General features: G+C 70.1%; 65 protein-coding genes (1 of these 65 only partly in view). 12 read left to right on the top strand and 53 right to left on the bottom strand.

Annotation, left to right across the window (positions count from 1 at the left end; translation table 11 throughout):
- Positions 1-275, top strand: the end of a protein-coding gene (locus tag AB0O28_RS12425; protein WP_363639270.1) for a hypothetical protein. 706 nt of this gene lie to the left of the window's left edge; 275 of the gene's 981 nt are visible here — the last part of the coding sequence; its start codon lies beyond the left edge, outside the window; the stop codon is at positions 273-275.
- Between the two features lie 37 nt (positions 276-312).
- On the opposite strand, the gene tsaD is transcribed toward AB0O28_RS12425, so the two are convergent.
- The 10 genes from tsaD to AB0O28_RS12375 all read right to left on the bottom strand — a co-directional run bounded on the left by tsaD (position 313) and on the right by AB0O28_RS12375 (position 8,824).
- Entirely contained in the window at positions 313-1,341 is a 1,029-nt protein-coding gene (tsaD, locus tag AB0O28_RS12420) for a tRNA (adenosine(37)-N6)-threonylcarbamoyltransferase complex transferase subunit TsaD (protein WP_363639268.1), read from the bottom strand.
- A complete protein-coding gene (rimI, locus tag AB0O28_RS12415; RefSeq protein ID WP_363639266.1) occupies positions 1,338-1,826 on the bottom strand; it encodes a ribosomal protein S18-alanine N-acetyltransferase in 489 nt (162 codons plus the stop codon). Before rimI ends, tsaD begins: the two co-directional genes overlap by 4 nt.
- Positions 1,827-1,845: 19 nt before the next feature.
- Positions 1,846-2,568 (bottom strand): tRNA (adenosine(37)-N6)-threonylcarbamoyltransferase complex dimerization subunit type 1 TsaB, encoded by a 723-nt coding sequence (tsaB, locus tag AB0O28_RS12410; protein ID WP_363639264.1) that lies wholly within the window; start codon positions 2,566-2,568, stop codon positions 1,846-1,848.
- 161 nt (positions 2,569-2,729) lie between these two features.
- Positions 2,730-3,284 carry a class F sortase gene (locus AB0O28_RS12405; RefSeq protein WP_363639262.1) on the bottom strand — a complete coding sequence of 185 codons (555 nt, stop codon included), beginning with the start codon at positions 3,282-3,284 and terminating at the stop codon, positions 2,730-2,732.
- A gap of 2 nt (positions 3,285-3,286) precedes the next feature.
- The gene (locus AB0O28_RS12400) at positions 3,287-3,925 is read right to left on the bottom strand and encodes a hypothetical protein (protein ID WP_363639260.1); all 639 of its coding nucleotides are present in this window, start codon (positions 3,923-3,925) and stop codon (positions 3,287-3,289) included.
- Positions 3,926-4,150: 225 nt separating this feature from the next.
- Positions 4,151-4,612: a tRNA (adenosine(37)-N6)-threonylcarbamoyltransferase complex ATPase subunit type 1 TsaE gene (gene tsaE, locus AB0O28_RS12395; protein WP_363639258.1), complete on the bottom strand. Its 462-nt coding sequence runs from the start codon at positions 4,610-4,612 to the stop codon at positions 4,151-4,153.
- Positions 4,609-5,661 carry an alpha/beta hydrolase gene (locus tag AB0O28_RS12390; RefSeq protein ID WP_363639256.1) on the bottom strand — a complete coding sequence of 351 codons (1,053 nt, stop codon included), beginning with the start codon at positions 5,659-5,661 and terminating at the stop codon, positions 4,609-4,611. Before AB0O28_RS12390 ends, tsaE begins: the two co-directional genes overlap by 4 nt.
- A 24-nt stretch (positions 5,662-5,685) precedes the next feature.
- Positions 5,686-6,831: an alanine racemase gene (alr, locus tag AB0O28_RS12385; protein ID WP_363639254.1), complete on the bottom strand. Its 1,146-nt coding sequence runs from the start codon at positions 6,829-6,831 to the stop codon at positions 5,686-5,688.
- A 54-nt stretch (positions 6,832-6,885) separates the two neighbouring features.
- Positions 6,886-8,391, bottom strand: a complete 1,506-nt coding sequence (locus AB0O28_RS12380) for an NAD(P)H-hydrate dehydratase (RefSeq protein WP_363639252.1) — start codon at positions 8,389-8,391, stop codon at positions 6,886-6,888.
- Positions 8,392-8,473: 82 nt separating this feature from the next.
- Positions 8,474-8,824 (bottom strand): holo-ACP synthase, encoded by a 351-nt coding sequence (locus tag AB0O28_RS12375; RefSeq protein WP_363639250.1) that lies wholly within the window; start codon positions 8,822-8,824, stop codon positions 8,474-8,476.
- A gap of 133 nt (positions 8,825-8,957) precedes the next feature.
- On the opposite strand from AB0O28_RS12375, the gene coaA reads away from it, so the two are divergent.
- The 8 genes from coaA (at position 8,958) to AB0O28_RS12335 (ending at position 15,132) form a co-directional block, all read left to right on the top strand.
- Positions 8,958-9,899, top strand: coding sequence for a type I pantothenate kinase (gene coaA, locus AB0O28_RS12370; protein WP_363639248.1), 942 nt, complete (start codon positions 8,958-8,960; stop codon positions 9,897-9,899).
- 105 nt (positions 9,900-10,004) lie between these two features.
- Entirely contained in the window at positions 10,005-10,940 is a 936-nt protein-coding gene (locus AB0O28_RS12365) for a DUF389 domain-containing protein (protein ID WP_363639246.1), read from the top strand.
- A 76-nt stretch (positions 10,941-11,016) separates the two neighbouring features.
- A complete protein-coding gene (locus tag AB0O28_RS12360) occupies positions 11,017-11,943 on the top strand; it encodes an ABC transporter ATP-binding protein (RefSeq protein WP_363639244.1) in 927 nt (308 codons plus the stop codon).
- Positions 11,940-12,803: an ABC transporter permease gene (locus AB0O28_RS12355; protein ID WP_363639242.1), complete on the top strand. Its 864-nt coding sequence runs from the start codon at positions 11,940-11,942 to the stop codon at positions 12,801-12,803. The genes AB0O28_RS12360 and AB0O28_RS12355 overlap by 4 nt, the downstream gene beginning before the upstream one ends.
- Complete coding sequence (locus AB0O28_RS12350) at positions 12,800-13,753, top strand: ABC transporter ATP-binding protein (protein ID WP_363639240.1); 954 nt, start codon at positions 12,800-12,802, stop codon at positions 13,751-13,753. Before AB0O28_RS12355 ends, AB0O28_RS12350 begins: the two co-directional genes overlap by 4 nt.
- Positions 13,750-14,466 (top strand): ABC transporter permease subunit, encoded by a 717-nt coding sequence (locus tag AB0O28_RS12345; protein ID WP_363639238.1) that lies wholly within the window; start codon positions 13,750-13,752, stop codon positions 14,464-14,466. Before AB0O28_RS12350 ends, AB0O28_RS12345 begins: the two co-directional genes overlap by 4 nt.
- A gap of 46 nt (positions 14,467-14,512) precedes the next feature.
- Positions 14,513-14,743 carry a hypothetical protein gene (locus AB0O28_RS12340; protein WP_363639236.1) on the top strand — a complete coding sequence of 77 codons (231 nt, stop codon included), beginning with the start codon at positions 14,513-14,515 and terminating at the stop codon, positions 14,741-14,743.
- On the top strand, positions 14,740-15,132 hold the full coding sequence (locus AB0O28_RS12335; protein WP_363639235.1) for a type II toxin-antitoxin system VapC family toxin: 393 nt from the start codon (positions 14,740-14,742) through the stop codon (positions 15,130-15,132). Before AB0O28_RS12340 ends, AB0O28_RS12335 begins: the two co-directional genes overlap by 4 nt.
- Before the next feature lie 112 nt (positions 15,133-15,244).
- Here AB0O28_RS12335 and AB0O28_RS12330 read toward each other — a convergent pair whose 3' ends face one another.
- The 4 genes from AB0O28_RS12330 to rplM form a co-directional block, all read right to left on the bottom strand.
- Positions 15,245-18,079 carry an AAA family ATPase gene (locus AB0O28_RS12330; protein ID WP_363639233.1) on the bottom strand — a complete coding sequence of 945 codons (2,835 nt, stop codon included), beginning with the start codon at positions 18,077-18,079 and terminating at the stop codon, positions 15,245-15,247.
- A 105-nt stretch (positions 18,080-18,184) separates the two neighbouring features.
- Positions 18,185-19,570, bottom strand: coding sequence for a phosphoglucosamine mutase (gene glmM, locus AB0O28_RS12325; RefSeq protein ID WP_363639231.1), 1,386 nt, complete (start codon positions 19,568-19,570; stop codon positions 18,185-18,187).
- Complete coding sequence (gene rpsI / locus AB0O28_RS12320; protein ID WP_363639229.1) at positions 19,570-20,091, bottom strand: 30S ribosomal protein S9; 522 nt, start codon at positions 20,089-20,091, stop codon at positions 19,570-19,572. Before rpsI ends, glmM begins: the two co-directional genes overlap by 1 nt.
- Positions 20,092-20,121: 30 nt before the next feature.
- A complete protein-coding gene (gene rplM / locus AB0O28_RS12315) occupies positions 20,122-20,565 on the bottom strand; it encodes a 50S ribosomal protein L13 (protein ID WP_363639227.1) in 444 nt (147 codons plus the stop codon).
- A 337-nt stretch (positions 20,566-20,902) separates the two neighbouring features.
- Between rplM and AB0O28_RS12310 the strand changes: the two genes are divergently transcribed.
- The 3 genes from AB0O28_RS12310 to AB0O28_RS12300 all read left to right on the top strand — a co-directional run bounded on the left by AB0O28_RS12310 (position 20,903) and on the right by AB0O28_RS12300 (position 27,127).
- Complete coding sequence (locus tag AB0O28_RS12310) at positions 20,903-21,628, top strand: CAP domain-containing protein (RefSeq protein WP_363639225.1); 726 nt, start codon at positions 20,903-20,905, stop codon at positions 21,626-21,628.
- 41 nt (positions 21,629-21,669) lie between these two features.
- Positions 21,670-22,896 (top strand): hypothetical protein, encoded by a 1,227-nt coding sequence (locus AB0O28_RS12305; RefSeq protein ID WP_363639223.1) that lies wholly within the window; start codon positions 21,670-21,672, stop codon positions 22,894-22,896.
- A gap of 1,474 nt (positions 22,897-24,370) precedes the next feature.
- Positions 24,371-27,127, top strand: coding sequence for a hypothetical protein (locus AB0O28_RS12300; protein ID WP_363639221.1), 2,757 nt, complete (start codon positions 24,371-24,373; stop codon positions 27,125-27,127).
- 92 nt (positions 27,128-27,219) lie between these two features.
- Here the strand turns inward: AB0O28_RS12300 and truA are convergent, their stop codons facing one another.
- The 39 genes from truA to AB0O28_RS12105 all read right to left on the bottom strand — a co-directional run.
- Positions 27,220-28,110, bottom strand: a complete 891-nt coding sequence (gene truA, locus AB0O28_RS12295) for a tRNA pseudouridine(38-40) synthase TruA (RefSeq protein ID WP_363639219.1) — start codon at positions 28,108-28,110, stop codon at positions 27,220-27,222.
- Positions 28,111-28,204: 94 nt separating this feature from the next.
- Positions 28,205-28,738, bottom strand: a complete 534-nt coding sequence (gene rplQ, locus AB0O28_RS12290) for a 50S ribosomal protein L17 (protein ID WP_363639217.1) — start codon at positions 28,736-28,738, stop codon at positions 28,205-28,207.
- A gap of 149 nt (positions 28,739-28,887) precedes the next feature.
- Positions 28,888-29,904, bottom strand: coding sequence for a DNA-directed RNA polymerase subunit alpha (locus AB0O28_RS12285; RefSeq protein WP_363639215.1), 1,017 nt, complete (start codon positions 29,902-29,904; stop codon positions 28,888-28,890).
- A gap of 155 nt (positions 29,905-30,059) precedes the next feature.
- Entirely contained in the window at positions 30,060-30,686 is a 627-nt protein-coding gene (rpsD, locus tag AB0O28_RS12280; protein WP_363639213.1) for a 30S ribosomal protein S4, read from the bottom strand.
- Positions 30,687-30,706: 20 nt separating this feature from the next.
- A complete protein-coding gene (rpsK, locus tag AB0O28_RS12275) occupies positions 30,707-31,111 on the bottom strand; it encodes a 30S ribosomal protein S11 (protein WP_020542285.1) in 405 nt (134 codons plus the stop codon).
- Positions 31,112-31,147: 36 nt separating this feature from the next.
- Positions 31,148-31,528, bottom strand: a complete 381-nt coding sequence (rpsM, locus tag AB0O28_RS12270; RefSeq protein WP_169951815.1) for a 30S ribosomal protein S13 — start codon at positions 31,526-31,528, stop codon at positions 31,148-31,150.
- 266 nt (positions 31,529-31,794) lie between these two features.
- A complete protein-coding gene (gene rpmJ / locus AB0O28_RS12265) occupies positions 31,795-31,908 on the bottom strand; it encodes a 50S ribosomal protein L36 (protein ID WP_003956441.1) in 114 nt (37 codons plus the stop codon).
- Positions 31,909-31,953: 45 nt separating this feature from the next.
- Positions 31,954-32,175, bottom strand: coding sequence for a translation initiation factor IF-1 (gene infA / locus AB0O28_RS12260; RefSeq protein WP_030508344.1), 222 nt, complete (start codon positions 32,173-32,175; stop codon positions 31,954-31,956).
- 625 nt (positions 32,176-32,800) lie between these two features.
- A complete protein-coding gene (locus AB0O28_RS12255; protein ID WP_363639209.1) occupies positions 32,801-33,238 on the bottom strand; it encodes a DUF1707 domain-containing protein in 438 nt (145 codons plus the stop codon).
- Between the two features lie 69 nt (positions 33,239-33,307).
- Entirely contained in the window at positions 33,308-34,138 is an 831-nt protein-coding gene (gene map, locus AB0O28_RS12250) for a type I methionyl aminopeptidase (RefSeq protein ID WP_363639207.1), read from the bottom strand.
- Positions 34,139-34,223: 85 nt separating this feature from the next.
- Entirely contained in the window at positions 34,224-34,877 is a 654-nt protein-coding gene (locus AB0O28_RS12245) for an adenylate kinase (protein WP_079319854.1), read from the bottom strand.
- The gene (gene secY, locus AB0O28_RS12240; RefSeq protein ID WP_363639205.1) at positions 34,877-36,184 is read right to left on the bottom strand and encodes a preprotein translocase subunit SecY; all 1,308 of its coding nucleotides are present in this window, start codon (positions 36,182-36,184) and stop codon (positions 34,877-34,879) included. The genes AB0O28_RS12245 and secY overlap by 1 nt, the downstream gene beginning before the upstream one ends.
- Positions 36,185-36,365: 181 nt before the next feature.
- Positions 36,366-36,821: a 50S ribosomal protein L15 gene (gene rplO, locus AB0O28_RS12235; protein ID WP_142616393.1), complete on the bottom strand. Its 456-nt coding sequence runs from the start codon at positions 36,819-36,821 to the stop codon at positions 36,366-36,368.
- A gap of 2 nt (positions 36,822-36,823) precedes the next feature.
- Positions 36,824-37,006 carry a 50S ribosomal protein L30 gene (gene rpmD / locus AB0O28_RS12230; RefSeq protein ID WP_079319858.1) on the bottom strand — a complete coding sequence of 61 codons (183 nt, stop codon included), beginning with the start codon at positions 37,004-37,006 and terminating at the stop codon, positions 36,824-36,826.
- 2 nt (positions 37,007-37,008) lie between these two features.
- Positions 37,009-37,641, bottom strand: a complete 633-nt coding sequence (gene rpsE, locus AB0O28_RS12225; protein WP_030508336.1) for a 30S ribosomal protein S5 — start codon at positions 37,639-37,641, stop codon at positions 37,009-37,011.
- Between the two features lie 64 nt (positions 37,642-37,705).
- A complete protein-coding gene (rplR, locus tag AB0O28_RS12220) occupies positions 37,706-38,089 on the bottom strand; it encodes a 50S ribosomal protein L18 (protein WP_363639202.1) in 384 nt (127 codons plus the stop codon).
- Positions 38,090-38,091: 2 nt separating this feature from the next.
- Positions 38,092-38,634: a 50S ribosomal protein L6 gene (gene rplF / locus AB0O28_RS12215; protein WP_363639200.1), complete on the bottom strand. Its 543-nt coding sequence runs from the start codon at positions 38,632-38,634 to the stop codon at positions 38,092-38,094.
- An 18-nt stretch (positions 38,635-38,652) separates the two neighbouring features.
- Positions 38,653-39,051: a 30S ribosomal protein S8 gene (gene rpsH / locus AB0O28_RS12210; RefSeq protein ID WP_357044533.1), complete on the bottom strand. Its 399-nt coding sequence runs from the start codon at positions 39,049-39,051 to the stop codon at positions 38,653-38,655.
- 110 nt (positions 39,052-39,161) lie between these two features.
- The gene (locus AB0O28_RS12205) at positions 39,162-39,347 is read right to left on the bottom strand and encodes a type Z 30S ribosomal protein S14 (RefSeq protein WP_030451489.1); all 186 of its coding nucleotides are present in this window, start codon (positions 39,345-39,347) and stop codon (positions 39,162-39,164) included.
- Between the two features lie 2 nt (positions 39,348-39,349).
- Positions 39,350-39,919 (bottom strand): 50S ribosomal protein L5, encoded by a 570-nt coding sequence (gene rplE, locus AB0O28_RS12200; protein WP_363639197.1) that lies wholly within the window; start codon positions 39,917-39,919, stop codon positions 39,350-39,352.
- A complete protein-coding gene (gene rplX, locus AB0O28_RS12195) occupies positions 39,919-40,218 on the bottom strand; it encodes a 50S ribosomal protein L24 (protein WP_363639824.1) in 300 nt (99 codons plus the stop codon). Before rplX ends, rplE begins: the two co-directional genes overlap by 1 nt.
- 8 nt (positions 40,219-40,226) lie before the next feature.
- A complete protein-coding gene (gene rplN / locus AB0O28_RS12190; protein ID WP_030508330.1) occupies positions 40,227-40,595 on the bottom strand; it encodes a 50S ribosomal protein L14 in 369 nt (122 codons plus the stop codon).
- A 189-nt stretch (positions 40,596-40,784) separates the two neighbouring features.
- Positions 40,785-41,072, bottom strand: a complete 288-nt coding sequence (gene rpsQ, locus AB0O28_RS12185; RefSeq protein ID WP_079319862.1) for a 30S ribosomal protein S17 — start codon at positions 41,070-41,072, stop codon at positions 40,785-40,787.
- Positions 41,065-41,301 carry a 50S ribosomal protein L29 gene (gene rpmC, locus AB0O28_RS12180; protein WP_030508328.1) on the bottom strand — a complete coding sequence of 79 codons (237 nt, stop codon included), beginning with the start codon at positions 41,299-41,301 and terminating at the stop codon, positions 41,065-41,067. Before rpmC ends, rpsQ begins: the two co-directional genes overlap by 8 nt.
- A complete protein-coding gene (gene rplP / locus AB0O28_RS12175; RefSeq protein WP_030508327.1) occupies positions 41,301-41,720 on the bottom strand; it encodes a 50S ribosomal protein L16 in 420 nt (139 codons plus the stop codon). Before rplP ends, rpmC begins: the two co-directional genes overlap by 1 nt.
- A gap of 2 nt (positions 41,721-41,722) precedes the next feature.
- Positions 41,723-42,565, bottom strand: coding sequence for a 30S ribosomal protein S3 (gene rpsC, locus AB0O28_RS12170; protein WP_363639194.1), 843 nt, complete (start codon positions 42,563-42,565; stop codon positions 41,723-41,725).
- Positions 42,565-42,918: a 50S ribosomal protein L22 gene (gene rplV / locus AB0O28_RS12165; RefSeq protein ID WP_079319864.1), complete on the bottom strand. Its 354-nt coding sequence runs from the start codon at positions 42,916-42,918 to the stop codon at positions 42,565-42,567. The genes rpsC and rplV overlap by 1 nt, the downstream gene beginning before the upstream one ends.
- Positions 42,919-42,951: 33 nt before the next feature.
- Positions 42,952-43,230, bottom strand: a complete 279-nt coding sequence (gene rpsS / locus AB0O28_RS12160; protein ID WP_030508324.1) for a 30S ribosomal protein S19 — start codon at positions 43,228-43,230, stop codon at positions 42,952-42,954.
- Positions 43,231-43,241: 11 nt separating this feature from the next.
- Positions 43,242-44,078, bottom strand: a complete 837-nt coding sequence (gene rplB, locus AB0O28_RS12155; protein ID WP_363639191.1) for a 50S ribosomal protein L2 — start codon at positions 44,076-44,078, stop codon at positions 43,242-43,244.
- Between the two features lie 132 nt (positions 44,079-44,210).
- Entirely contained in the window at positions 44,211-44,513 is a 303-nt protein-coding gene (gene rplW / locus AB0O28_RS12150; protein ID WP_076432505.1) for a 50S ribosomal protein L23, read from the bottom strand.
- Positions 44,513-45,163, bottom strand: a complete 651-nt coding sequence (gene rplD / locus AB0O28_RS12145; protein WP_363639189.1) for a 50S ribosomal protein L4 — start codon at positions 45,161-45,163, stop codon at positions 44,513-44,515. The genes rplW and rplD overlap by 1 nt, the downstream gene beginning before the upstream one ends.
- Entirely contained in the window at positions 45,160-45,816 is a 657-nt protein-coding gene (rplC, locus tag AB0O28_RS12140; RefSeq protein WP_363639187.1) for a 50S ribosomal protein L3, read from the bottom strand. The genes rplD and rplC overlap by 4 nt, the downstream gene beginning before the upstream one ends.
- Before the next feature lie 13 nt (positions 45,817-45,829).
- Positions 45,830-46,138, bottom strand: coding sequence for a 30S ribosomal protein S10 (gene rpsJ / locus AB0O28_RS12135; RefSeq protein ID WP_012887830.1), 309 nt, complete (start codon positions 46,136-46,138; stop codon positions 45,830-45,832).
- Positions 46,139-46,383: 245 nt separating this feature from the next.
- Positions 46,384-47,577: an elongation factor Tu gene (tuf, locus tag AB0O28_RS12130; RefSeq protein ID WP_346225640.1), complete on the bottom strand. Its 1,194-nt coding sequence runs from the start codon at positions 47,575-47,577 to the stop codon at positions 46,384-46,386.
- A gap of 99 nt (positions 47,578-47,676) precedes the next feature.
- Positions 47,677-49,776, bottom strand: coding sequence for an elongation factor G (gene fusA, locus AB0O28_RS12125; protein ID WP_363639184.1), 2,100 nt, complete (start codon positions 49,774-49,776; stop codon positions 47,677-47,679).
- 33 nt (positions 49,777-49,809) lie between these two features.
- Positions 49,810-50,280: a 30S ribosomal protein S7 gene (gene rpsG / locus AB0O28_RS12120; protein WP_363639182.1), complete on the bottom strand. Its 471-nt coding sequence runs from the start codon at positions 50,278-50,280 to the stop codon at positions 49,810-49,812.
- A gap of 1 nt (position 50,281) precedes the next feature.
- Positions 50,282-50,656, bottom strand: a complete 375-nt coding sequence (rpsL, locus tag AB0O28_RS12115; protein WP_030508316.1) for a 30S ribosomal protein S12 — start codon at positions 50,654-50,656, stop codon at positions 50,282-50,284.
- Positions 50,657-51,299: 643 nt separating this feature from the next.
- Complete coding sequence (locus tag AB0O28_RS12110; RefSeq protein WP_363639179.1) at positions 51,300-55,175, bottom strand: DNA-directed RNA polymerase subunit beta'; 3,876 nt, start codon at positions 55,173-55,175, stop codon at positions 51,300-51,302.
- Positions 55,176-55,194: 19 nt separating this feature from the next.
- Positions 55,195-55,476: hypothetical protein (locus AB0O28_RS12105; protein WP_363639177.1), on the bottom strand; the 282-nt coding region annotated here is incomplete at its 5' end.

Raw genomic sequence — 55,476 nt, 5'->3', positions numbered from 1 at the left:
TCGGGGACGTCGCCGCCGGCGTGGACGAGATGAGCACCACGATCGCGGGCATGAACGCCGACCTCACCCTGGCGGCGGGGGCCGTCGTGCCCCTCGCCGAGGCGGTGCGCAGCAGGCCCGACCGGGAGCAGATCGCCGAGACCGTCTCGGACGCGGTCACCCGCGCCATGGAACCGGCCCGGGGCGACGTCGCCCGGCGGCTCGCCGCGCTGGAGGAGACCATGCTGGCGCTCGCCGAGGTCCTCCTGCGCCCCGCCCGCGGCCACACGGACTGACCGCCGCGCCCGGACTCGTACGAGGCCGGGCGTGCGATCAGACGTTGACGACGCTGATCGGGAGCGACGAGTCGGCCGGGATCTCCAGCGTGGAGGGCCTGACGCCGGCCGCCACCAGATTCGCGCCGAGCGCCGCGACCATCGCGCCGTTGTCGGTGCACAGACCGGGCCGCGGCACCCGCAGGCGCACTCCGGCCGCGTCGCAGCGCTCCTGGGCCAGGGCCCGCAGCCGGGAGTTGGCGGCCACGCCGCCCCCGATCAGCAGGTCCTTCACGTCGTAGCGGGCGCACGCCTGCAGGGCCTTGCGGGTGAGCACGTCCACGACCGCCTCCTGGAACGACGCGGCGACGTCGGCCACCGGCACCGCCTCGCCCGCCGCCTCGCGGGCCTCAACCCAGCGCGCCACGGCCGTCTTCAGACCGGAGAAGGAGAAGTCGAGAGTCCCGTCGTCGTACTTGCCGCGGGGGAACGCCACCGCCGTGCCCGACCCCTCACGGGCGGCCCGGTCGATGTACGGGCCGCCCGGGAACGGGAGGCCGAGCACCCGAGCCACCTTGTCGAACGCCTCCCCCGCCGCGTCGTCCACCGTGGACCCGAGCGAGATCACGTCCTGCGCCACGTCGGGCACCAGGAGCAGCGAGGAGTGCCCGCCCGACACCAGCAGCGCGATGGACGGCTTGGGCAGCGGGCCGTGCTCCAACTGGTCCACGGCGACGTGCGCGGCGAGGTGGTTGACCCCGTAAAGCGGGACGCCGAGCCCCAGCGCGTACGCCTTGGCGGCCGCCACACCGACGAGCAGCGCCCCCGCGAGACCCGGGCCTGCCGTGACGGCGACCGCGTCGATGTCGGAGAAGCGCAGCCCGGCGGCGGCCAGCGCGCCTTCGACCGTGGGCGTCATCGCCTCCAGATGGGCCCGCGAGGCCACCTCCGGCACCACGCCGCCGAAACGGGCGTGCTCGTCCATGCTGGAGGCGATGGTGTTGGCCAGCAACGTGTGGCCGCGGACGATGCCCACGCCCGTCTCGTCGCAGGACGTCTCGATCCCCAGCACGATCGGCTCGCTCATGCCCCGCCCCCCACTTCTTCGTGTCCTGGCCCGAGGTCCTTCACCATGGTGATGGCGTCGGTTCCGTCGTCGTAGTAGCGCCGCCGCAGCCCCAGCCGGCGGAAGCCGAACCGCTCGTACATCGCCTGCGCGGGCGGATTGTCGGCGCGCACCTCCAGGAACACCGAGACCGCGCCGCGTCGTACGGCCTCGGTGAGCAGCGCGTTCATCAAGGCTGTCCCGACGCCGGCGCGCCGGTGACCGGCGAGGACGGCGATCGTCTGGACGTCGGCCTGGTCACCCGCCGCCGCCAGGCCCGCGTATCCCACGACGTGGTCGCCCAGCTCGGCGACCACGTAGTGCCGGGTGCGCGGCTGGTCGGCCAGCTCGCCGCGCATCATGGCCTCGCTCCACGCGTCCGTGGGAAACGTCGTCCGCTCGATCTCCATCACGGCGGGCAGATCCTCGTGGGTCATCTGGCGCAGCACGACCTCAACCTGCCTCACGACGTGCCCCCGCGGCCGATCACGCCGTCACCCTCTTCGGCGCCCCGGGCACCTGTGCGTCCGGACGCCGCAGGTAGATGGGTCGCGGCGGGCCGAGCACGGCCAGCTCCCGCGCCTTCTCGACCGAATCCACGCGTCCCTCGGGCATGCGGGCGATCTCGGCCGCCTCCTCCTGGCTCAGCGTCGCGAGATGCTCGGCCGCCAGGGCCGCGAGCGCTCCGGCAGAAGGGTGCTCGGGACCGCGCACCCGATCGGCGCCGATGACATCGGCGTACATGGCGCCGCCCGCGCCGATCACGGGCAGGTCGCCGGGCAGGTCGTGCGGCCGGTCCACGCGCGGCCCGTCGAGCCGCGTGCGCGGGTCGCCGTACCTGGCCCAGAAGACCTCCTTGCGGCGCGCGTCGGTCGCGACGAGGAACGGCCCGCTCTCCCGCGCGGCGTACGCGAGGGCGTCGAGCGTGCACACCCCGAACGCCGGGAGGCCGGCGGTCAGGGCCAGCGCCGTCGCGGTCATCAGGCCGACGCGCAGGCCGGTGTACGGCCCGGGCCCGGTCCCCGCGACGACGGCGGTGACGTCCTTGAGCGTCACACCGGCCTCGCGCAGGACATGCTCGACGGCGGGCGCGAGGAGCTCCCCGTGCCGCCGCGCGTCGATCGTCGTCGACTCCGCCACCACACGCTCGCCGTCGTACAGCGCGGCGGTGACGGCGGGAGTGGCGGTGTCGAAGGCCAAGACAAGCACGAAGGTCAAGCGTAGTCGCTGTGCGGAGGCGGACGACCACACCCGCGTCCGGTGGTGACCGTCCGGCGGGCACGGGCGGCGGCCGTCCGGCACGGTGGTCGTCCGGCACGGTGGTCACCCGCGGGCCGGCGCGGAGCCGGACCCGGCGGGCGGCATCCCTGTCAGGCGTCGCGGATCAGGGAGGCGTAGACGATGACGTTGTCGCGGTACTCGTGCCGCGACCAGTCGAAGTCGCCGCCGCAGGTGATCAGACGCAGCCCGTCCTCGGTGTAGACGCGCTCGGCCGGGAAGTCGTCCTTCGGCACGTGCTCCACCGAGTCGACCCGGTAGGAGGCGGTCCTGCCGTCGCTGCGCACCACCTTCACGACCGCTCCCTCGCGCAGGTCCCGCAGCCGGAAGAAGACGGCGGGAGCGGTCTTGGTGTCCACGTGGCCGATGATCACGGAGGCGCCGGGGTCGCCGGGCACGGCGCTTCCGGTGTACCAGCCAGCGGTGGACGGCTTGTCGAACGGCGGCAGCTCGACGTCGCCCTCGTCGGACAGGCCGAGCTTCATCAAAGGGGCCTTCAGATGCAGCGCCGGGATGTCGATCCGTTTGGGGACGACGGAGGATCTCGCGGCGGGCTGGTCCGTGTCGTCCTTGCCGCCGGTGACCGCGGCGAACACGAGCCCGGTGACCACCCCGGCGATGATCACCCCCCGGGTGGACAGCGCCAAGGTCAGGCTCCGGAGCGCCTGCGGGCCACGCCGACGCCGACGCCGAGCGCGGCCAGCAGCACGACGACGGTGACGCCGGTCGGCAGGCCGGACTCGTCGGAGGGACCCCCGGCCGCCGTTCCGCCGCCGCCCGCGTGCGGCGCCCGGGTGGGGATCCTCGTGTGGTGCTCGGTGCGGTCAGGCTCCGGCGCGACGATCCTGAACGACGCGCTGCCGACGTCGTTGGTGGCCTCGCAGCGCACCTGCACGCGGTAGCCGCCCGGCTTGGCCCCGGCCCTGATGGCCGCGCCGCCACGCACCATCGGCGTGGTCGCGCCCGGGGAGGCGGACGGCGACGCCGGGGCCACCAGGGTGACGAGCCCTGTGAAGGCGTCGGAGCGGGCGGTCGCGCGGTATTCGGTGCCGCCCCGGGGCAGCGGGCACCTGGCGGTGATGTGGATGGTCTTGACCGACCCGCCGACGATCCGCTTGGGATCGACCTCCACCCGGACGACCTGCCGCGACAACGAGACGACAGGCGTCGGCAGGGCCGGCGTCAGCGTGATCGTGGGGTCGGCGGAGACCGTCTCGGCCGACGCGGTGCAACCCAGCGCGCCGAACAATAAGGCTCCCCCGACGGCGACCTGCGTGATCCTGCTCAACGGCACACCTCTTCCACGCCGGTCCCTTACCCAGAAAATCCTTACCGACTCATGGCCGAGGATCTTCCTTGTCCCGATGATCCACAGGATCGCGGACAGGCGTCAAGGACTATGCGGCGGACCGGTCTGGAACGCGCACGAACGGCGTCCGGCTTGTCCTCGCAGGTCCTCATCCACACGTCAGAGCCCGGATTGCGGTCTTTCATCCGCGCTCGCGGGGGATGTTCAGACGAGGGACAGTTCCCGCCAGCGCGGGCCCACGCCCGTGACCCGTACGCGGCGCTCCTCGCCCTCGGCGCCCCGCTCGAGGTGGATCTCCAAGCGGTCCTCCGACAGGCCGTCGACCAGACCCTCACCCCACTCGACCACGGTGACCGACTCCTCCAGCGAGGCGTCGAGGTCGAGGTCGTCCACCTCCAGCGTGCCCCCCAGCCGGTAGGCGTCCACGTGCACGAGCGCGGGCCCGCCGGACAGGGACGGATGGACCCGGGCGATCACGAACGTCGGGGACGTGATGGGCCCGCGCACCTTCAGGCCCTCGGCGATGCCCTGCACCAAGGTCGTCTTCCCCGCACCCAGCGGCCCGCTCAGCACGACCAGGTCTCCGGGGCCGAGCAGCGCGGCCAGCCTCGCGCCCAGCGCGCGCGTCTCCTCGGCGGTCGCGGCCCCGAACTCGGCCGTGGTCACGTGTTCCCCCTCTCGGCCCGCTTCAGCAGCTCACGCAGCGCCTCGTTCACGACGTCGGGCCGTTCGAGCTGCACGAGATGCGACGTCTCGGGCACGGTGGTGAGCTGCGCCGTCGGCGCCGCCGCCGCCATCGCCCTGCTGTGGTCGAGCGGCGTCAGCCAGTCGCGCTCCCCCACGATTATCGCGGTGGGCACCTTGTTGAGCACGTCGAGCGCGGTGAGCTTGTCGTGCGACATCAACGCCGGGTAGAAGTCGGCGATCACCTCGGAGGGGGTCGCCCTGATCATCGACTCGACGAAGTCCACGACGGTCGGGCTGACGTTCCTGGAATCGCCGAAGCCGAGGTGGCGCAGCGCCAGGAACGACAGGTCGGTGCCGGCCTCGCGGCCCCGGTCGACCAGCGCGCCGCTCCTGCGCATGATCGAGACGGCGGACGGCACCGCGAGGTTGACGAGCTTGGAGACCAGGGCGGGCAGGCCGAGGGTGAGCTCGGCGAGCTTGCCCGCCGAGGTCGCGACCAGAGACACGCCGCGGATCTTGTCACCGAACAGTTCCGGCCGCCGCTCCGCCAGCGCCATGATCGTCATTCCGCCCATGGAGTGGCCCACCACCACGCACGGCCCGGGGACGAGCTCGTCGAGCACCAGCGCGAGGTCCTCCCCGAGGCGCTCGATGGTGCAGTCGCTGGCCAGGGCGCGGGCCGACAGGCCGTGGCAGCGCTGGTCCCACAGCACGAGGCGGTAGGAGTCACGCAGGTCGCGCCGCTGGTAGTGCCAGGAGTCCGAGGACAGGCAGTAGCCGTGACACAGCACCACGGTCAACGGCGCGTCCTCCACCCCGTCGATCTCGGCGTGGATCTTCACGCCGTCCGAGGTCGTGAGCGTCACCGAACGTCCGTGCAACTCGCCGAAGGGCTCACTCGCCTCCAGGTCCGGCCGCAGACGGATGCGGCCGACGGCGTACCTCTTCGCGAGCGTGGCCGCCGCCACTCCCGCCGACGCCGCACCGAAGACCGCTCCGGCGATCCCGACCTTGCGACGTGTGCTCATGCCTGCCCTCCTCGCAGCCGCGGCTCAGCGTCCGTCCGTATGGACACGAGGCACGCGGGATCCGATCCTCGTCACGATCTCATGAGTAATCGTGCCCAGGGAATCCGCCCACTCCTGACAAGTCGGCTCGCCATCGTCCCCGGGTCCGAAAAGGATCACCTCGTCCCCCGCTTCCGCCGGATCGTCACCGAGATCGATCACGAACTGGTCCATGCACACCCGGCCGGCGATCCGCCGCCGCCGGCCCGCCGCAAGCACCTCCGCCCGGTTGGTCCCGTTTCGCAGGATGCCGTCCGCATACCCGAGGGGGACCAGGCCAAGCGTGGTCTCACGATCGGTGACGTAGAGGTGACCGTACGACACGCCCGAGCCCGGGGCGACCCGTTTGGCCTGCGCGAGCCTGGCCGTCAGCGTCATGGCGGGGCGCAGCCCGAAGCCGCCCAGCTCGGGGATCGGGCTCAGGCCGTAGACCGCGATGCCCGTGCGGACCATGTCGTACCTCGCCCGCGGCAGCGTGACGGTCGCGGCCGAGTTGGCGATGTGACGGATCGCGTCGCTCGGCACACCCGCCTTGTCGGCGAAGGCGAGCGCCTCGTCGAACGCCGCGAGCTGGCTGTCGATGGAGGGGTGGCCCGGGATGTCGGCACAGGCGAAGTGCGACCACATGCCCGCGATCTCGACGGCCCCGCTCGCCCGCGCGGCGAGAGCGTGCTCGACCAGCGACGGCCAGTCCGCCATGGTCGCGCCGCCGCGGGAGTTGCCCGTGTCGGCCTTCAGGTGCACGCGGGCGGTGCGCCCGGTGCGGCGGGCGGCCTCGACGATGTCGTCGACGACCCAGGTCGCGCCGGCCGACAGTTCGACGTCGGCCAGCAGCGCGTCGTCCAGCGGCTCGCCCGGGGTGATGAGCCACGACATGACCGGCGCGGTGACCCCGGCCTCGCGCAGCGCCAGCGCCTCGCGGACGAAGGCCGTGCCGAGCCGGCTCGCGCCCGCCTCCAGGCACGCCCGCGCGACGGACGCCGCTCCGTGACCGTACGCGTCGGCCTTGACGACGGCCATCATCTCGGCGCCGGCGGCCGACTCGGCGAGCAGCCGTACGTTGTGCCGGATGGCGGACAGGTCCACGCGTGCCTCGGCCGGGGTGGCGGAGCGCACCGTTGAGAAGCTCATTTTTCCAGTGTGTCAGGTGGACCCGGGTGGCCGCGCCCATCCCGACGTCGCACGTCAGAGCGTACGCAGGGCCTCGGGGAGCGCCTCGGCCACGTCGAGTGCGGCGATCGGCGCCTGTCCCGGTCCCGCCGCGACGCCGCCTCCCGCGGCGACCCGCGCCGCCATCCCATGGACGTACGCCGCGCACGAGGCCGCGTCGTAGCCCGTCAGCCCGGCGGCGAGCAGGGCGCCCACGATGCCCGACAGCACGTCGCCGGTGCCGCCCGTGGCCAGCCAGGGCGTGCCCGTCGTGTTGACCCGCACCGGCCTGTGCTCCTCGGCGACGAGCGTGGTCGAGCCCTTGAGCAGCACCGTCGCCCCGAGCTCGGCGGCGGCGCGCCGTACGTGTTCGAGCCGCCCGGCCTCGACGCGCTCGCGCGGCACGCCGAGCAGCCGCGACAGCTCCCCCGCGTGCGGCGTGAGCACGGTGGGCGCGGCCCTGCGCAGCAGCGTGCGATCCTTGGCGACCAGCGTGAGCCCGTCGGCGTCCACCAGCACGGGCACGCCGGTGGACAGCACGGCGCGGGCCACCGCGTGCGCCTCCGGGCCGGTCCCGAGCCCGGGGCCGAGCACCCACGCCTGCACCCGCCCGACCTCGTCGAGCGAGCTCTTCAGCACCAGCGCCGGGTCGAGCACGGTCGTGACGGCCTCCGGCCAGCGGGCCCTGACCAGCCGCACCGGCTCTGCCGTGCTCGCGAAGCGGACCATTCCCGCGCCGGCGCGCACCGCGCCGCCCACCGAGAGCACGGCGGCTCCGGTGTATCTGTCGCTTCCGGCGGCGATCCCGACGACGCCACGCCGGTACTTGTCGCTCTCCGCACCCGGGCGGGGCAGCAGGTCGGCCACGTCGTCGGCGGTCAGCGCGGTCACCTCGGGGTCCGGCAGGAATGAACCCAGGCCGATGTCCACCAGCTCGACCGCACCCGCGTGGGCGGCGCCGGGATCGACCAGCAGACCGGCCTTGAACGCCCCGAACGTGACCGTCAGGTGCGCGCGGACCGCCGGTCCCTCGACCCGCCCGCTGCTCGCGTCCACCCCGCTCGGCACGTCGACCGCGACGATCAGGCCGCCGGTCTCGGCGGTCAGCTTCGCGAGGGTCCCGTACGGCTCCCGCAGCGCGCCGCCGCCGCCGATGCCGACCAGGCCGTCCACGACGAGGTCGGCGCCGGCCAGCAGGTCGCGGGCCCTCGCGATGTCGTACGGGTGTGCCCGGCCGCCCGCCGCCCGCAGTGCGGCCAGCCCGCCCTCGTGGGTACGCGATCCGGCGAGGACGGCCTCCACCCGCGCTCCCCTGCGGGCCAGGCGGGCACCGGCGTACAGGGCGTCCCCACCGTTGTCGCCGCTGCCGATGAGCAACGCCACGCGGGAGCCGTACACCCGGCCGCGGGAGCCGGCGAGCAGGTGCGCGCACACCACGGCGAGCCCGGCGGCGGCCCTGTCCATCAGCGCGCCCTCGGGGAGCCGCGCCATCAGCGCGAGCTCGGCGGCGCGGATCTGGTCGGAGGTGTAGGCGGTCCGCATGCGTCCGACGGTAGCCTGCCGCGACGGCGAAGGCGATCACCGTGCGCCCGCGACGGCGGGCGCGGACGACGGGCTCCCGCGTTCAGGACTCGGCGACCACGTAGGCGACCGCCATGCCGCCGTCGTGGGACAGGGAGACGTGCCATCTGCGCACGCCGAGGTCGCGGGCCACCTCCGCCGCACGGCCCGTGATCCTCAGCTCGGGGCGGCCGCGCTCGCCGCGCACCACCTCCGCGTCGAGGTGGCGCAGGCCCGGCGGGGCCCCGAGTGCCTTGGCCACGGCCTCCTTGGCGGCGAACCGCACGGACAGCGACTCCAGCGACAGCGCGCCCTCGGCATCGGTGAACAGGCGTCCGCGCAGGGCGGGCGTGCGCTCCAGAGCCGCGCCCAGGCGCGCCACCTCGACCACGTCCACCCCGATGCCCACGATCACACCGCCAGCGTACGGGGGAGCGGTGGGCGACCGGTGACGCGGGACACACGTTCTTCCCCGTTCCGCGCCGAAGTAATCCATCGATTTTTGTCCACAGGCTGTGCACGGCCCCGGGTGAGGGCACGGACACGCCATGGCTACGCTTGCCGTCGTGGCAGATGGGGACGCGTATGTCGAGCTGAGCCGCGAGCAGTGGCGTGACCTGCGCAAGAACACACCGCTCACGCTCACCGAGGCGGAGCTCGAGGAGCTTCGCGGCGTCCACGACCCGATCGACCTGTCCGAGGTGACCGACATCTACCTGCCGCTCACCCGGCTACTGAACCTGCACTTCACCGGTTCGCGGCAGCGCGGCGCGGCCGTCGGCGCGTTCCTCGGCGAGCAGGACGCGCCTCCGCCGTACGTCCTGGGCATCGCGGGCAGCGTCGCGGTCGGCAAGTCGACCACGGCGCGGCTGCTGCACACGCTGCTCGCGCGCTGGCCCGAGCACCCCCGGGTCGACCTGATCACCACCGACAGCTTCCTTCACCCCAACAAGGTCCTGGAAGAGCGCGGGATCATGCATCGCAAGGGCTTTCCCGAGAGCTACGACCGGCGGGCGCTGGTGAGCTTCGTGGCCGACGTGAAGGCGGGCCGGCCCTCGGTGGAGGCGCCCGTCTACAGCCACCTGGAGTACGACATCGTGCCGGGCGCGACGCATACGGTGGACCGGCCGGACATCCTCATCGTCGAAGGGCTCAACGTCCTGCAGCCCGCGCCTCCGGACGCCCTGGCGGTCTACGACTACTTCGACTACTCCATCTACGTGGACGCCCGGATGGAGGACATCCGCACCTGGTATGTGGAGCGCTTCCACAAGCTGCGCCGTACGGCCTTCTCCGACCCGAAGTCCTACTTCCGGCACATCGCGGAGCTCTCGTACGAGGAGGCGACCGCGTTCGCGGAGGCCGTCTGGCGGGACGTCAACGAGCGCAACCTGGTGGAGAACATCGCCCCCACCCGCCGCCGGGCCGGCCTGATCCTGCACAAGGGCTCCGACCACTCCGTCAGAGCGGTACGCCTGCGCAGAACCTGAGTCGTGGCCGGCGAATCAAGCCCTGCCGCGCGGCCCAGCCGATGCATCCACCTGGATGCACGCTCGCGACGGGCGGCGTTTGTCGGACACTCCTAGGATGCAGCCGTGCTGCATCTGCGGGTCATCGCCCCGTTCCAGCGGACCGACCAGGTCATCGAGGTGCTCGACCGTACGCCGGGAGTCACGAACGTCGTCCTTCTGACCAGGGCGGCCCGGCGGCCGGAGGGTGACGTGGTGCTCGCCGACGTCGCGAGGGAGGCCGCCAACACGGTCATCGGCGAGCTCAAGGCACTCGGCCTGGAGCGCGACGGCTCGATCACGGCCGAGGACATCGAGCTGTCCATCTCCCGGGGCGCCGCAGAGGCGGAGGAGCGGGCGCCCGGCGAGGGCGACGACGCCGTGGTGTGGGACCAGTTCGAGCAGCGTGTGGCCCTCGACAGCCGCATCACGTGGGCGTTCCTGGCCTTCCTCGCCATCGCCACGCAGATCGCCGCCATCGGCGTGCTCATCCCGTCGCAGATCCTGATCGTCGGCGCGATGGTCCTCGGGCCGGAGTTCGGCGCGGTGGCGGCCGTCTCCTTCGGCCTGCTGCGCCGCCGGTGGCGGCTCGTCGGGACGGCCTCCCGCACCCTGTCGGTGGGCTTCGCGTCCGCGATCGCCGTCACCCTCGCCTGCGCCCTCCTCGTCCGCGGCCTCGGCTGGATCTCCCCGGACACCCTGCGGCACCACGACGAGGTGCGCTTCATCGTCACACCGGACCGGTGGTCGTTCATCGTGGCGCTGCTCGCCGGCGCCGCCGGGGTCCTGTCGATCACGGCGGGCAAGTCCTCCGCGCTGGTGGGCGTGTTCATCTCCGTCACCACCGTCCCCGCGGCCGGCTACATGGCCGTGGCCCTGGCGCTGTGGCGCTGGGACGAGGTCGGCGGCTCGGCGCTGCAACTCCTCGTCAACATCGCAGGAATGGTCGTCGCCGGCACACTGACCCTGTTCCTGCAGCGCTTCCTGTGGGCCCGGCACGGCGGGGGTAGGACCCGGGCCTGACAGGCATACCTGAGACGTAGACGGGTTCCTCCATCAGACGGAGGACCGGGGATCGCGCGCCGAGTAGGGTCGGATCATGAATGCGAGCGCGACCCCATGCTTCGCGACCGAGGGGCTGACCAAGCGCTTTCCCCGCGTCACGGCGCTCGACGACCTCACGGTCGCGGCCGGAACCGGTGTGACCGGCCTGGTGGGCGCCAACGGCGCGGGCAAGTCGACGCTGATCAAGATCCTGCTCGGCCTGCTCTCCCCGACCTCGGGGCGTGCCTCGGTGCTCGGCCTCGACACCGCCACGCAGGGCCTGGAGATCCGGCGGGCCGTCGGCTACATGCCCGAACACGACTGCCTGCCCCCGGACATGTCCGCGACCGAGTTCGTGGTGCACATGGCCCAGATGTCCGGGCTGCCGCGTACGGCCGCCCGTGAGCGCGCCGCCGACACCCTGCGCCACGTCGGGCTGGACGAGGAGCGCTACCGCCCGATGGGCGGCTACTCCACGGGCATGCGGCAGCGGGTCAAGCTCGCCCAGGCCCTCGTCCACGACCCGAAGCTGATCTTCCTCGACGAACCCACCAACGGGCTCGACCCGCAGGGCCGCGACGACATGCTCGCGCTGATCCGGCGCATCGGCACCGAGTTCGGCATCGACGTGCTGGTCACCTCCCACCTGCTCGGCGAGCTCGAGCGGGTGTGCGACCACGTCATCGTCATCGACGGCGGGCGACTGCTGCGTTCCTCGGCGATCCGGGAGTTCACCCGGGCCGAGCAGACCATCGCGGTGGAGGTCGAGGAGGGGCAGCAGCGGCTGGCCGAACGGCTCACCGCCGGCGGCGAGACGGTCGCGTCGCAAGGCAGGCTGCTGACGGTCCAGGTGGCCGCGGACGACCCCGGCCGCACCTACGACGCCGTACGCGACGCCGTCTGCGACCTCGGCCTCAGCCTCCTGCGGCTGGAGCAGCGCCGGGGCCGCATCGAAGACGTCTTCAAGGAGCCGGTGGCATGACAGAGCCGACCGCGGTCATCCACGACATCGGATACCGCCACTACGACGGCGTACGGCTGGGACGCGGCCGGGCGGCGCTCGCCCTCGGCGTGCAGAGCCTGCGCGGCGTGTTCGGGCTCGGCCGCACGGTCCGCGCCAAGATCATGCCGCTGCTGCTGGCCGCGATCATGCTGATGCCGACGGTCGTGTCGATCGGCGTGATGGCACTGGCCAAGCAATACGTCATGCCCTATCCCGGATACGCCGTCTTCATGCAGGCGGTGATCGCGGTCTTCCTGGCCGCGCAGTCGCCGTACCTGGTCGCGCCGGACCTGCGCTTCCGGGTGCTGCCGCTGTACCTGTCCCGCCCGCTGACCGTCACCGACTACGTCCTGGCGAAGCTGACCGCGCTGGCGGTCGCGCTGTTCGGCCTGCTGGCCGTGCCGCTCACGATCCAGTTCGTCGGCGAACTGCTGGTGGACCTGCCCGGACCGGCGCACACCGCCGACTACCTCGGCGCGCTGGGCGGCGCGGTGCTTTACGCGGTGCTGCTGTCGACCGTGAGCATCGCCCTGGCGTCGTTCACCCCGCGCCGCGGACTCGGCGTCGCGGTGGTGATCGCGTTCTTCATGTTCACCGCGGCCGTCTCCACCACCTTCTTCGCCGTGCTGTCGGTGTCCGGCCGCGACTCCGTCGCGCCGTGGGCGCTGCTCCTCAACCCGTTCTTCCTCGTCGACAGCGTCCAGTCGGCACTGTTCGGCACCGCTCCGACCACCGGCGAGGGCTACCCGTCGGGCGTCGCGTCGTGCGTGATCCTGCTGGCCGTGATCGCCGTGGCCGTGACCGGCGTACTCCTGCGCTACCGGAAGGCGGCGTCGTGACCACCACAAGCTCCCCCGTGACCACCCGCCAGGGCGTGCTCGAACTCGGCCAGGTGTCCCGCTGGTACGGCAACGTCGTCGCGGTCAACGACGTCACGATGACGATCGGGCCCGGCGTCACCGGCCTGCTCGGGCCCAACGGCGCGGGCAAGTCGACGCTGCTGCACATGATGGCCGGGTTCCTCGCGCCGTCCAGCGGCGCCGTGACCCTCGACGGCCGGCAGATCTGGCACAACCACGAGATCTACCGGCAGATCGGCCTGGTCCCCGAGAAGGAGGCCGTGTACGGCTTCCTCACCGGATGGCAGTTCGTGCTGTCGTCCGCCCGGCTGCACGGCCTGCCCTCGCCCGCCGACGCGGCCCGCAGGGCCCTCGACCTGGTGGAGATGACGGACGCCTCCGGCCGCCGCATCGAGACGTACTCGAAGGGCATGCGGCAGCGCGTGAAGGTCGCCGCCGCCCTCGTCCACGACCCCCAGGTGCTGCTCCTGGACGAGCCGTTCAACGGCATGGACCCCCGGCAGCGGCTCCACCTCATGGACCTCGTCCGCCGCATGGGCGAGGAGGGCCGGACCATCCTGTTCAGCTCGCACATCCTCGAAGAGGTCGAGCGGGTGGCCCACCACATCGAGGTCCTGGTCGCCGGGCGGCACGCGGCGTCCGGCGACTACCGCGAGATCCGGCGGCGCATGGCCGACCGGCCGCACCTGTTCCGGGTCAGGTCGAGCGACGACCGGCGCCTGGCCGCCGCCCTCATCTCCGACCCCGCCTCCAGTGCGGTCACGCTGACCGAGCAGGGCGTCGAGGTGCAGGTGACCGACTACGCGCGCTTCACCACACTCCTGCCCCGTATGGCGCGCGACCTCGGCGTGCGCCTGTGGCAGGTCTCCCCCACCGACGAGGACCTGGAAAGCGTCTTCTCCTACCTGATCTCCGGAGGCGCGCGATGAACACGGTGGTGGCGGACATCACCTACCGGGCCATGCTCGGGCGCAAGCGGATCTGGCTGCTGATTCTGCTGCCGGTGGCGCTGGTCGCGCTCGCCGCGGTGCTGCGACTGATCAACGGACACGACGAGCAGACCGCCGTGACCCTGATGAAGAGCTTCGCGATCGGCACGATGCTGCCGCTGCTCGGGCTGATCGCCGGGACGGGCGTCATCGCTCCGGAGATCGAGGACGGCACGATCCTTCACCTGCTGTCCAAGCCGATCTCCCGGCCGGTGATCGCGGTGACGAAGTTCGTGGTCGCGGCCTCCCTCGTCGCGGTGTTCGCGGCCGTCTCGACCTTCGCCGCCGCCTATCTCCTGACCGGCGCGGAGTCGGGCGTCGCGACCGGCTTCACCCTCGGGGCGCTGTTCGGCGGCGTCGCGTACGCCGCGGTCTTCCTGCTGCTGGGCGTGCTCACCCGCCACGCGGTCGCGGTCGGCGTCATCTACGCCCTTCTGTGGGAGGGCGTGATCGGCGGCTACGTGCCCGGCGCACGGAAGTTCTCCATCCAGCAGTGGGCCCAGTCGCTCGCCGACCAGGTCTCCTCCTCGCCCTTCTTCTCCAGCGAGGTGACGCTCGGCTTCGCCGTGCCGGCGGTGGTCATCGTGACGATCGGCGCCGTCGTCTGGACCGGCCAGCGGCTGCGCTCCCTGTCCCTCACCGGCGACGACTAGTTGTGGCGTTCGCGCCGATCAAGCGCCATAGCGCTAGAATAGCGCTATGGCGACGATCCAGATCCGGAACATCCCGGACGAGGTGTACCTCACCTACAAGGCTCGCTCCATGCGCGCTCACCAATCGCTGCAGGAGTACCTCCTCGCCAAGCTGATCGCCGACGCACGACAGCCGACTCTGGACGAGATCCTGGACAAGGCGGAGGCCAACGCCGCCGAGGGCATCGACACGAACGACATCCTCGACGAACTCGACAAGGGCCGGAGCAGCCGTTGATCGTCATCGACGCGAGCGCCCTGGTCAAGGTCCTCGTCGAGAAGGGATCATCCGGGGGCGCCCTCCGCAAGAGGCTGCGAGGCGAGAGCCTGGCCGCACCGGCGCACATCGACGCCGAGGTGCTCTCAGTGCTCCGAGGGCTCACTCTGTCGGGAAAACTCGACGTCCCGCGTGCGGAGAAGGGCCTCGGTCTGCTGGAGGTCATACCGCTGACACGGGCACCCCTGACGATTCATCTTGGCAGGAGTTGGCAACTCAAGAGCAATTACAACGCCTATGACGCCCTGTATGTCGCTCTCGCGGAATCGCTCTCGTGCCCGCTGATCACCAGCGACGCGCGGATGGCGAAGGGGGGCGGCGCCCGGTGCGAGATCGAGGTCTTCTCCTGAGCCGCACCACGTCGCCCGGACAGTGACGAGCGGACGGCCCGGCCCGGCACCCCTGACCGCCACCGCCTCACCGGCGCCGACTCACTGGCGCCGACTCACCGGGCACCCGTCCTTACGACAGAAGGCGGGTCAGCTCGACCCGGGAGCGCACGCCGAGCTTGGCGAAGATGTTCCTCAGGTGGTGCTCCACGGTGCGCGGACTGATGAACAGGCGGGCCGCCACCTCACGGTTCGTCGCCCCCTCCGCCACGAGGGTCGCGATCTGGAACTGCTGCGCCGTGAGCAGGCGGCCGGCCTCCGAACGGGAGCCCGAGGGCCGCACCGACTCCCCGGCCGCGCGCAACTCCGCACGGGCGTGCTCGCTCCACAGGCGGGCGCCGTACCGCTCGAACGTCTCCAGCGCGCCGTGCAGGTGCTCACGGGCGGCGCCGGGGCGGCGCGATCGCCGGAGCACGCCGCCGTACAGCAGCCGCGTGCGCGCGGTCTCGAACGCGCACGCCCCCTGACGGTGCAGTTCGAGCGCCTGCGCGAAGCGCTCCCCCGCCTCGGCCGGGGGCGCGAGCAGCGCGTGGCACCGGGCCGCCAGCGCCAGCCGGTCGGGGTCGCGCGTGCTGTCCGCCCAGCGTTCGAGCATGACCAGCGCGTGGCGCGCCTGCGCGATGTCCCCGGTGCGGACGGCACTCTCGACGAGCAGCGGCGTCGCCATCACCCGTACGACGAGGGGGTCGCCGGTGCGGGCCACCGTGCGCAGGCGGTTCACGGCGTCGGCGTGGCGGTTCGCCGCGACGTCCAGATGGGCCAGGGCCAGCGTGCCGAGCGCCTCGGCCACGCTGACGCCGTGGGCGGCGGCCTGCTCGACGGCCCGCGCCGCCCGCAGGGCGCAGGTCTCCTCGTCGCCCGCGACGGCGGCGGTGAAGGCGAGCCAGGCGAGGTGCTGGGCGCCGCTGGTGGCCCGGCCCGTCTCCTGCGCCAGGCGCAGGCCGTCCATGGCGTTGGCCGCCACCGCGTCGTAACGGCCGCTCCACAGCTGTGCCTGGATCAGGATCTCCAGCATCTGCGGCATGCTGGCGACCGCGCCGTGGGCACGCGCGACCTCGACCGCACGGGACGCCAGCGTGAGCGCGTCGGCGCCGTTGCCGAGCAGGAGGTTCGCGACGCCGCCCCACACGAGCACCGAGAGGCTGCCGGCCGAGGGGGCCACCTTCACGCCCTCGGTGGCGACGCGGCGCAGTGAGGCGGTCGCCTCACGGTGCCGGCCCCGGAACGTCGCGGCCATGCCCGCGAGATACTCCAGCGCCAGGCGCGTGACGTGGTCGTCGCCGGGCCGCCGCAGTGTCTCGGCCCGCCGCGCGACCGCCAGGAACCGCCGGTTGTCCCCCGCCAGGTAGCTCGCCTCTCCGGCCCGGACCAGCGCGCGTACGGCCTGTTCGCGATCGGTGCGCAGCAGGCGCTCCGCGGCGGCGAGCAACGTGTCGCAGGCGCTGTCGGTCTTGCCCGCCCGCAGCTCCAGGCTGCCTCGCACGAGTTCCGCCCGGCCACGCGTCTGCGCGCCGGCCGCGAGCGTGTCGATCCGGGACAGCAGCGACCTCGCCCGCTGCGGCTGTCCCGCCTGCAGAGCGTGCCGGGCGGCGGCGGTCAGCCGTGCGGCCCTGGCCTCGCCCTGCCCGGTGAGCTCGGCCGCGCGTTCGAGGACGCGGAACGGTTCGGGGAAGGCCGTCGCCGCCTTCGGCGCCGCCGCGAGCGCGCGTACGAGATCCTCGGCGAGCCTGTCGGGATGATCGTCGAGGGCGGCGGCGCGGTGCCACGCCCGCCGCAACCGCTGGTGCTCTCCATCGAGCAGGCCCGCCAGCAGGCGGTGCGCGGCCCGCCGCCGGGCGAGGGACGCCTCGGCGTACGCCACGCGCCGCAGGATCGGGTCGGCGAGGTCGAAGCCGCCGTCCGGCGATTCGACGACGAGGCCCGCGGCCTCGGCCGCCTCCAGTGCCGCCAGCCCGGACCGCGATTCGGCCGCGCGCACCAATGTGACCGCGTCGATGCCGGGATCGGCCGCGATCAGCAGGACGAGGGCGGCGGTGTCGGCGGGCAGGCCGCGGAGCCGGTCGGCGTACGCCCGCCACAGACGCCCGCCGCGCGGCGGCGTCTCGGGAGGCGGCGCCGCGCCCGTGCGGTGCTCACAGGTCAGCGAGCCGGCGAGTTCGGCGAGCGCGAGCGGGTTGCCCCGGGCCGCCCGGACCAGCGCCGCACGCAGGTCCGCGGGCATGCCGTCGGGGACGAGATCGTCGAGCACCTGCAGGGACGCCCTCGCGTCGAGCGGGGCGAGCGGCAGCGACGGCAGATCGCCGGGGGCCGCACCGGATTCCGCCGCGCCCAACCCCGCGCCCATGCCCGCCCCCGACCCCGCGCCGAGGCCAGGACCGGCGCCCGGACTGGCCAGCAGCACGGCGACGGGGGCCGTCCGCGCCCGGCGTGCCACGAAACAGATCGCCTCCCGGCTGGGGACGTCGAGCCGTTGCAGGTCGTCGGCGCACACCAGCACCGGGCGCCCGGCGGCTCGCAGGAGCCGCAGCAACGCGGCGGACAGTGCCAGGCCGCCCGCGCAGACACCCGTACGCAGCGCCTCGGCGAGCACCCGCGTATCGGCCGCCGGTGTCTCCAGCAGGCCCGCGATCGGGCCGAGCAGCGCGTGCAGCCCGGCGTACGGCAGGTGGGTCTCGCCACTGACGCCCTGCGTGCGGAGCACGAGAAACCCCTGCTCGTCCGGGGTGACGGTGGCGGCGTACGCGGCGGCGAGGTCGAGCAGCGCGGTCTTTCCCGTACCCGGTCCGCCGAGGAGGAGCAGGCACCCGCCCGCGCCGGCCCGGGCCCGGTCCACCAGCGCGCACAGCGCGTCCGCTTCTTTGTCACGACCCCTTAACAACCCCGACCGGACACCGGTCAAATAGAACATAAATCAGTGTTACGCGCATATTTCGCAACTGAGAAGGGCTTCTAATAAGGAACCCCGCCGGGCGCGCGCCCAGCGGGGTTCTCAGGAGTGGTGACGCCTGCGGCCTCAGACGCAGACCATGCGGACGACCTCCGCCAGGCGGTCCGCCACGGCCTTGGCCTGGTCGTGCGACTCGGCCTCGACCATGACCCGGATCATGGGCTCGGTGCCGCTCGGCCGGAGCAGCACGCGCCCGGTCTCCCCGAGCTCGGCCTCCGCCTCGGCCACCGCCGCCCGCAGTTCGGGCGCGGACGCCTTCGACTTCGCCACGTCCCGCACGTTGACGAGCACCTGCGGCAGCTTCGTCATCACGGACGCGAGCTCGGCGAGCGAGCGGCCCTGCCGGACCACCTCGGCCATGAGATGGAGCGAGGTGAGCAGGCCGTCCCCGGTCGTGGCGTGATCCAGCATGATCACATGACCGGACTGCTCACCGCCGAGGGTGTAGCCGCCGTCCTGCATCGCCTCCAGGACGTACCGGTCGCCGACCGCGGTCTCCACCACGGACAGGCCGGCCTCACGCAGCGCGATCTTGAACCCCAGGTTGGACATGACCGTCGCGACGACCGTGTCCTTGACGAGGCGGCCGTCGGCGTGCATCGCCAGGGCCAGGATCGCCATGATCTGGTCGCCGTCGATCTCCTCACCCTCGCCGGTGACGGCGAGGCAGCGGTCGGCGTCGCCGTCGTAGGCGATGCCCAGGTCGGCGCCGCCTTCGACGACGGCCTTACGCAGGGCGGCCAGGTGGGTCGAGCCCACACCGTCGTTGATGTTCAACCCGTCCGGAGCCGCGCCGATGGTCTCCACGGCCGCGCCGGCGCGCAGCAGCGCCTCCGGGGCGACCATGTGCGCCGCGCCGTGCGCGCAGTCGACGACGACCCGCAGCCCGTCGAGACGGTGGGGCAGGGTGGTCAGCAGGTGCGAGACGTACCGGTCGGCCTCGCCGTACGCCTCGCGGACGCGGCCCACGGACGCGCCGACCGGGCGGTCCCACTTCTCCCCGAGCCGCTGCTCGATCTCGTTCTCCACCGCGTCGGGCAGCTTGTAGCCGCCGCGGGTGAAGAACTTGATGCCGTTGTCCGGCGCGGGGTTGTGCGACGCGGAGAGCATGACGCCGAGGTCGGCGCCCAGCGCGCTGGTCAGGTACGCGACCGCGGGGGTGGGCAGCACGCCGAGCCGCAGGACGTCCACGCCCGACGACGCGAGGCCGGCGACCACGGCGGCCTCCAGGAATTCTCCTGAAGCCCGCGGGTCCCGGCCTACGACGGCGATCGGGCGGCCGCGCCGCCCGACACTGGCGTGGAACGCCCCGGCATCGCCGAGCACGTGCGCGGCCGCCACGGACAGGTCCATGGCCAGCTCCGCGGTGAGGTCGCGTCCGGCGACCCCACGTACCCCGTCTGTGCCGAAGAGGCGCCTCCCGGAGGAGGCGCCTACGGGCTCCTGCGACATTAACGCTTGCTGTACTGCGGAGCCTTGCGGGCCTTCTTGAGGCCGTACTTCTTCCGCTCCGTGGCGCGGGCGTCACGGGTGAGGAAGCCGGCCTTCTTCAGCGGCGGACGGTTGACCTCGGCGTCCAGAGCGGCGAGCGCGCGGGACAGGCCCATGCGCAGCGCGCCGGCCTGGCCGGTCACGCCGCCGCCGTCGATGCGGGCGATGACGTCGAACGCGTCCTCGGCCCCGAGCACGACGAACGGCTCGTTGATCAGCTGCTGGTGGACCTTGTTCGGGAAGTAGCTGTCCAGCGAGCGGCCGTTGATCGTCCACTTGCCGGTGCCCGGCACGATGCGGACACGGGCGATGGCCTCCTTGCGGCGGCCGGTGCCGTACGAGTTGCCCGTGGTGATGGGCTTACGCACGACGCCCTCGCCGGCGGGGGCCGACTCGGTGGTGTACTCGGAGGGGAACTCCTCCGCGGTGTAGTCTTCCGGCTCGCCCTCGACGAGCGTTTCGATACCGGTGGGCTCGGCCACGGTTCTCCTCTTAACTTTCCTGGCTCGCGATTACTGGGCGATCTGGGTGATCTGGAAGGGCACCGGCTGCTGGGCCTGGTGCGGGTGCTCGGCGCCGGCGTAGACCTTGAGCTTCTTGGCCATCTTCCGGCCCAGGGCGTTCTTGGGAAGCATGCCGCGGACGGCCTTCTCCACCGCCCGGTCCGGACGCTTCTCCATGAGCTCGCCGTAGCTGACGGAGCGAAGACCGCCGGGGTATCCCGAGTGGCGGTACGCCTTCTTCTGCTCGAGCTTGTTGCCGGTCAAGGCGATCTTGTCGGCGTTGATGACGATGACGAAGTCACCCGTGTCGACATGCGGAGCGAAGATCGGCTTGTGCTTCCCGCGAAGCAGGGTCGCCACATGACTGGCCAGCCGGCCGAGCACGACGTCGGTCGCGTCGATGACGTACCACTGACGTTCGACGTCGTTGGGCTTCGGTGAGAACGTGCGCACGGCAGTGCCTTCTGTCGGAATGTGAACTCTCGGTAGGTTGCGCAGGCACGGCGACAACCTCCGTCTCCACATGTACGGGAGAAGACGCCGGACGCGCCGTGCACCGGTCTACGAGCAGACCGATCCACACACAACGAACTAGCAGACTACCGGCCCCCTGCCACCTGGTCAAAACGGCGAGAGAGCCGCGCCATTGGAACGACGCATTTGAACGTTCATCAAATCCATACCCAATCGCCCCTTCTTCCCCATGACGCGGATCTCTATATTTGACTGCGGTATGTGGCAGACCCCTCACAAAAAACACACCTTCCGGGCCCCCTTACGGGGGACTCAGATGGGTCTGCTGGCGTGCGCCGCGGCCATCCTGCTCACCGGCGTCGTGATCGGCCGCATGAGCGCGAGGTCGGACGAGGGCGGCGACGTCTATCTGCGTCAGGTGGAGTCCACCCCGTCGGCAAGCAGGAAGGCGCCGGACGCGGCGCCGCGCGACCGGCCCACCCTCGACCACGTGCTGCGCACCGTGGCACCGGTCGTCCCCCGGCAGGTGCCTCAGCGCAGGCCCCGCAGGGAACGGCCGCCCTCGAACGTGATCGGCGGCTCCGGCGGCGGTTCGTCGTACACCGTGATCACCCCGGGAACGGACGGGGGTGAGGACTCCTACGACGCCGACACGATGCGGTCCGCCTCGATGGAGGCCGAGGTCGTCCGCCTGGTCAACGCCGAGCGCCGCAGGCACGGCTGCCGGCCTCTGCGGGTGGACCGCCGCCTGGTCGAGTCCGCCCGCGCGCACTCGGACGAGATGGCGTCGAGCACGCTGTTCCGGCACAGCTCGCCCGGGGGAGCCTCCCCCTGGGACCGCATGGGCGCGGCGGGCTATCCCGACGGCGGGGCCGAGACGATCGCCAAGGGCTACCAGACCCCCGAGGAGGTCGTACGCGGCTGGATGGCCGGGCGGAGCGACCGCGCCACGCTGCTCAACTGCCGCCTGGTCGCGACCGGGGTCGGCGTGAGCACGGGCGGAGGCGGCCCGTGGTGGACCGAGGACTTCGGGTATTCCTGACGCTTCCTCATCTGTCCATTTAGCCGACTAATCTCAGCGCCATGGGTTATCCCGGCGACCAGCAACCACCTCCGCCGAACCATCCCGCCGATCCCCGCAGGCGGGACCTGCCGCCGTACGCCGGCGGGGACGACTCGCCCCTCGCCGGCCGTCGCGACGCGCCCCCCAACGGCGGGGGCCAGCCGCCCTACCAGCGCGAGCAGGCGCCGTACGCCCGCGAGCAATCGCCATATGAACGCGAGCAGGCGCCCTACCAGCGTGAACCGTCCCCGTACGCCCGCGAGCAATCGCCATACACACGCGAGCAGGCGCCCTATCAGCCCTACCAGCAGCAGCCGGAGCAGCCGCCGTACGCCGGACGCGGGCCCTACGAGCAGCAGACCCCGAACCGGGCGGAGCAGCTCGCTTCGGGTCCGGGCCCGTACGCGCTCCCGGGCGGCGGTCAGGCGGGCGGCGACCGGGCGGGCGGCGGCTGGGACGCGAGGCGGCAGCCGGCGGCGCCGCGGGTGCCTCCTCCGCCGGAGCCCGAGTGGGATCCGGACGCGAAGGGGCCGCTGTGGCGCCGCCCCTGGGTCCTCGGCCTCGCCCTGCTGGCCCTGATCGGGGTGCTGTTCACCGGGGTCTGGTACGCAGCACGCAACGAGAAACCGCCCGTGGCCGCACCGAAGCAGACCACCCCGCCCCCGACGCTCGTCCCCCAGGCCCCTCTCGGGAAGTACGGCTACACGGCCTCGCGAACGACCGACAAGAAGCCACTGTCACTCGGGGAGCTGTTCGCCAAACGCAAAATCGTCAAGAACAAGCGGTCGTACGTCCGGACGGTGACGCGCAAGGAGAAGAAGTGCGCGGACGGCGTCACGGGAGACAAAATCACGAAGGCACTCAAGGCGGCCGGATGCACGCAACTCATGCGGGCGAGCTTCGCGGACGCCAAGGGCACGGTCATCGGCACCGTGGGCGTCGCCAACCTCAGGACCTCCGCCGCGGCGAAGAAGGTCGCCTCCGCCGGAGGCGGCGGGGAGCGCAAGGACTACCTCAAGCCGCTGCCGGGCAAGGACGAGGCCACCAAACACCTTGGCACCGGCGAGGCCTACGCGGGCGGCTGGACCCACGGCCACTACGCGGTGCTGCTGTGGTTCCAGTTCAAGGACGGCCGTAAACCAGCCAAGAATGAACTGAAACGGCTCTATCAGGTCGCGGTGGACGTCACCGACGCGACTGTTTTCCCTGCCCTGGACACCCGCTCGCTGACCGGTGGCCCCAGATGAGGCCAGGCGTTCCCTGAGGTGGGAGCCGCTGGGCGACCCGGGGCGGCACGGACCGAAACGCCCAGAGGGGCACGCCCAACGCGTCTACGCCGTTACGCTTCCGGCTATGCGTGGCAAGGATTCCGGTTCCGAGCACGAACACGAAACGGCGTGGACCCGCCCCGAGGCGGACGCCGAGGGCTCGGCGACACCTCCGACGCCACCTCCGAGCTTCGGACAGACCGTCCCGCCCGGATCCGGGCAGCCTCCGGCGGACGGCGGCACGGCCTGGGCTCCGGACGCCGCCGCCTCGGCGGGCCCGCCTCCAGAGGTGCACTACCCGACCAGGTATGGGCCACCCGGCGGTCTCAGGGCAGGGGATCCGCTCAACGACGACCCGGAGAGCACGAACAGGTTCAGGGCCGTCCCGGCATACGGCCCCCCGCCCGCCGCTCCCCATGCACCGGGGAACGCCGGCGGAGCGCAGGACGCGAGGTCCCTTCCCGCACCGCGCCGCCCGGTAGACGAGGGCCCCGGCAGGCCGGCGTCCGGCGAGCCGTATCCCGGGGTCGAACCTGGAGCCGGCCCGAACGCCGACCAGGGAGCCGTGCCGCAGCAGCCCGCGTACGGCGGAGATCCGTCGTCCTGGCACCAGCCGGAAGGGCAGGGAGTGCACGTGTGGCAGCCGCCCGCGGCCCACGGCGACCAGCGGCAGCCCGGGTACGGCCCGCCCTCGTGGCAGCCCCCGGCCCCCGTCGCGCATCCCTGGCAGCCTCCCGTGGGTCACGCCCCCGATTCTCACCCTCCTGTGCCCGGCCCGGGCACTCCCTCCTGGCAACCCCAGAGCCCAGGCGGACCGGCACAGAGCGGACCGGCACAGAGCGGACCGGCCTGGCAACCCCACGCCGACCCGAACGCCCCACACCGGCCGCAGCCTGACCCCGGTACCGCGCACTGGGGTCAGGCCGACCCCACCGCACAGGGTTACTCGAACACACAGGGTTACCCTGACGCACAGAACTACCCGAACACACAGGGCCACCCCGGTGCACAGAACTACCCGAACACACAGGGCTACCCCAGTGCACAGGTGGGCCCCAACGGCCCTGGCTGGGAGCAGGCTCCAGGCCCGGGCGGCCCGCCCTGGCACCCCGCGCAGCCGTCCTGGGGCCCCGCGCAGGCCGCAGGCGGTCCCGCGTACCCGCAGGCTCCCCCGCCTCCGGGGCCGCAGCAGCCCGCGTACGGCCCCGGCGCGCCCGGCGCGGGCCCCGGTCCCCAACAGCCCCCCTACGGCGCCGGGCCGCACTCCTGGCAGCCGCCGGCGGAGGGAACGCCTGGATCATGGCAGCCGCCGGCCGACCCGGGTGCGCAGACATGGCAGCCGCACGGGTCTCAGCCACAGGGGCCCGGGACACCGGCCTGGGCGCCGCCCCCGAACGCGGCCCCGCCGTCGTGGCAGCAGGAGCCGCCGCCTCCGGGCGCCGGGGCTCCGCACATGTGGCCCGCTCCCGTCGGTGATCCCGGCCCCCAGCCCGGCGGTGTCACCTCCTGGCCCTACTCGGGTGACGAGTCGCAGTGGCCGCAAGGCCCCGGACAGGCCGGGACGGCTGACACCGGCCCCGCCCCGTGGTCGCCCCCTCCGGCCGCCGAACCGACCGCTCCCGGCGCCTTCGGCGCGTCCCCCTCTCCGTACGACACAGGGCCGCAGGCGGAGCCCGTAGCCCGGGAGCCGTACGACGACGGGTCACAGGGGCGGTCGTGGCAGGACCAGGCCGGGTCCGTCGGCTTGTCGCAGCCCGGAGGCGCCCCCGCCACACCGGACTCGTACGCTCCGGGTCAGCAGAACACCGGAGGTCCATGGGCCGTCCAGCCCGGGCAGGCCGCGCCCGGCGTGCCGTCGTTCCCCGAATGGGGGCCCGCTTCCGCCGCGGGACAGCCCTCCGGCGGCGAGACGTGGCCGCAGGCTCAGGCGCCCGCCCAGGGGTATTCACCGGCGGATCCGCAGCAGCAGGTGCCCCAACATGGGCCACAGCATGAGCCGCAGCATCAGCAGCAGTACGGATCACCCCCGGGCGCCCCGGCAGAGCCCCCCGCGTCGTCGCTTCACGGCGAAGGGCGGCACGGCGGCGGGCGGCACGGCGCAGGGCAGCAGGACGAGGGATGGCAGGGGCACGCTTCCGGCGCCGCCGAGCCCGGCGCGCACCATGCCGCACCGACGCATGCCGCACCGCCGCATGCCGCGCCGCCGCAGCCCGATCCCGGGATCCCGGCCGCACAGCCGGAGACGTACGCGGAGGAAGCCGCGTCCCCCGAGGCGATCCGCCCCGGGGAGCCCGGCGACGTGCCCGTCTGGCCGCCACGGCTGCCGGGCGAGCCGTATCCGCAGGGAGACAGGCCCGCCGGCACCTCCTGGCCCCCGGTGCACGCCTACCAGGGCGAGCCGGGCGCGACGCAGGCGCCCACGGCCCCGGCCGGCGACCGGGCGGGAACGAGCGAGCCGGGCGGCACATCCGGCGACACGCTCGCTGCCACCGACACGCCGGAGGACACGAGCGCGCCCGGCCGGCTCAGCACGTCCGGCCACCCCGGCGAGCCCGGCGCGCATGACCAGACCGGCCCGGGCACGCCCACGGACTCGTCGCGTCGATCGGGTGTGCCCGCCGACGAGCGCCCGCCGTCCGACGGCGCGAGCTCATTCGCCGGCGGCGCTCCCGACGACGGCCCCGGTCAGACGGACACCCCCGCCGACGAGCGGACGCTTCCGGGCGGTGCCGCGCGGGACGCTGTCGCGGACAGCGTCCCGCCGCAGGGTGCCCAGGCGTCGCATCCCTTCGCCCCGGGCCACGCCGGGCCGCCCCAGGGCTTCGGGGCCGAGATCGCGCACGCGGTGACCCCGATCGAGGGGTTCCCCATCGAGGGGTTCCAGCAGGGCGAGGGCGTCCACGAACCCGACACACGGCACGAACCCGGCCAGACCGCCACAAATCGCGAATACAGCACCGCGCAGGGCGAACAGCGGGCAAGCTACGACAGGACGACACAGCCGCTCGTCCCGCCGCAGCCCGAGGAGCCGTTACAAGCGCCCACTCAGACATCGAACGCGCCGAACCAGGCACAGGACAGCGCACCGTCCGGGACGCCGCTGGGGACACAAGACGGGGCACAGGACGGGACACCGGCCGAGACCGCCTGGCCGCCGTCCCAGTCACCGTCCGAGGCGTTCCCCGCGAATGTCCCTCCAGCCGCCGTGCCCCCGGGCGCGGCGCCCTCCGACACGCCGCCCACGGGCCCGTCCGCGAGCGACGGCGCCACCGGGGCGGACTCCCCCGACCCCAGTTCAGGACAGATGGCGACAACCTCCTCCACGACCGGTTCGCCCTCACAGCCGACCGGTGAGACTCCGTTCGCGTTCACGCCGGTGACACCGGCCAAGGCGGGCAAGCCGGCGCCTCCGCCCGGATTCGGGCCGGGTCCCTCCGCCGGCGGCCCCTCTCCTGCGGGCAACCTCCCGGCGACGCTCGGCCCTGGCAGCCCTCCCCCCTCCGGAGGAAAGGTCAAGCGGATCCTGATGGCCGCCGGAGCGGTGGTCGTCGTAGGGGCGATCGGCACCGCGGCCTACTTCGCGTACTCGGGTGAAGCGGATGGCGGCCACGCCGCCCCAACGCGGGCGGCCACCACCGCGCCCCCCTCCGACGCGCCACGACCGAGTCCCACGGTCGCTTCCGTCATCCTCGACTCCGAGCAGACCGACCCCAAGACCCTCAAGCCGGGAGAGGCGTTCCCGGACGAGAAGGTCACGCTGGCCGGGCGGACGTACCGCCGGGTCAAGGTCGACGCGACCGACGACTGTGAGAAGGCGGCGATGGGCGCGTTCGCGCAGGCCCTCACCGACCAGCAGTGCCGCAGGGTGCTCAGGGCCACCTATGTGGACGGCAAGCGCCAGTACGCGGTGACCACCGGCATCGCCGTGCTTCCCGGCAAGACCGAGGCCCTCGCCGTGGACCAGGCCAAGAATCTCGGCACGAACGTCTGGTTCCGCGGCCTCGACGGCAACCAGGCGAGCGGAGCGGACAAGGTGTCGATCTCCGGTGGCTACGCCGCCGGCATGGTATGGGGACGCTACATCGTGTTCAGCTACGCCACCTACGCGGACGGGCACACCCCGGACGCGAACGACAACACCCTCGGGCCGATCAGCGGCGCCTTCCGCGACAACATGGCGAAGGTGATCGAAAAGCGCGCCACACGCTGACGATTTCGGCGCGTGGCCTCCCGGCGCGGAGACCACGCGCCGCCCCACCGCACGGCGTGGAAGTGACTCACGGCGTCAGGAGCCTCGCGGCGTCAGGAGCTCAGTGTGCGCACCCGGCGGGTGGCGGCGGCACGTCGCGCCAGTTCCTCCGGCTCGGGGTAGCGCACCTCCTCCAGCGTCAGCCCGTGCGCCGGAGCGACGTGCACACCCGAGTCCCGTACGGCTCTCGCCAGCACCTCGGCGGGCCACTCGGCGGGCCGCCTGCCCTCCCCCACGGACAGCAGCGCACCGACCAGCGCCCGGACCATCGAGTGGCAGAAAGCGTCGGCGACCACGGTCGCGAGGAGGATCCCGTCCTCGCCCCTGACCCAGTCGAGCCGCTGCAGCTCACGGATCGTGGTCGCGCCCTCGCGCCTGCGGCAGAAGGCGGCGAAGTCGTGCTCGCCCAGAAGGCGGGCGGCCGCGGCGTTCAGCAGGTCGACGTCCAACGGCCGGGCGTACCACAGCACCTCGCGCCGCCGCAGTGGATCCACGCCGCCGGGGCCGTCGCCGACGCGGTAGCCGTACCGGCGAGACAGCGCGGAGAACCGGGCGTCGAAGCCCTCGGGCGCCACGCTGACGGCGTGGATCCGCACATCGAGGGGCAGCACACCGGCGAGCCGCCTCGTCAGCGCGGCGAGCCGTTCAGCGCCGTGCTCCTTCCACGTCTCCTCCGGGTCCGCGGAGACGGGAGCGCGCCCCGACGAGGCGGCGGCCAGCGCGGCGATCGGAAGGTCGACGTGCGCCACCTGCCCCCGAGCATGGACACCGGCGTCCGTGCGACCGGCGACCGTGAGCGGCGGCGGGGCGTCCAGGCGCAGGATCCGGCCGAGCGCGTCCTCGATCTCCCCCTGCACAGTCCGCCGTCCGGGCTGTCGCGCCCAGCCCGAGAAGTCCGTTCCGTCGTAACCCAGGTCCAGCCTCAGCCGCAGTTCTCGCCTCACGACATCCCTCGTACGGTGGCTCGTACGGTGCACAAACGAAAAGCGGGCCCAGCGTTCCCCGAAGGGAAACTGAGCCCGCTCACAGAGCCTGGGATCAGGCCTCGTCCTTCTTGTCGCCCTCCGCCGGGGCGGCCTCGGAGGCCTCGGCGGTGGCGCTCTCGGCGGCCTCGTCCTGCGCCGCCGGCGTCTCCTCGACCTCCGCCGGAGCGGCCGGAGCGGCCTCGGCGGCGGGCGCGGCCGGAGCCGTACGGGAGACCCGGACCGGGTTCAGCTGCTCGGTCACCAGCTCGATGACCGCCATGGGGGCAGCGTCGCCCTTACGCGGGCCGAGCTTGGTGATCCGGGTGTAACCACCGGGACGCTCGGCGTACGTCGGGGCGATCTCGGTGAAGAGGTGGTGGACGACGCCCTTGTCGCGGACGACCGTCAGCACCTGGCGACGGTTGTGGATGTCGCCCTTCTTCGCCTTGGTGATCAGCTTCTCCGCGAGCGGGCGGAGACGCCTGGCCTTGGCCTCGGTGGTGGTGATCCGGCCGTTCTGGAACAGCGCGGTGGCGAGGTTCGCCAGGATCAGCCGCTCGTGAGAGGGGCTGCCGCCGAGGCGGGCGCCCTTGGTGGGCTTGGGCATTTCATGCTCCTCATGGGATAACCCGCTCCGGCCGTGTCAGGTACCGAGGTCGGGCCGACCGGCGTACCGGTCGTGACTTGTCATCGCCGTCTCGTGCCGCCCTCGACGGGCGGCACGAGACGGTGGTGCCGCTGCTGAAAGACGCGAGATCAGTACTGCTCGGTCTCGATGAACCCGCCGTCCTCGTCGTCGTACCCGCCGCCGGCGACGGCGGAGGGGTCGAATCCGGGCGGGGAGTCCTTGAGAGCCAGACCCATCTCGTGGAGCTTCTGCTTGACCTCTTCGATCGACTTGGCGCCGAAGTTGCGGATGTCCAGCAGGTCCTGCTCGCTGCGGGCGACGAGCTCACCCACGGTGTGGATGCCCTCGCGCTTGAGGCAGTTGTACGAACGGACGGTGAGGTTGAGCTCCTCGATCGGCAGCGCCAGGTCGGCCGCGAGAGCCGCGTCCGTCGGCGACGGGCCGATGTCGATGCCCTCGGCCTCCACGTTGAGCTCGCGGGCCAGGCCGAACAGCTCGACCAGGGTCTTGCCGGCCGAGGCCACCGCGTCGCGGGGCTTCATGGACGGCTTGGTCTCGACGTCGAGGATCAGCCGGTCGAAGTCCGTGCGCTGCTCGACACGGGTGGCCTCGACCTTGTAGGTGACCTTGAGAACCGGGGAGTAGATCGAGTCGATCGGAATCCGGCCGATCTCCTGGCCCGGCTGCTTGTTCTGGGCGGCGGAGACGTAGCCGCGACCGCGCTCGACGGTCAGCTCCATCTCCAGCTTCGCCTTGCCGTTCAGCGTGGCGATGTGCAGGTCGGGGTTGTGCACCTCGACACCGGCCGGAGGCGCGATGTCGGCGGCGGTGACCTCACCCGGGCCCTGCTTGCGCAGGTACATCACCACAGGCTCGTCGTGCTCGGAGGAAACGACCAGCGACTTGAGGTTCAGGATGATGTCGGTGACGTCTTCCTTGACCCCGGGCACGGTCGAGAACTCGTGCAGCACGCCCTCGATGCGGATGCTGGTGACCGCCGCCCCCGGGATGGAGGACAGCAGCGTGCGCCGCAGCGAGTTGCCGATGGTGTAGCCGAAGCCCGGCTCGAGCGGCTCGATGACGAACCGGGACCGGTGCTCCTCGAGCGACTCCTCCTGGAGGCTCGGGCGCTGTGCGATGAGCATCAGGATCTCCTGGATCCGGGACTGCCCCGTCGCGACCGACGAGGGGTCCCTGGGTTACGGCGACGCCCGCTATTTGACGCCGCTCGCCTACAACCATGATGCCGTACGGCCGGGAATGTACCAGCCGTACGGCGCCATGAACTGCCGGGGCCCTACTACTTGGAGTAGAGCTCGACGATCAGCTGCTCCTGAACCAGCGTGTCGATCTGCTGGCGGACCGGGAGCTGGTGCACGAGGATGCGCATGCTCTCGGCGGAGACACCCAGCCACGCCGGGACGGTCTTGTCGCCGGCGGTCGCGCGGGCCACCTCGTACGGGAGCAGGTTGCGCGACTTCTCGCGGACCTCGATGATGTCGTGCTCGCGCACGCGGTACGACGGGATGTCGACCTTCCTGCCGTTCACGAGGAAGTGGCCGTGGCGCACCTGCTGGCGGGCCGCGTCCCGCGACTCGGCGAAGCCGGCGCGGTAGACCACGTTGTCGAGACGGCTCTCCAGGATCTGGAGCAGGTTCTCACCGGTCTTGCCGCCCTTGCGGTTGGCTTCCTCGTAGTAGTTGTGGAACTGCTTCTCGAGGACGCCGTAGATGCGGCGGGTCTTCTGCTTCTCACGAAGCTGAAGCTGGTACTCCGACTCCTTCGGACGGCCGCGGCCGTGCTCACCGGGCGGGTACGGGCGGATCTCGATGGGGCACTTGGCGGACTCGCACTTCTTGCCCTTGAGGAAGAGCTTGGTCTTCTCTCGACGGCAGAGCTTGCAGTCCGGACCCGTGTAACGAGCCATTTCTTTCTACTCTCCTGAGCTCAGACGCGACGGCGCTTGGGCGGACGGCAGCCGTTGTGCGGGACCGGGGTCACGTCCTGGATGGACCCGACCTCGAGGCCGGTCGCCTGCAGCGAACGGATCGCGGTCTCACGGCCGGAGCCGGGGCCCTTGACGAAGACGTCGACCTTGCGCATGCCGTGCTCCATGGCGCGGCGGGCGGCGTTCTCGGCAGCCATCTGGGCGGCGAACGGGGTGGACTTACGGGAGCCCTTGAACCCGACGTGGCCGGCGCTGGCCCAGGAGATCACGTTCCCGTTCGGGTCGGTGATCGAAACGATCGTGTTGTTGAACGTGCTCTTGATGTGGGCGTGCCCGTGAGCGACGTTCTTCTTTTCCTTGCGGCGCACCTTCTTCGGTGCGCCCTGGCGGCTCTTCGGCGGCATTGAAGCGCTAACTCCTGGAAATGTGGCTGCTAAGGACTACTTCTTGCCGGGCTTCTTCTTGCCGGCAACGGTCTTCTTCTTGCCCTTGCGGGTGCGCGCGTTCGTCTGCGTCCGCTGACCGTGGACAGGCAGCCCCTTGCGGTGCCGGATGCCCTGGTAGCAGCCGATTTCGATCTTGCGTCGGATGTCGGCCTGAATCTCGCGGCGAAGGTCGCCCTCGATCTTGTAGTTCGCCTCGATGAAGTCACGCATCGGGACGAGCTCGGCGTCCGTGAGCTGGTGGACGCGCAGGTCGGGGCTGATGCCGGTCGCGTCAAGGATCTCCTTGGCGCGGGTGCGGCCGATTCCGAAAACATAGGTGAGAGCGATCTCCAGCCGCTTGTCGCGGGGGAGGTCGACGCCAACCAGGCGGGCCATGGTCGGGCATTCTCCTTCAGTGTGGCGGAGGTCTTGCGCCACACTTCCCCTCCCATGCCCGGGCGAGGGCCCCGGCCTCCGACCGGGGGTCTCCCACGTGGTACGGCTCTCGCCGCCTGCGCGGGTGTGTGACGCGTCTTCGTTGTCCCGGCCCTCACGCGGGTCGAGTCCGCCACGCGGACGGACTCAGCAGGGGCCTGGTGGCGACGTACTGGAGAGGAAGGTCGGCCTCGCCCGGCACACGGCCCGGCGCAGCCTCCGTCCGCTCAGCCCTGGCGCTGCTTGTGGCGCAGGTTGTCGCAGATCACCATGACGCGACCGTGCCGGCGAATCACCTTGCACTTGTCGCAGATCTTCTTGACGCTCGGCTTGACCTTCATAGTCCTTATTCGTTCCGCATACGGCCCGTCCCGCTGGCGGGGGGCCTACTTGTACCGGTAGACGATCCGCCCACGACTCAGGTCGTAGGGGCTCAGCTCCACGACTACCCGGTCGTCGGGCAGGATCCTGATGTAGTGCATCCGCATCCGCCCACTGATATGGGCCAGGACCTTGTGACCGTTGTCGAGCTGCACCCTGAACATGGCATTCGGGAGCGACTCAATAACAGTGCCCTCAATCTCGATGGCGCCGTCTTTCTTGGCCATGGCCCTCGCGTTTCACTGATCGGATCGTCTGAGGCTTCGGAACACTAAGCAGCCGCGACCTTCGTGGCGCTTCCAGAGAGCGGCGACCAGCAAGGCCGCCTAGGCGCAAAGGTCATAGTGAACCGACAAAGGAGTGTACGACAACCCGGGCCGAATTGCGAAACGACGGCAGGGGTCCCTACACAACCAGATCACAGCGTACCCCCGGCGGGTGCCTCCGGCCAATTCCGCACCCGGCCACGTCCGGCCGAGTCGGCAGGATCCGCGCCGCGCCGATGTCCTCATCGGGCCGTTCACGTCGCCCAGGTCCACGTCCGCCCGATCTCACGGCCGCCCGGTCCCGTGTCCGGGGCCGATCGGGCCTTCACAGGGGAAGCCGCCGCACCCGCCCGCCCGGCACCGCCGAAATGCCGGGACGGGTGGGTGCGGCCCGATCACCGCGGGCGCACGGCCCGAGCGGGACCGTACGTCGCGACATCGGACATCTACCCGCCGCCGGCTCACACGACATCGGCGCTCCGGTAAAGAAGGGGCCGCACACGCGGAAGGGCGCGGGCGCCCCGCCCGGCCGACGCGTACGGCGAGGAGAGCGACCGGCGTCAGAGGGGTCCGGACGGCGTGGGCGTCAGGAGTCGCGCCGGGACTGTCCGCTGATCGTGTTGACGAGGAGGATGATCCCCCAGGGGCCCATGACCCACAGCGGCCACGGAGGAACGAAGTGGCCCGAGGCGACGAAGGCGAGGAGCCAGAAGAGCCAGCTGATGGCGCTGACCCCCGCCCAGGCGGCCCATGCGCCCTTCAGGCTCCGTGCCTTGTCGCCCGGCAGGGCCGGATGAGCCCCCTGTGCGGGCGCGGTGGCGGCGGGCAGCCGGTGCAGGTCGATCTCGGGCAGATCCGAGGTGAGCGTCGCGAGCTCCCCGTACGTACGGCTCTGGTAGACCCGCTCCAGCCGCTCGTTGAACTCGTCGATGGTGAGCCTGCCCTCGGCCACGTGCTCGCGCAGTGCCGCCGCGACCCGGTCCCGGTCGCCGTCGGAGGCCCGCATCTCCGGCGCTGCAGCCATCACCATCTCCCGGTCATTCGAGCGATAGGACCATTATTGTTCAGACGCCGCCTGAGCGGGCGTTTCCGATCAGAAGGCGGTCTCCCCCGCCTGAGCCGTCACGTCCGGGAACCGGGAGGCGCCGCCGTCCAACGCCGTCAGCACCAGCGGGCCGTTCTCGGTGACCGCCACGCTGTGCTCGAAGTGCGCCGAGGCCCGGCCGTCGAGCGTGACGACCGTCCAGTCGTCGGCCAGCACCTTGGTCCGGTCGGTGCCGAGGTTCACCATCGGCTCGACCGCGAAGCACATGCCCACCTCGAACCGGGGCCCCCGCCCCGGGCGGCCGTGGTTGGCGATCCACGGGTCCATGTGCATCTCGGTGCCGATGCCGTGCCCACCGTACTCCTGGGGGATGCCGTAGCGGCCCTGGGAACGCACGTACTGCTCGACCTGGTAGCCGATGTCTGACAGGTGCCCGCCGACCCGCAGGGCCGCGATGCCCCGCCACATGGCCTCCTCGGTCACCCGGATGAGCTCGAGCAGTTCGGGGTCGACCTCGCCGATCGGCACCGTGATCGCCGAGTCCCCGTGCCACCCGTCGAGGATCGCGCCGCAGTCGATCGAGATGATGTCGCCCTCGCGGAGCTCCCGGCGGTCGCTGGGGATCCCGTGGACGACCTCGTCGTTCACGGAGGCGCAGATCGTGGCGGGGAAGCCCTGGTAGCCCTTGAACGACGGAATCGCACCCTCGCCCCGGATGGCCTCCTCGGCGATGGCGTCGAGATCGAGCGGCGTCATCCCGGGCCGGACCGAGGTCCGGAGCAGTTCCAGCGTCCTGCCCACGACGAGGCCGGCCGCGCGCATCTTCTCCAGTTGCTCGGCGCTCTTGATCTGAATTCCGTGCCGGTTTTTCTTGAACACGTAACGCACCCCCTCTCGAATTGTCCCATATAAGCCTGAACGCCACCCCATGGAGTGGAGTGGCGTTCCGGGCTGCGGTAATGATTCAGTCAGCGAACCGCCGCAGTGCCGACATCGCCCGCTGGGTGATCTCCTCGACCGGACCGGTCGCGTCGACCCCCTGCAGGATGCCCTCGTCGGCGTAGAACGAGATCAACGGCGCCGTCTGCTCCTGGTAGACCTCCAGGCGGCGCCTGATGGTCTCCTCACGGTCGTCGTCCCGCTGGAAGAGCTCCCCGCCGCAGGCGTCGCAGACGCCCTCCACGGCGGGCGGGTCGAACACGACGTGCCACACCTTGCCGCAGGAGCGGCAGGTACGGCGGCCCGCCAGGCGGCGTACGACCTCGTCGTCCTCGACGACCAGGTTGAGGACCACGTCGAGCGCTGTGCCGAACTCGGCCAGCATCTTCTTCAGGACCTCGGCCTGCGGCACGTTGCGGGGGAAGCCGTCCAGGAGGAAGCCCTCCTGCGCGTCGTCCTCCGACAGCCGGTCGCGGACCATGGCCACGGTCACCTCGTCGGGGACGAGGTCGCCGCGGTCCATGTACTCCTTGGCGAGCTTGCCGAGCTCCGTGCCGCCGGAGACGTTGGCACGGAAGATGTCGCCTGTCGAGATTTTCGGGATCGACAGGTGCGAAGCGATGAACTGGGCCTGCGTCCCCTTACCCGCTCCGGGGGGCCCTACCAGGACGACGCGCACTATCTCAGGAAGCCCTCGTAGTTGCGCTGCTGAAGCTGGCTCTCGATCTGCTTGACCGTGTCCAGACCAACACCAACCATGATCAGAATGCTGGTCCCTCCGAACGGGAAGTTCTGGCTCGCTCCGGCCACCGCCAGCGCGATGATCGGGATCAGCGAGATGACACCCAGATACGGAGCGCCCGCGGCCGTGAGCCTGTTGAGCACGTAGCTCAGGTACTCAGCGGTCGGCCGGCCCGGGCGGATGCCCGGAATGAACCCACCGTACTTCTTCATGTTGTCAGCCACTTCAGGGGGGTTGAAAGTGATGGACACGTAGAAGTACGTGAAGAAGACGATCAGCAGGAAGAACGTGGCCATGTAGATGGGGTGGTCGCCCCTGATCATGTTCTGCGCCAGCCACTCGACCACCGCGTTGGGGTTCTGGCTGTTGCCGAACAGCGTGACCAGCAGCTGCGGCAGGTACAGCAGCGACGAGGCGAAGATGACCGGGATGATGCCGGCCTGGTTCACCTTGAGCGGGATGTAGGTCGAGGTGCCGCCGTACATCCGGCGGCCGACCATCCGCTTGGCGTACTGCACCGGGATGCGACGCTGCGCCTGCTCGATGAACACGACGACACCGATCATCACGATGCCGACGATCATCACGACCACGAACTTGAACGGGCTCTGGCGGAAGATGTTCACGAGCTCGGACGGGAACACCGCGATGACCTGCGTGAAGATCAGGATCGACATGCCGTTGCCGACGCCGCGGTCGGTCACCAGCTCGCCCAGCCACATGATCACGGCGGTTCCAGCGGTCATCGTGACGACCATGGTGATCAGCGGGAAGACGTCCTGGCTCAGCAGGATTTCCTTGTTGCAGTTCTGGAAGAGCTGCCCACTACGGGCCAGCGCGACGAACGCGGTCGACTGCAGCACCGCGAGGCCGATGGTCAGATAACGGGTGTATTGTGTGATCTTCGCCGTGCCCGCCTGGCCCTCCTTCTTGAGGGCCTCCAGCCGGGGGATCACCACCGTCAGCAGCTGCAGGATGATGCTCGCGGTGATGTACGGCATGATGCCGAGCGCGAACACTGAAAGTTTCAACAGGGCGCCGCCGCTGAAGAGCTGCACCATCCCGTAGATGTTTGCAGCGTCTCCCGCCTGGGCCTCCTCAAGACACAGGGCCACGTTCTGGGCGTTGACGCCCGGAGTGGGAAGCACCGAGCCGAGCCGGAACAGCACGATGATGCCCAGTGTGAAGAGCAGCTTCTTGCGCAGGTCCGGCGTACGGAACGCCCGGGTAATCGCGGTCAGCACGGTCCCTCCTGCGCGTCAGTGACGCGGTAACGGTCGGCGATGGCCCCCAAGGCGTCCATCGACATGTCTTTCTGCCAGAGTGCTTGGTCTGGCACGGGTGGAGCCCCGTGCCAGGCGAACTCTAACGCACTACGGGCGCGGAGGCTCATAACGAACCTCCGCGCCTCGTGCAGCGTCATGCCTACAGCTCGGAAACCGAGCCACCGGCCGCGGCGATCTTCTCCTTCGCGCTGGCGGAGAAGGCGTGCGCCTGCACGTTCACCGCCACGGAGATCTCGCCGGTGCCGAGCACCTTCACGGGCTGGTTCTTGCGAACCGCACCCTTGGCGACCAGGTCGTCGAGGGTGACGTCGCCGCCCTGGGGGAACAGCTCCCCAAGCCTGTCCAGGTTGACGACCTGGTAGGTCGTCTTGAACAGGGCGTTGGAGAAGCCCTTCAGCTTCGGCAGCCGCCGCTGGAGCGGAACCTGGCCACCCTCGAAGCCCGGCATCACGGACGTACGGGCCCTGGTGCCCTTGGTGCCACGGCCGGCCGTCTTGCCCTTGGAGCCCTCACCGCGGCCCTTGCGGGTCTTGGCCTTGTTGGCGCCGGGGGCCGGACGGAGGTCGTGAATCTTGAGCGGAGCGTTCTCGGTCATGACTAGTCGACCTCCTCAACTTCGACGAGGTGCGACACCTTGGCGACCATGCCCCGGATCTCCGGGCGGTCCTCCTTGACGACCACGTCGCCGATTCGCTTCAGACCCAGCGAGCGCAGCGAGTCACGCTGGTTCTGCTGACCACCGATCTTGGACCGGGTCTGGGTGATCTTCAGACGAGCCATCGCTAGCTCACCGCCTTCGCGGCCGCGGCCGCCTCGGCCAGGCCCTCGGCGCGAGCCTTCAGCATCGCCTTGGGAGCGACGTCCTCGATCGGCAGGCCACGGCGGGCGGCGATCTCCTCGGGCCTGCTGAGGCCCTTCAGAGCCGCCACGGTGGCGTGCACGATGTTGATCGGGTTGTCCGAGCCGAGCGACTTGGACAGCACGTCGTGGATCCCGGCGCACTCCAGGACCGCGCGGACCGGGCCACCCGCGATGACGCCCGTACCGGGCGAGGCCGGACGCAGGAGGACGACGCCGGCGGCGTCCTCACCCTGCACCGGGTGCGGGATCGTGCCCTGGATGCGCGGAACCTTGAAGAAGTGCTTCTTGGCCTCCTCGACGCCCTTGGCGATCGCCGCGGGCACCTCCTTGGCCTTGCCGTAGCCGACCCCGACGAGGCCGTTGCCGTCGCCGACGATGACCAGCGCGGTGAAGCTGAAGCGCCGGCCGCCCTGGACGACCTTCGCCACTCGGTTGATCTTTACAACGCGCTCGATGTACGAGACGCCCTTGTCTGCGGCGCCACCGCGGCGGTCATCACGACGGTCACGCCGCTCGCCACCGCCGCCGGCACCGCGACGCGGAGCTGCAGCCATCAGTGGTTCCTCTTCTCGTTGCTCTTGGGACGGGCCGTCAGTCGCGACCCCCGGGCCGGAGCCATCAGAACTCCAGCCCGCCTTCACGGGCGCTGTCAGCGAGAGCGGCGATGCGCCCCGCGTAGCGGTTGCCACCGCGGTCGAACACGACAGCGGTGATCCCGGCACTCTTGGCCCGCTGAGCGAGAAGCTCGCCGACCTTCTTCGCCTTCTCGGTCTTGTCACCCTCGGCGCCGCGCAGCGAGGCGTCCATGGTGGACGCGCTCACCAGCGTGTGCCCCTGGGTGTCGTCGACGATCTGCACGAACAGGTGACGCGTGGACCGGTTGACGACCAGACGCGGACGCTCGGACGTACCGAAGACGTTCTTGCGGACACGGTGGTGCCGGCGGGCCCGGGAGACCGTGCGGGCGGCCGTGTGCTTGCCGAACGCAGTCTTTCCAGCCATGCCTACTTACCAGCCTTTCCGACCTTGCGGCGGACAACCTCGCCCTGGTAGCGCACGCCCTTGCCCTTGTACGGGTCCGGCTTGCGCAGCTTCCTGATGTTGGCGGCGACCTCGCCGACCTTCTGCTTGTCGATGCCGTCCACGTGGAACAGGGTCGGCTTCTCGACGCGGAAGCTGACACCGTCGGGCGCGTCGACGATCACCGGGTGGCTGAAGCCCAGCGAGAACTCCAGCTGCGTCGGGCCCTTGGCCGCGACGCGGTAACCAACGCCGACGATCTCGAGCGTCTTCGTGTAGCCCTGCGTGACGCCCGCCACCATGTTGGCGATGAGCGTGCGGGACAGGCCGTGCAGAGCACGCACCTTGTTCTCGTCGTTCGGGCGGGTGACGGCTACGGTGCCGTCCTCGCCGCGCGAGACCTCGATGGGCTCGGCGACCGTGTGAGTGAGCGTGCCCTTGGGCCCCTTGACCTGGACTTCCCGGCCGTCGATCGTGATGTCGACACCCGCCGGTACGGGGATGGGCAGCCGTCCGATTCGCGACATGCTGAGTGCCTCCCCTCGTTACCAGACGTAGGCGAGGACTTCCCCGCCCACTCCACGCTTCGTCGCCTGCCGGTCCGTCATCAGGCCGCCGGACGTCGAGATGATCGCGACGCCCAGACCGCCCAGCACGCGGGGCAGGTTGTCCTTCTTTGCATAGACCCGCAGACCGGGCTTCGACACCCGGCGCAGGCCCGCGATGGCGCGCTCGCGGCTGGGGCCGAACTTCAGCTCCATCACGAGGTTCTTGCCAACCTTCGCGTCCTCGACGCTCCAGCCCTGGATGTAGCCCTCCTGCTGGAGGATCTCCGCGATGTGTGCCTTGATCTTGGAGTAAGGCATGCTCACGGTGTCGTGATAGGCCGAGTTCGCGTTACGCAGACGCGTCAGCATGTCTGCGATCGGGTCGGTCATCGTCATGGCCGGTGGCCTTCCTCACCGCGGTTTCCCGATGGGACCTTCGGTGTGGTCGTGGGCGCTGCGTTCAGCGCCCGGTTGATATGACTTCTGTACGGCTGGCCCGCGAGGGCTTACCAGCTCGACTTGGTGATGCCGGGCAGCTCGCCCCGGTGCGCCATCTCGCGGAAGCACACGCGGCACAGCCCGAACTTGCGGTAGACAGCGCGGGGACGGCCGCAGCGCGAGCACCGAGTGTACGCCCGGACCTCGAACTTCTGCTTGCGCGCTGCCTTGACCTTCAGCGACGTCTTCGCCATGATCAGGCCTCCTTGAAGGGGAATCCGAGGAGCTTCAGCAGCGCCCGGCCCTGCTCGTCGTTCTTCGCGGTGGTCACGACCGTGATGTCCATGCCCCGCTGCCGGTCCACCCTGTCCTGGTCGACCTCGTGGAACATGACCTGCTCCGTGAGGCCGAAGGTGTAGTTGCCGTTGCCGTCGAACTGCTTCGGCGACAGGCCGCGGAAGTCACGGATACGCGGCAGCGCCAGAGCCAGCAGCCGGTCGAGGAACTCCCACATGCGGTCGCCGCGCAGCGTCACATGCGCGCCGATCGGCATGCCCTCACGCAGCTTGAACTGCGCGATGGACTTGCGGGCGCGGGCGACGGCCGGCTTCTGGCCGGTGATGGCGGTCAGGTCGCGCACGGCGCCCTCGATGAGCTTCGAGTCGCGGGCGGCCTCGCCGACACCCATGTTCACCTTGATCTTGGTGATCGTGGGCACCTGCATGATGTTCTCGATGCCGAACTCCTCGCGCAGCTTCGCGATGATCTCCTCGCGGTAGCGCTGCTTGAGGCGCGGAACAACTCGCTCTTCAGTCGTGGCGGTCATCAGCTGTCCTCACCCGTCGCCGCGGCGTCGCCCTTGGCGGCGGCCTTCTTCTCGGGCTTCTTCTCGTCATCCTTGAGCTTCTTGACGTTGCTCACGTGGATGGGAGCCTCCATGGTCTGCACGCCGCCTTCCTGGGCGCCGCGCGGGCCCTGGTTGGTGACCTTGGAGTGCTTCTTGATCATGTTGACGCCCTCGACCACCACGCGCTCCCTGTCGGGGTACGCGGCGATGATCCGGCCCTTGGCGCCCTTGTCCTTGCCGGCGATGACCTGGACGAGATCGCCCTTCTTCACGTGCAGCTTCGGCATCACAGCACCTCCGGCGCGAGCGAGATGATGCGCATGAACTTCTTGTCGCGCAGTTCACGGCCCACCGGGCCGAAGATGCGGGTGCCCCGCGGGTCGCCGCTGTCCTTGATGATGACCGCGGCGTTCTCGTCGAAGCGGATGTAGGAGCCGTCGGGGCGGCGGCGCTCCTTCACGGTGCGCACCACGACAGCCTTGACAACGTCGCCTTTCTTAACGCCTCCGCCGGGAATGGCGTCCTTCACCGTGCCCACGATGATGTCGCCGATTCCCGCGTAGCGCCGACCCGAGCCGCCGAGCACGCGGATGCAAAGAATCTCCTTGGCACCCGTGTTGTCGGCGACCTTGAGCCGCGACTCCTGCTGGATCACGTCTACTCCTGTGTGTCGTGCCGGTTCTCACCTCTCGGTGAGCCTGGCCGAACCCGATGTGGTCTTTTTCCCTCGGCGACAGTCGTACGACCGCCACCGCTGGCGGACGGGACCGACGGCCGGCCCCGCCCCTTGGACACCGTCATGGGGGGTGGTTTCCCACCCCCCACGAGGCGCGTCTTTGTGAGGTTACTTGGCCTTCTCGAGGATCTCGACGACCCGCCACCGCTTGGTGGCCGACAGCGGCCGGGTCTCCATCAGGAGGACGCGGTCGCCGACGCCGCAGGCGTTCTGCTCGTCGTGGGCCTTGTACTTCGTCGTACGGCGAATGACCTTGCCGTACAGCGGGTGCTTGACGCGGTCCTCGACGGCGACGACGACGGTCTTGTCCATCTTGTCGCTGACGACCAGGCCCTCGCGGGTCTTGCGGTAGTTCCGCTGCGTCTCAGTGGTCGGGGTCTCGGTTGCTTCAGACATCGCTCGGCTCCTTCTCGACCGTGACGATCCCGAGCTCGCGCTCGCGCATCACGGTGTAGATGCGGGCGATCTCGCGGCGGACGGCACGCAGCCGCCCGTGGCTCTCCAGCTGACCCGTCGCCGACTGGAAGCGGAGGTTGAACAGCTCCTCCTTGGCTTCCTTCAGCTTCTGGACCAAGACCTCCTGGTCCTCGACACGCAGCTCCGCGGCGGTCAGACCCTTAGCCATCACGCCTCACCCACTTCACGCTTGACGAAACGGCACTTCATGGGGAGCTTGTGCATCGCACGCCGCATGGCCTCGCGGGCCACGGGCTCGGCGACACCGGACAGCTCGAACATGACACGGCCGGGCTTGACATTGGCGATCCACCACTCCGGAGAGCCCTTACCGGAACCCATGCGGGTCTCGGCCGGCTTCTTCGTCAGGGGGCGGTCCGGGAAGATGTTGATCCACACCTTGCCGCCACGGCGGATGTGCCGGGTCATGGCGATACGCGCGGCCTCGATCTGGCGGTTGGTCACGTAGGAGTGCTCAAGCGCCTGGATGCCGAACTCGCCGAAGACGACCCGGGTGCCGCCCTTGGCGGCGCCGCTGCGGTCGGGCCGGTGCTGCTTGCGGTGCTTGACCCTGCGCGGGATCAGCATGGTCAGCTCCCTTCAGCACCCGGCTGCTCCGCCGGGCCGGTCTCGGGGGCGGCCTGCGCGGCCGCCTCAGTCCTGGGTGCACGGTCGGAACGACCCGCACCGCCACGACGGGGACGGTCGCCGCCGCCACGACGCGGACGCTCGCCCGCGCCACCGCGACGGTCGTCGCGACGCTGCCCCGCACGGGCCGCGGCCGCTGCCGCATCCCGCTCGGCGCGGCTGGTCGGGGCCTCGCCCTTGTAGATCCACACCTTCACGCCAATGCGGCCGAAGGTGGTGCGGGCCTCGTAGAAGCCGAAGTCGACGTCCGCGCGGAGCGTGTGCAGGGGCACGCGGCCCTCGCGGTAGAACTCCGAGCGCGACATCTCGGCGCCGCCGAGACGGCCGGAGCACTGGACACGGATGCCCTTGGCCCCGCTCTTCATGGCGGACTGCATGGCCTTGCGCATGGCCCGGCGGAACGAGACGCGGCTGGACAGCTGCTCGGCCACGCCCTGCGCGACGAGCTGCGCGTCGGTCTCGGGGTTCTTCACCTCGAGGATGTTCAGCTGGACCTGCTTCTTGGTCAGCTTCTCCAGGTCGCCGCGGATGCGGTCGGCCTCGGCGCCGCGGCGGCCGATGACGATGCCCGGCCGGGCGGTGTGGATGTCGACCTGAACGCGGTCAGTCGTGCGCTCGATCTCGACCTTGGAGATGCCGGCCCGCTCCATGCCCTTCTGCAGCATGCGACGGATCGCCACGTCCTCGGCGACGTACGACTTGTACAGCTTGTCGGCGTACCACCGGCTCTTGTGCTCGGTCGTGATGCCGAGGCGGAACCCGTGCGGGTTAACCTTCTGGCCCACTAGCGGGTCCTTCCCTTCGGCTCGCGGGACTCCACGATCACAGTGATGTGACTGGTCCGCTTGTTGATCCGATAGGCACGACCCTGGGCACGCGGGCGGAAGCGCTTGAGCGTCGGGCCCTCGTCGACCCACGCCCGGCTCACGAAGAGCGTGTCCCGGTCGAGCTTGAAGTTGTGCTCAGCGTTCGCGATCGCGCTCGAGAGCACCTTGTAAACGGTCTCGCTCGCCGCCTGGGGAGCGAACTGCAGCACGGCCTGCGCCTCCGAAGCGGGCAGCCCGCGAATGAGGTCCACCACACGGCGGGCCTTCCGGGGCGTGTGGCGCGCATACCGCGCCTGTGCCCTGGCTTCCATCGCTTTCTCCTCTAACTGCTGGCTTGAAGGCGCTTACCGCCGGCTGCGGCGGTCTTCCTTGACGTGGCTGCGGAACGTCCGCGTGGGGGCGAACTCACCGAGCTTGTGACCGATCATCGACTCGGTGACGAACACCGGGACGTGCTTGCGGCCGTCGTGCACGGCGATCGTGTGGCCGATCATGTCGGGCACGATCATGGAGCGCCGCGACCACGTCTTGATGACGTTCTTGGTGCCCTTCTCGTTCTGGGCGTCCACCTTCTTCTGAAGGTGATCGTCCACGAAGGGACCCTTCTTAAGACTACGTGGCATTTCGGCTGCTCCTACCGCTTCTTCCTCTTGCTCCGACGACGGATGATCAGCCGGTCGCTCGGCTTGTTCGGCTGCCGGGTACGGCCCTCGGGCTTACCCTTCGGGTTCACCGGGTGACGACCACCGGAGGTCTTGCCCTCACCACCACCGTGCGGGTGGTCGACCGGGTTCATGGCGACACCGCGGACCGTGGGGCGCTTGCCCTTCCAGCGGTTGCGGCCGGCCTTGCCGATGCTGATGTTGCCCTGCTCGGCGTTGCCCACCTGGCCCACCGAGGCCCGGCAGCGCACGTCGACCTGGCGCATTTCTCCGGACGGCATACGCAGCGTGGCGTACATGCCCTCCTTGGCGAGCAGCTGGATCTGCGCGCCGGCGCTGCGGCCGAGCTTGGCGCCGCCACCCGGGCGGAGCTCCACCGCGTGGATGAAGGTACCGGTCGGGATGTTGCGCAGCGGCAGGCAGTTGCCCGGCTTGATGTCGGCCGTGGGGCCGTTCTCGATCCGGTCCCCCTGCTTGAGGCCGGCCGGAGCGAGGATGTAGCGCTTCTCGCCGTCGGCGTAGTGGAGCAGCGCGATGCGGGAGGTTCGGTTGGGGTCGTACTCGATGTGCGCGACCTTGGCCGGGATCCCGTCCTTGTCGTGGCGGCGGAAGTCGATGATCCGGTAGGCGCGCTTGTGCCCGCCTCCCTGGTGCCGGGCGGTCACCCGGCCGTGAACGTTACGGCCGCCCTTGCTGTGCAGTGGGGCAAGCAGCGACTTCTCCGGCGTGCTGCGCGTGATCTCGGCGAAGTCCGAGACGCTCGCGCCGCGCCGACCCGGAGTCGTCGGCTTGTACTTACGGATGCCCATCTTTTTCGTTCATCCTTTGTCGGTTCGTACCGGTCGGGGCCCGCCTTTCAGCGGTCCCCCCGGTGCTTTCTTTCTCGGGGCCGGTCCCTCGCACAGTGGCGAGGGGCCCCTCTCCCCGCTGCGGCAGGTCTGCTAGCCGATCTGACCGAAGATGTCGATCCGCTCACCCTCGGCCAGGCTCACGATCGCGCGCTTGGTGTCGGGGCGCTGGCCGTAGCCGTGCCGGGTCCGCTTGCGCTTGCCCTGGCGGTTGATCGTGTTCACGCCGGTCACCTTGACGCCGAAGATCTGCTCGACGGCGATCTTCACCTGCGTCTTGTTGGCACCCTTGCGCACCAGGAACGTGTACTTGTTGTGCTCATCGATCAGGCCGTAGCTCTTCTCGGAGACGATCGGCTTGAGGATGATGTCACGCGGGTCGGCGATCTTCTGCATCAGGCCTCTTCCTTCCCGCTCTTCGCCAGCCGGGCCACGACCTGGTCGTAGGCCTCACGGGTGAAGACCACGTCGTCGTGGCACAGCACGTCGTAGGTGTTCAGCTGTCCCGCGTCCAGCAGGTGGACCTCGGGCGCGTTGCGCAGGCTGAGCCAGGTGAGCTCGTCGTTCTCGTCGACCACGACGAGCACGCTGCGGGCCTGCGTGATCTTGCGCAGCGCCTCCAGGGTGGCCCTGGTCTTGGGCGTGTCACCCGTGACCAGGCTGTCCACCACGTGGACGCGGCCGCCGCCGGCGCGGTCGGACAGCGCGCCCTTCAGGGCGGCCGCCTTCATCTTCTTGGGCGTGCGCTGCTCGTACGAGCGCGGCTGCGGGCCGTGGACGACGCCACCGCCGGCGAAGTGCGGCGCGCGGGTCGAGCCCTGACGGGCGCGGCCGGTGCCCTTCTGCCGGTACGGCTTCTTGCCGCCGCCGGACACGTCGCCGCGGGTCTTGGTGGCGTGGGTGCCCTGCCGGCGCGCGGCGAGCTGGGCGACGACCACCTGGTGGATCAGCGGGACGTTGACCTTGGCCCCGAAGACCTCCTCGGGGAGGTCGACGGTCCCCGTCTTGGCGCCGCTGGCGTCGAGGACGTCAATGGTCGTGGTCACTTCGCAGCAACCCCCTTCTTGGCAGCGGTGCGGAGGAGGACCAGGCTGCCGTTGGCGCCGGGGATCGCACCCTTGATCAGGATGAGGCCCTTCTCGGCGTCCACGGCGTGCACCTTGAGGCTCTGAACCGTCGTGCGGACGTTGCCCATCCGGCCGGCCATGCGCACGCCCTTGAAGACGCGGCCCGGGGTGGCGCAGCCACCGATGGAACCCGGGGAGCGGTGCTTGCGCTGGGTACCGTGCGAAGCGCTCAGACCACGGAAGTTGTGGCGCTTCATGACACCGGCGTAGCCCTTGCCCTTGCTCTTGCCAGTGACGTCGACGTACTGGCCGGCCTCGAAGGTGTCGGCGAGGATCTCCTGGCCGATCGTGTACTCGGAGGCGTCGTCGGTGCGTACCTCGGTGAAGTAGCGGCGCGGGGTGATGTCGTGCTTGCGCAGGTAGTCGCCCAGGGGCTTGTTCACCTTGCGCGGGTCGATCTGCCCGTAGCCGAGCTGGACGGCGGAGTAGCCGTCCTTCTCCGGAGTGCGGACCCGGGTCACCACGCACGGACCGGCCTCGACCACGGTGACCGGGATCACCCGGTTCGCCTCATCGAAGACCTGGGTCATGCCGAGCTTCTTGCCCAGGACGCCCTTGATCTGCTTAGCCATGTCAGTGCGTTCCTTAGAGCTTGATCGAGATGTCCACGCCGGCGGGAAGGTCGAGACGCATGAGCGAGTCGACCGTCTTCGGCGTCGGGTCGATGATGTCAATCAGCCGCTTGTGCGTACGCATCTCAAAGTGCTCGCGGCTGTCCTTGTACTTGTGCGGCGACCGGATGACGCAGTACACGTTCTTCTCGGTCGGCAGCGGCACCGGGCCAGCGACCTTGGCACCGGTCCGCGTCACCGTCTCGACGATCTTCTTGGCCGAGCTGTCGATGACCTCGTGGTCATACGCCTTAAGCCGGATGCGGATCTTCTGTCCCGCCATAATGGCCTCGGTGTCCTTCGCTGTCGTCCTATAAAGCTTCGCGCGGCCTGTTGCCGCAGGTCTGTTTCCACAAGACCGACGCCCGGATTCCGTCCGGTGTTCCGTGATCTGGCAGTGGCTTCGGTCGAAGTGCGGCCGAAAGCACTGCGAGATCACGGTCTCGTCGTCCGTGGGGGGTCGTCTCCGGCCCCTGCGTGGTGCGGCGGTCAGGCCCTTGCGGACCCGACCGCCGCCCAGCGGTGCTACTACTTGATGACCTTCGTAACGCGACCGGCGCCGACGGTGCGGCCACCCTCACGGATCGCGAACTTCAGACCCTCTTCCATGGCGACCGGCTGGATGAGCTGGACGGTCATCTCGGTGTTGTCACCGGGCATGACCATCTCGGTGCCCTCCGGCAGGTTCACCACGCCCGTCACGTCAGTCGTACGGAAGTAGAACTGCGGACGGTAGTTGTTGAAGAACGGCGTGTGGCGGCCGCCCTCGTCCTTGGACAGGATGTAGACCTGCGCCTCGAACTCGGTGTGCGGGGTGGTCGTGCCCGGCTTGATGACACACTGACCGCGCTCGACCTCCTCACGCTTGATGCCGCGCAGGAGCAGACCGACGTTGTCACCGGCCTGGCCCTCGTCGAGGAGCTTGCGGAACATCTCGACGCCGGTGACGGTCGTCGTGGTGCTCTTCTCCTTGATGCCGATGATGTCGACGGTCTCGTTGACCTTGACGATGCCGCGCTCGATACGGCCGGTGACGACGGTGCCGCGACCGGTGATCGAGAACACGTCCTCGATCGGCATGAGGAACGGCTTGTCGGTGTCACGAACGGGCTCGGGGACGTTCTCGTCCACGGCGTTCATGAGCTCGATGATGGAGTCGCCCCACTTCTCGTCGCCCTCGAGCGCCTTGAGCGCCGATACGCGCACGACCGGCAGGTCGTCGCCCGGGAACTCCTGGGCGGACAGCAGCTCGCGGACCTCGAGCTCGACGAGCTCCAGGATCTCCTCGTCGTCGACCATGTCGGCCTTGTTGAGGGCCACGACGATGTAGGGGACGCCGACCTGGCGGGCCAGGAGGACGTGCTCCTTCGTCTGCGGCATCGGGCCGTCGGTCGCCGCGACCACCAGGATCGCGCCGTCCATCTGGGCGGCACCGGTGATCATGTTCTTCACGTAGTCGGCGTGACCGGGGCAGTCCACGTGGGCGTAGTGGCGCTTCTCGGTCTGGTACTCGACGTGCGCGATGGAGATGGTGATTCCGCGAGCCTTCTCCTCGGGCGCCTTGTCGATCTTGTCGAACGGGGTCGCCTCGTTGAGCTGCGGGAAACGGTCGTGAAGCACCTTGGTGATCGCCGCGGTCAGAGTGGTCTTGCCGTGGTCGATGTGCCCAATGGTGCCGATGTTCACGTGCGGCTTGTTCCGCTCGAACTTGGCCTTGGCCACTGGTCTGTCTCCTTAGAGATTCTGACTTGACTTTCGTCTTCTACCTCAGGCTCTGTACGGCGGGGCGCCCGAGAGCGCCCCACCCTACAGCGAGCGGAACTATTCGCCCCGAGCCTTCGCGACGATCTCCTTGGCGATGCCCGGGGGCACCTCCGCGTAGGAGTCGAACTGCATGCTGTAGCTCGCCCGCCCCTGAGTGCGGCTGCGCAGGTCACCCACGTAGCCGAACATCTCGGAGAGCGGAACGAGCGCCCTGATGACGCGGGCGCCGGACCGTTCGTCCATTGCCTGGATCTGCCCGCGACGACCGTTCAGGTCGCCGATGACATCTCCCATGTAGTCCTCGGGCGTGGTGACCTCGACGGCCATCATCGGCTCGAGGAGTACGGCATCCGCCTTGCGCGCGGCCTCCTTGAAGGCCATCGAGCCGGCAATCTTGAAGGCCATTTCCGACGAGTCGACCTCGTGGAAGGCACCGTCCTGAAGCGTGACCTTGACGCCGACCATCGGGTAGCCGGCGAGCACGCCGAACTCGGCCGCCTCCTGCGCACCCGCGTCCACGGACGGGATGTACTCCCGCGGGATGCGGCCACCGGTGACCTTGTTCTCGAACTCGTAACCGTCGTTGCCCTCGCCCAGCGGCTCCAGGCTGATGATCACGCGAGCGAACTGGCCGGAACCACCGGTCTGCTTCTTGTGCGTGTACTCGACCTTCTCCACCTTGCGGCGGATGGTCTCGCGGTAGGCGACCTGCGGGCGGCCGACGTTCGCCTCGACCTTGAACTCGCGGCGCATCCGGTCGACGAGGATCTCCAGGTGGAGCTCGCCCATGCCCCAGATGACCGTCTGGCCGGTCTCCTCGTCGCGGCGGACCTGGAAGGACGGGTCCTCCTCGGCCAGCCGCTGGATCGCGGTGCCCAGCTTCTCCTGGTCGCCCTTGGTCTTGGGCTCGATGGCGACGTTGATGACCGGCGCCGGGAACGTCATCGACTCGAGGACGACCTGCTTGACCGGGTCCGACAGAGTGTCGCCGGTGGTGGTGTCCTTCAGGCCCATGACGGCCACGATCTGACCAGCGGTCGCGGACGGGCGCTCCTCGCGCTTGTTCGCGTGCATCTGGTAGATCTTGCCGATCCGCTCCTTCTTGCCCTTGACCGAGTTCACCACGGTGGTGCCGGTCTCGAGCGTGCCGGAGTAGATGCGGATGTAGGTCAGCTTGCCCAGGTGCGGGTCGCTCATGATCTTGAACGCCAGCGCCGCGAAGGGCTCGTTCGGGTCCGCGTGGCGCTCGACGATCTCCTCCTCGTTGCCCACCGCGTGGCCCTTGAAGGCCGGGATGTCGGTGGGGGCGGGGAGGTAGGCGACGATCGCGTCGAGCAGGGGCTGCACGCCCTTGTTCTTGAACGCGGTGCCGCACAGGACCGGGTTGATCGAGCCGGCGACCGTCGCACGGCGGATGGCCGCGACGAGCTGCTCCTCGGTGGGCTCGACGCCCTCCAGGAAGAGCTCCATGAGCTCGTCGTCGTTCTCGGCCACGGTCTCGACGAGCTTGTCGCGCCACTCACGGGCGGCGTCGGCGTGGTCGGCCGGAATGTCGACGGTGTCGTACATCTCGCCCTTGGCCGCCTCGGCGCTCCAGAGCAGGCCCTTCATCTTCACCAGGTCGATGACGCCCTTGAAGTCGGCCTCGACGCCCCAGGGAAGCTGGATGACCGCCGGGGTGGAGCCCAGCCGGCTGATCATCATGTCGACACAGCGGTGGAACTCCGCGCCGACCCGGTCCATCTTGTTCACGAAGCAGATGCGGGGCACGCCATACCGGTCGGCCTGGCGCCAGACCGTCTCCGACTGCGGCTCCACGCCGGCGACGCCATCGAACACCGCGACCGCGCCGTCGAGAACACGCAGCGACCGCTCGACCTCGATGGTGAAGTCCACGTGTCCGGGCGTGTCGATGATGTTGATCGTGTGATCAAGCCAGCTGCAGGTGGTCGCGGCGGAGGTGATGGTGATGCCGCGCTCCTGCTCCTGCTCCATCCAGTCCATGGTGGCAGCGCCCTCATGGACTTCACCGATCTTGTAGTTGATGCCGGTGTAGAACAGGATGCGCTCAGTCGTCGTGGTCTTGCCCGCGTCGATGTGGGCCATGATCCCGATGTTGCGGACCCTGGCCAGGTCAAGAGCGGTCGTGGTGGCCACTTCTTCGCGTCCTTAACTCGTCGTCGGTGCTCACTACCAGCGGTAGTGCGCGAAGGCCTTGTTGGACTCGGCCATCTTGTGCGTGTCCTCGCGCCGCTTGACGCTGGCGCCGAGGCCGTTGCTCGCGTCGAGCAGCTCGTTCATGAGCCGCTCGGTCATGGTCTTCTCGCGGCGCGCCCGGGAGTACTGGACGATCCACCGCAGCGCCAGCGTGGTGCTGCGCGAGGCCTTGACCTCGACGGGCACCTGGTAGGTGGCGCCACCGACGCGGCGGCTCTTCACCTCGAGCGTCGGGCGGACGTTGTCGAGAGCGCGCTTGAGGGTGACGACCGGGTCGTTGCCGGTCTTCTCCTTGCAGCCCTCGAGGGCGCCGTAGACGATCGACTGCGCGAGGGAGCGCTTGCCGTCCAGGAGAACCTTGTTGATCAGCGCGGTGACCAGCGGCGAGTTGTGCACCGGGTCAGCGACCAGCTGGCGGCGGCCAGGGGAACCCTTGCGCGGCATGTCAGCTCTTCTCCTTCTTCGCGCCGTAGCGGCTGCGGGCCTGCTTGCGGTTGCGGACGGCCTGAGTGTCCAGCGAACCACGGATGATCTTGTAGCGAACACCCGGCAGGTCCTTCACACGACCACCACGCACGAGCACCATCGAGTGCTCCTGGAGGTTGTGGCCCACCCCGGGGATGTAAGCCGTGACCTCGATGCCGTTGGTGAGCCGAACACGGGCCACCTTGCGCAGCGCCGAGTTGGGCTTCTTGGGGGTCGTCGTGTAAACGCGGGTGCAAACGCCGCGCCGCTGCGGGCTCCCCTTGAGGGCAGGAGTCTTGGTCTTGCTGACCTTGTCCTGCCGGCCCTTACGGACCAACTGCTGAATGGTGGGCACCGCGTCTCCGTTTCGTGCCTAGCCGGTGATACGTAGGACCCGATCGAGGTGGCGATGCCGCCTCTCACAGGCTTGCAGGTACTGCCGGTGTCATGACCTGCTGGTTTTCCATCCCCTTCGACCCCCGCGCTCGGGCGTGTCGCGCTCTGGTCGCATCACACCCGGGCGGACCCGGTCGATCTGGAGGAGTCACGCGACGCCCCCCGCGCACTTCCCTTGTCGGGAAGCGGCATTTGAGCGCACGCATGCGAGCCCACAGACGGGCACGAAGGTAAAGCCTACCCGCCCCTGTACAACACGTCAAAACAGAGGAGGACGCCCCGGAGGGACGTGCCCCGCTGTCTCGACGTGCCGCTACACCGGCGGCCCGAGCCGGACCGCCGAGAGACTCGGCCTCCCATAATACCGCCCTCACGAGCCGCTTCTCACGGTTTCCGCGCCGTCTCCGCCGGGAGTCGCCCGCCCCCGCGCGGCGCCCGTGTCACATGCCCGGCCCGCGCCTGCCCGCGCCCGGCCGGCTCCGGCCGGGCGCGGGGCCGGGAGAGCATGCGAAGCGTGGACAACGGAAAGCGGCCCGGGACCAGATGCCCCGGGCCGCTTCCGTACGTTCCCCGCCGCGGCGATCGCTCACCGCGGCGACCTGTCAACGGCCGTACTGGCCGAAGTCGTACTCCTCCAGCGGAACGGCCTCGCCGCTGCCGGAGCCGAAGGTGTAGTCCGCCGCCGAGCCGTCGTAGCCGCCGACCGTGTACATCGCGGCCTTGGCCTCCTCGGTCGGCTCCACCCGGATGTTGCGGTACTGGGGCATGCCCGTACCGGCCGGGATGAGCTTACCGATGATGACGTTCTCCTTCAGGCCGAGCAGCGAGTCCGACTTGGCGTGGATCGCCGCGTCGGTGAGGACTCGCGTCGTCTCCTGGAAGGACGCCGCCGACAGCCACGACTCGGTGGCCAGCGAGGCCTTCGTGATGCCCATCAGCACCGGACGGCCGGCAGCCGGCTGGCCGCCCTCCGCCACGGTCTGACGGTTGATGGCCTCGAAGCGCGGCCGCTCGACCAGCTCGCCGGGCAGCAGCTCGGTGTCGCCGGACTCCAGCACGTTCACGCGCTTGAGCATCTGCCGGACGATGACCTCGATGTGCTTGTCGTGGATCGACACACCCTGCGAGCGGTAGACCTGCTGCACCTCGTCCACGAGGTGGAGCTGGACCGCGCGCGGGCCGAGGATGCGCAGGACCTCGTTCGGGTTGCGCGCACCGGCGACCAGGAGCTGGCCGACGTCCACGCGCTGTCCCTCCGAGACCAGCAGCCGCGACCGCATCGACACCGGGTAGGCGACCTCGTCGGAGCCGTCGTCCGGGGTAATGACGATCTTGCGGGTCTTGTCGGTCTCGTCGATCCGGACGCGGCCGGCGACCTCGCTGATCGGGGCGACACCCTTGGGGATGCGCGCCTCGAACAGCTCCTGGACACGCGGCAGACCGTGGGTGATGTCGGCGCCCGCCACACCACCGGTGTGGAAGGTACGCATGGTCAGCTGGGTGCCGGGCTCACCGATCGACTGGGCCGCGATGATGCCGACGGCCTCGCCGACGTCCACGAGCTTGCCGGTGGCCAGCGAACGGCCGTAGCAGGTCGCGCAGACACCGATCTTGGCCTCGCAGACGAGCGTGCTGCGCGTCCTGACGGTCTCGATGCCGGCGTTCACCAGCGCCGTCACCACGTCGTCGTTGATGTCGACGCCCGCCGACGCGACGAGCTTGCCGTCCACCTCGACGTCCTCGGCCAGGATGCGGCCGTGCACGTTGCTCTCGGCGTTCTCGGCCTTGACCAGGTTGCCCTGGGGGTCGCGCTCGCCCACGTGCAGCGGGACGGCCCGGTCGGTGCCGCAGTCGATCTCGCGCACGATGACGTCCTGCGCGACGTCGACCAGACGACGGGTCAGGTAACCGGAGTCGGCGGTCCGCAGGGCGGTGTCCGCCAGACCCTTCCGCTGGCCGTGGGTCGAGATGAAGTACTCCAGCACCGACAGGCCCTCGCGGAAGGAGGACTTGATCGGCCGCGGGATCGTCTCACCCTTGGTGTTGGACACCAGGCCGCGGATGCCGGCGATCTGCCGGACCTGCATGCGGTTACCACGAGCGCCGGAGTTGACCATCATCCAGACCGGGTTGGTCGCCGGGAACGCGTTGACCATGTCGGTCTCGACGTCCGCCGTCGCGTGGGTCCAGATCTCGATGAGCTCCTGACGGCGCTCCTCGTCGGTGATCAGACCGCGGTCGTACTCCCGCTGGACCTTGTCGGCCCGCTTCTCGTACGACTCCATGATGGCGGCCTTGTTCGGCGGGGCCACGACGTCCTCGATGGAGATCGTGACACCGGCGCGGGTCGCCCAGTAGAAGCCGGCGTCCTTCAGCGAGTCGAGCGCGTTGGCCACCTCCACCTTCGGGTACCGCTCGGCCAGCTCGTTGACGATCGCCGAGAGCTGCTTCTTGCCGACCTGGTAGTTCACGAAGGGGTAGTTGGCGGGCAGCGTCTGGTTGAACAGGCACCGGCCCAGCGTGGTCTCCAGCCGGATCGGGTCGCCGGTCTCCCAGCCCTCGGGAGCCTCCCAGCCGCGCGGCGGCGGGACGTCCTTGAGCCGCACCTGGACCTTGGCCTGGATGTCCAGCTCGTGGCGGTCGAAGGCCATGAGGGCCTCCGACACGTTGCCGAACACCCGGCCCTCGCCCTTGCCGCCATCCTTCTGGGTGGTCAGCCAGTACAGACCGATGACCATGTCCTGGGTGGGCATCGTCACCGGCTTGCCGTCGGCCGGCTTGAGGATGTTGTTGGTGGACAGCATCAGGATCCGCGCCTCGGCCTGGGCCTCGGCCGACAGCGGCAGGTGCACCGCCATCTGGTCGCCGTCGAAGTCCGCGTTGAAGGCGGTGCAGACGAGCGGGTGGATCTGGATGGCCTTGCCCTCGACCAGCTGCGGCTCGAAGGCCTGGATGCCCAGGCGGTGCAGGGTGGGCGCACGGTTGAGCAGCACCGGGTGCTCGGTGATGACCTCTTCCAGCACGTCCCACACGACCGGCTTGGACCGCTCGACCATCCGCTTGGCGGACTTGATGTTCTGCGCGTGGTTGAGGTCGACCAGGCGCTTCATCACGAACGGCTTGAACAGCTCCAGCGCCATCTGCTTGGGCAGGCCGCACTGGTGGAGCTTGAGCTGCGGGCCGACGACGATGACCGAACGGCCGGAGTAGTCGACGCGCTTGCCGAGCAGGTTCTGCCGGAAACGACCCTGCTTACCCTTCAGCATGTCGCTGAGGGACTTCAGCGGACGGTTGCCGGGGCCCGTGACCGGGCGGCCGCGGCGGCCGTTGTCGAACAGGGCGTCGACCGCCTCCTGCAGCATCCGCTTCTCGTTGTTCACGATGATCTCGGGCGCGCCGAGGTCGAGCAGACGCTTGAGCCGGTTGTTCCGGTTGATGACCCGGCGGTACAGGTCGTTCAGGTCCGAGGTGGCGAAGCGGCCACCGTCGAGCTGGACCATCGGCCGCAGGTCCGGCGGGATCACCGGGATGCAGTCGAGGACCATGCCGCTCGGCGAGTTGCGGGTGTTGAGGAACGCCGCGACGACCTTGAGCCGCTTGAGCGCGCGGGCCTTCTTCTGGCCCTTGCCGCTGCGGATGGTCTCCCGCAGGTTCTCCGCCTCGGCCTCCAGATCGAAGCTGGCCAGCCGCTCCTGGATGGCCTGGGCGCCCATGCCGCCGCGGAAGTAGCGGCCGAACCGGTCGCGCATCTCGCGGTAGAGCAGCTCGTCGCCCTCCAGGTCCTGGACCTTGAGGTTCTTGAAGCGGCTCCAGACCTCCTCGAGCCGGTCCAGCTCGCGCTGGGCCCGGTCGCGGAGCTGACGCATCTCGCGGTCGGCGCCCTCACGCACCTTGCGGCGAGCGTCGCCCTTGGCGCCGGCGGCCTCCAGCTCGGCCAGGTCGGCCTCGAGCTTCTTCTGCCGTGCCTCGATGTCGGCGTCACGGCGCTGCTCGATGTGCTGCCGCTCGACGGAGATCTTCGCCTCCAGCGAGGGCAGGTCACGGTCACGCATCTCGATGTCGACATGCGTGATCATGTACGCCGCGAAGTAGATGACCTTCTCCAGGTCCTTCGGGGCCAGGTCGAGCAGGTAACCGAGGCGCGAAGGAACGCCCTTGAAGTACCAGATGTGGGTGACCGGAGCGGCGAGCTCGATGTGGCCCATCCGCTCGCGGCGCACCTTGGCGCGCGTGACCTCGACGCCACAGCGCTCACAGATGATGCCCTTGAAGCGGACGCGCTTGTACTTACCGCAGTAGCACTCCCAGTCCCGGGTCGGACCGAAGATCTTCTCGCAGAAGAGCCCGTCCTTTTCCGGCTTGAGGGTCCGGTAGTTGATGGTCTCCGGCTTCTTCACCTCGCCGTGCGACCACTGCCTGATGTCGTCGGCGGTCGCGAGGCCGATGCGCAGCTCGTCGAAGAAGTTGACGTCGAGCACTAGATAATCCCCTTTTGAATCAGACCTCGTCGACGGTCATCGCGCCCTCGTGGGGACGCCGGGACAGGTCGATGCCGAGCTCCTCCGCCGCGCGGAAGACGTCCTCGTCGGTGTCCCTCATCTCGATCGACATGCCGTCGCTGGAGAGAACCTCGACGTTCAGACAGAGCGACTGCATCTCCTTGATGAGGACCTTGAAGGACTCGGGAATGCCCGCCTCGGGGATGTTCTCGCCCTTGACGATGGCCTCGTAGACCTTCACGCGGCCCAGGACGTCGTCGGACTTGATCGTCAGCAGCTC

Origin of the sequence: Microbispora sp. NPDC088329, assembly GCF_040685655.1 — a bacterium.
Lineage (GTDB): Bacteria > Actinomycetota > Actinomycetes > Streptosporangiales > Streptosporangiaceae > Microbispora.
Note: the sequence above shows the minus strand (reverse complement) of the source record. Positions and strands in the feature narration are given on the sequence as shown.

What these genes read in the sequence shown, in the direction of transcription:
- AB0O28_RS12205 (WP_030451489.1), bottom strand. Translation starts at nt 39,347, where the DNA reads ATGGCGAAGACGTCGCTGAAGGTCAAGGCAGCGCGCAAGCAGAAGTTC.
- rpmC (WP_030508328.1), bottom strand. Translation starts at nt 41,301, where the DNA reads ATGGCTAAGGGTCTGACCGCCGCGGAGCTGCGTGTCGAGGACCAGGAG.
- rpmJ (WP_003956441.1), bottom strand. Translation starts at nt 31,908, where the DNA reads ATGAAGGTCAAGCCGAGCGTCAAGAAGATCTGCGACAAGTGCAAGGTG.
- AB0O28_RS12355 (WP_363639242.1), top strand. Translation starts at nt 11,940, where the DNA reads ATGACAGAGCCGACCGCGGTCATCCACGACATCGGATACCGCCACTAC.
- rplP (WP_030508327.1), bottom strand. Translation starts at nt 41,720, where the DNA reads ATGCTGATCCCGCGCAGGGTCAAGCACCGCAAGCAGCACCGGCCCGAC.
- rpsQ (WP_079319862.1), bottom strand. Translation starts at nt 41,072, where the DNA reads ATGTCTGAAGCAACCGAGACCCCGACCACTGAGACGCAGCGGAACTAC.
- AB0O28_RS12310 (WP_363639225.1), top strand. Translation starts at nt 20,903, where the DNA reads ATGGGTCTGCTGGCGTGCGCCGCGGCCATCCTGCTCACCGGCGTCGTG.
- AB0O28_RS12360 (WP_363639244.1), top strand. Translation starts at nt 11,017, where the DNA reads ATGAATGCGAGCGCGACCCCATGCTTCGCGACCGAGGGGCTGACCAAG.
- AB0O28_RS12305 (WP_363639223.1), top strand. Translation starts at nt 21,670, where the DNA reads ATGGGTTATCCCGGCGACCAGCAACCACCTCCGCCGAACCATCCCGCC.
- rpsD (WP_363639213.1), bottom strand. Translation starts at nt 30,686, where the DNA reads ATGGCTCGTTACACGGGTCCGGACTGCAAGCTCTGCCGTCGAGAGAAG.
- rpsE (WP_030508336.1), bottom strand. Translation starts at nt 37,641, where the DNA reads ATGGCTGCAGCTCCGCGTCGCGGTGCCGGCGGCGGTGGCGAGCGGCGT.
- rplB (WP_363639191.1), bottom strand. Translation starts at nt 44,078, where the DNA reads ATGGGCATCCGTAAGTACAAGCCGACGACTCCGGGTCGGCGCGGCGCG.
- infA (WP_030508344.1), bottom strand. Translation starts at nt 32,175, where the DNA reads ATGGCCAAGAAAGACGGCGCCATCGAGATTGAGGGCACTGTTATTGAG.
- rplR (WP_363639202.1), bottom strand. Translation starts at nt 38,089, where the DNA reads ATGGCTGGAAAGACTGCGTTCGGCAAGCACACGGCCGCCCGCACGGTC.
- rpsK (WP_020542285.1), bottom strand. Translation starts at nt 31,111, where the DNA reads ATGCCGCCGAAGAGCCGCCAGGGCGCACCGAAGAAGGTGCGCCGCAAG.
- glmM (WP_363639231.1), bottom strand. Translation starts at nt 19,570, where the DNA reads ATGTCGCAGGAGCCCGTAGGCGCCTCCTCCGGGAGGCGCCTCTTCGGC.
- rplE (WP_363639197.1), bottom strand. Translation starts at nt 39,919, where the DNA reads ATGACCGCCACGACTGAAGAGCGAGTTGTTCCGCGCCTCAAGCAGCGC.
- rpsJ (WP_012887830.1), bottom strand. Translation starts at nt 46,138, where the DNA reads ATGGCGGGACAGAAGATCCGCATCCGGCTTAAGGCGTATGACCACGAG.
- AB0O28_RS12380 (WP_363639252.1), bottom strand. Translation starts at nt 8,391, where the DNA reads ATGCGGACCGCCTACACCTCCGACCAGATCCGCGCCGCCGAGCTCGCG.
- AB0O28_RS12340 (WP_363639236.1), top strand. Translation starts at nt 14,513, where the DNA reads ATGGCGACGATCCAGATCCGGAACATCCCGGACGAGGTGTACCTCACC.
- AB0O28_RS12330 (WP_363639233.1), bottom strand. Translation starts at nt 18,079, where the DNA reads ATGTTCTATTTGACCGGTGTCCGGTCGGGGTTGTTAAGGGGTCGTGAC.
- AB0O28_RS12345 (WP_363639238.1), top strand. Translation starts at nt 13,750, where the DNA reads ATGAACACGGTGGTGGCGGACATCACCTACCGGGCCATGCTCGGGCGC.
- rplC (WP_363639187.1), bottom strand. Translation starts at nt 45,816, where the DNA reads ATGGCTAAGCAGATCAAGGGCGTCCTGGGCAAGAAGCTCGGCATGACC.
- rpsM (WP_169951815.1), bottom strand. Translation starts at nt 31,528, where the DNA reads ATGGCCCGCCTGGTTGGCGTCGACCTCCCCCGCGACAAGCGGCTGGAG.
- rplF (WP_363639200.1), bottom strand. Translation starts at nt 38,634, where the DNA reads ATGTCGCGAATCGGACGGCTGCCCATCCCCGTACCGGCGGGTGTCGAC.
- rpsH (WP_357044533.1), bottom strand. Translation starts at nt 39,051, where the DNA reads ATGACGATGACCGACCCGATCGCAGACATGCTGACGCGTCTGCGTAAC.
- alr (WP_363639254.1), bottom strand. Translation starts at nt 6,831, where the DNA reads ATGAGCTTCTCAACGGTGCGCTCCGCCACCCCGGCCGAGGCACGCGTG.
- rpsG (WP_363639182.1), bottom strand. Translation starts at nt 50,280, where the DNA reads ATGCCGCGCAAGGGTTCCCCTGGCCGCCGCCAGCTGGTCGCTGACCCG.
- rplQ (WP_363639217.1), bottom strand. Translation starts at nt 28,738, where the DNA reads ATGCCCAAGCCCACCAAGGGCGCCCGCCTCGGCGGCAGCCCCTCTCAC.
- rpsS (WP_030508324.1), bottom strand. Translation starts at nt 43,230, where the DNA reads ATGCCACGTAGTCTTAAGAAGGGTCCCTTCGTGGACGATCACCTTCAG.
- AB0O28_RS12255 (WP_363639209.1), bottom strand. Translation starts at nt 33,238, where the DNA reads ATGGCTGCAGCGCCGGAGATGCGGGCCTCCGACGGCGACCGGGACCGG.
- rpmD (WP_079319858.1), bottom strand. Translation starts at nt 37,006, where the DNA reads ATGGCTCGTCTGAAGATCACCCAGACCCGGTCCAAGATCGGTGGTCAG.
- coaA (WP_363639248.1), top strand. Translation starts at nt 8,958, where the DNA reads ATGGCTACGCTTGCCGTCGTGGCAGATGGGGACGCGTATGTCGAGCTG.
- rplO (WP_142616393.1), bottom strand. Translation starts at nt 36,821, where the DNA reads ATGACCGAGAACGCTCCGCTCAAGATTCACGACCTCCGTCCGGCCCCC.
- rplV (WP_079319864.1), bottom strand. Translation starts at nt 42,918, where the DNA reads ATGGAAGCCAGGGCACAGGCGCGGTATGCGCGCCACACGCCCCGGAAG.
- rplW (WP_076432505.1), bottom strand. Translation starts at nt 44,513, where the DNA reads ATGCAGAAGATCGCCGACCCGCGTGACATCATCCTCAAGCCGATCGTC.
- AB0O28_RS12390 (WP_363639256.1), bottom strand. Translation starts at nt 5,661, where the DNA reads ATGAGCACACGTCGCAAGGTCGGGATCGCCGGAGCGGTCTTCGGTGCG.
- AB0O28_RS12300 (WP_363639221.1), top strand. Translation starts at nt 24,371, where the DNA reads ATGTGGCCCGCTCCCGTCGGTGATCCCGGCCCCCAGCCCGGCGGTGTC.
- AB0O28_RS12285 (WP_363639215.1), bottom strand. Translation starts at nt 29,904, where the DNA reads ATGCTCATCGCACAGCGCCCGAGCCTCCAGGAGGAGTCGCTCGAGGAG.
- tsaD (WP_363639268.1), bottom strand. Translation starts at nt 1,341, where the DNA reads ATGAGCGAGCCGATCGTGCTGGGGATCGAGACGTCCTGCGACGAGACG.